This window comes from Chryseobacterium sp. YR221, assembly GCF_900176315.1.
In the GTDB taxonomy this organism is placed as follows: domain Bacteria; phylum Bacteroidota; class Bacteroidia; order Flavobacteriales; family Weeksellaceae; genus Chryseobacterium; species Chryseobacterium rhizosphaerae.
The window spans coordinates 1-57671 of record NZ_FWXM01000003.1; the positions used below are offsets into that span (position 1 = coordinate 1).

General features: G+C 35.1%; 61 protein-coding genes and 2 tRNA genes (1 of these 63 running past the window's edge). 20 read left to right on the forward strand and 43 right to left on the reverse strand.

Annotation, left to right across the window (positions count from 1 at the left end; all coding sequences use genetic code 11):
• Both B8967_RS09235 and B8967_RS09240 read right to left on the reverse strand, forming a co-directional pair.
• The coding region (locus B8967_RS09235) for a hypothetical protein (RefSeq protein WP_228406106.1) at nt 1-848 on the reverse strand (848 nt) is incomplete at its 3' end.
• 5 nt (nt 849-853) lie between these two features.
• Entirely contained in the window at nt 854-2485 is a 1632-nt protein-coding gene (locus tag B8967_RS09240) for a T9SS type A sorting domain-containing protein (RefSeq protein WP_084085890.1), read from the reverse strand.
• 337 nt (nt 2486-2822) lie between these two features.
• Here B8967_RS09240 and B8967_RS09245 point away from each other — a divergent pair, with 337 nt between their 5' ends.
• Nucleotides 2823-3203, forward strand: a complete 381-nt coding sequence (locus tag B8967_RS09245) for a helix-turn-helix domain-containing protein (RefSeq protein ID WP_084085891.1) — start codon at nt 2823-2825, stop codon at nt 3201-3203.
• 345 nt (nt 3204-3548) lie between these two features.
• Here B8967_RS09245 and B8967_RS09250 read toward each other — a convergent pair whose 3' ends face one another.
• The 3 genes from B8967_RS09250 to B8967_RS09260 form a co-directional block, all read right to left on the reverse strand.
• Entirely contained in the window at nt 3549-4319 is a 771-nt protein-coding gene (locus B8967_RS09250) for a hypothetical protein (RefSeq protein WP_084085892.1), read from the reverse strand.
• A 215-nt stretch (nt 4320-4534) separates the two neighbouring features.
• On the reverse strand, nt 4535-5701 hold the full coding sequence (locus tag B8967_RS09255) for a plasmid recombination protein (protein WP_084085893.1): 1167 nt from the start codon (nt 5699-5701) through the stop codon (nt 4535-4537).
• A 234-nt stretch (nt 5702-5935) separates the two neighbouring features.
• Nucleotides 5936-6931 carry a toprim domain-containing protein gene (locus B8967_RS09260; protein ID WP_179140050.1) on the reverse strand — a complete coding sequence of 332 codons (996 nt, stop codon included), beginning with the start codon at nt 6929-6931 and terminating at the stop codon, nt 5936-5938.
• Nucleotides 6932-7176: 245 nt separating this feature from the next.
• On the opposite strand from B8967_RS09260, the gene B8967_RS09265 reads away from it, so the two are divergent.
• The 4 genes from B8967_RS09265 to B8967_RS09285 all read left to right on the forward strand — a co-directional run bounded on the left by B8967_RS09265 (nt 7177) and on the right by B8967_RS09285 (nt 11235).
• Nucleotides 7177-7875: a hypothetical protein gene (locus B8967_RS09265; protein ID WP_143330496.1), complete on the forward strand. Its 699-nt coding sequence runs from the start codon at nt 7177-7179 to the stop codon at nt 7873-7875.
• A 1245-nt stretch (nt 7876-9120) separates the two neighbouring features.
• Entirely contained in the window at nt 9121-9789 is a 669-nt protein-coding gene (locus B8967_RS09270; protein WP_084085896.1) for a nucleotidyl transferase AbiEii/AbiGii toxin family protein, read from the forward strand.
• 62 nt (nt 9790-9851) lie between these two features.
• On the forward strand, nt 9852-10145 hold the full coding sequence (locus B8967_RS09275) for a DUF6922 domain-containing protein (RefSeq protein ID WP_084085897.1): 294 nt from the start codon (nt 9852-9854) through the stop codon (nt 10143-10145).
• A 478-nt stretch (nt 10146-10623) separates the two neighbouring features.
• Complete coding sequence (locus B8967_RS09285) at nt 10624-11235, forward strand: hypothetical protein (protein ID WP_084085899.1); 612 nt, start codon at nt 10624-10626, stop codon at nt 11233-11235.
• Between the two features lie 80 nt (nt 11236-11315).
• Here the strand turns inward: B8967_RS09285 and B8967_RS09290 are convergent, their stop codons facing one another.
• A complete protein-coding gene (locus B8967_RS09290; protein ID WP_084085900.1) occupies nt 11316-11801 on the reverse strand; it encodes a hypothetical protein in 486 nt (161 codons plus the stop codon).
• 5 nt (nt 11802-11806) lie between these two features.
• Nucleotides 11807-13801, reverse strand: a complete 1995-nt coding sequence (locus B8967_RS09295; RefSeq protein ID WP_084085901.1) for an AAA family ATPase — start codon at nt 13799-13801, stop codon at nt 11807-11809.
• Nucleotides 13802-14041: 240 nt separating this feature from the next.
• Between B8967_RS09295 and B8967_RS09300 the strand changes: the two genes are divergently transcribed.
• Both B8967_RS09300 and B8967_RS09305 read left to right on the forward strand, forming a co-directional pair.
• Nucleotides 14042-14311 (forward strand): helix-turn-helix domain-containing protein, encoded by a 270-nt coding sequence (locus B8967_RS09300; RefSeq protein ID WP_084085902.1) that lies wholly within the window; start codon nt 14042-14044, stop codon nt 14309-14311.
• Nucleotides 14298-14609 (forward strand): hypothetical protein, encoded by a 312-nt coding sequence (locus tag B8967_RS09305; protein WP_228406108.1) that lies wholly within the window; start codon nt 14298-14300, stop codon nt 14607-14609. The genes B8967_RS09300 and B8967_RS09305 overlap by 14 nt, the downstream gene beginning before the upstream one ends.
• A gap of 109 nt (nt 14610-14718) precedes the next feature.
• Here the strand turns inward: B8967_RS09305 and B8967_RS09310 are convergent, their stop codons facing one another.
• From B8967_RS09310 to B8967_RS09340, 7 genes are all read right to left on the reverse strand, one after another.
• Nucleotides 14719-16566, reverse strand: a complete 1848-nt coding sequence (locus tag B8967_RS09310; protein ID WP_084085904.1) for an AIPR family protein — start codon at nt 16564-16566, stop codon at nt 14719-14721.
• A 138-nt stretch (nt 16567-16704) separates the two neighbouring features.
• Nucleotides 16705-18081: a site-specific integrase gene (locus B8967_RS09315; RefSeq protein WP_084085905.1), complete on the reverse strand. Its 1377-nt coding sequence runs from the start codon at nt 18079-18081 to the stop codon at nt 16705-16707.
• Nucleotides 18082-18375: 294 nt separating this feature from the next.
• Nucleotides 18376-18460: transfer RNA gene (locus tag B8967_RS09320), tRNA-Ser, on the reverse strand.
• 246 nt (nt 18461-18706) lie between these two features.
• The gene (locus B8967_RS09325; RefSeq protein WP_084085906.1) at nt 18707-19105 is read right to left on the reverse strand and encodes a hypothetical protein; all 399 of its coding nucleotides are present in this window, start codon (nt 19103-19105) and stop codon (nt 18707-18709) included.
• Between the two features lie 213 nt (nt 19106-19318).
• Nucleotides 19319-21064 carry a CocE/NonD family hydrolase gene (locus tag B8967_RS09330; protein WP_084085907.1) on the reverse strand — a complete coding sequence of 582 codons (1746 nt, stop codon included), beginning with the start codon at nt 21062-21064 and terminating at the stop codon, nt 19319-19321.
• A gap of 303 nt (nt 21065-21367) precedes the next feature.
• On the reverse strand, nt 21368-21733 hold the full coding sequence (locus B8967_RS09335) for an antibiotic biosynthesis monooxygenase family protein (RefSeq protein WP_047490795.1): 366 nt from the start codon (nt 21731-21733) through the stop codon (nt 21368-21370).
• Nucleotides 21717-22763 carry an alpha/beta hydrolase gene (locus B8967_RS09340; RefSeq protein ID WP_084085908.1) on the reverse strand — a complete coding sequence of 349 codons (1047 nt, stop codon included), beginning with the start codon at nt 22761-22763 and terminating at the stop codon, nt 21717-21719. Before B8967_RS09340 ends, B8967_RS09335 begins: the two co-directional genes overlap by 17 nt.
• An 83-nt stretch (nt 22764-22846) precedes the next feature.
• Here B8967_RS09340 and B8967_RS09345 point away from each other — a divergent pair, with 83 nt between their 5' ends.
• The gene (locus tag B8967_RS09345; RefSeq protein ID WP_084085909.1) at nt 22847-23527 is read left to right on the forward strand and encodes an ArsR/SmtB family transcription factor; all 681 of its coding nucleotides are present in this window, start codon (nt 22847-22849) and stop codon (nt 23525-23527) included.
• An 86-nt stretch (nt 23528-23613) separates the two neighbouring features.
• Here the strand turns inward: B8967_RS09345 and B8967_RS09350 are convergent, their stop codons facing one another.
• On the reverse strand, nt 23614-24075 hold the full coding sequence (locus tag B8967_RS09350; RefSeq protein WP_084085910.1) for a GNAT family N-acetyltransferase: 462 nt from the start codon (nt 24073-24075) through the stop codon (nt 23614-23616).
• A gap of 194 nt (nt 24076-24269) precedes the next feature.
• Between B8967_RS09350 and B8967_RS22455 the strand changes: the two genes are divergently transcribed.
• Both B8967_RS22455 and B8967_RS09355 read left to right on the forward strand, forming a co-directional pair.
• Entirely contained in the window at nt 24270-24440 is a 171-nt protein-coding gene (locus B8967_RS22455; RefSeq protein ID WP_179140051.1) for a hypothetical protein, read from the forward strand.
• A gap of 102 nt (nt 24441-24542) precedes the next feature.
• On the forward strand, nt 24543-24884 hold the full coding sequence (locus tag B8967_RS09355) for a nuclear transport factor 2 family protein (protein WP_084085911.1): 342 nt from the start codon (nt 24543-24545) through the stop codon (nt 24882-24884).
• A 156-nt stretch (nt 24885-25040) separates the two neighbouring features.
• Here B8967_RS09355 and B8967_RS09360 read toward each other — a convergent pair whose 3' ends face one another.
• The gene (locus tag B8967_RS09360; RefSeq protein ID WP_084085912.1) at nt 25041-25637 is read right to left on the reverse strand and encodes a Crp/Fnr family transcriptional regulator; all 597 of its coding nucleotides are present in this window, start codon (nt 25635-25637) and stop codon (nt 25041-25043) included.
• A 285-nt stretch (nt 25638-25922) separates the two neighbouring features.
• Between B8967_RS09360 and B8967_RS09365 the strand changes: the two genes are divergently transcribed.
• The 3 genes from B8967_RS09365 to B8967_RS09375 all read left to right on the forward strand — a co-directional run bounded on the left by B8967_RS09365 (nt 25923) and on the right by B8967_RS09375 (nt 27443).
• Nucleotides 25923-26255, forward strand: coding sequence for an ArsR/SmtB family transcription factor (locus B8967_RS09365; protein ID WP_084085913.1), 333 nt, complete (start codon nt 25923-25925; stop codon nt 26253-26255).
• A 66-nt stretch (nt 26256-26321) separates the two neighbouring features.
• Complete coding sequence (locus tag B8967_RS09370; RefSeq protein WP_084085914.1) at nt 26322-26795, forward strand: DUF6428 family protein; 474 nt, start codon at nt 26322-26324, stop codon at nt 26793-26795.
• Nucleotides 26796-26813: 18 nt separating this feature from the next.
• Nucleotides 26814-27443 (forward strand): arsenate-mycothiol transferase ArsC, encoded by a 630-nt coding sequence (locus B8967_RS09375; protein WP_084085915.1) that lies wholly within the window; start codon nt 26814-26816, stop codon nt 27441-27443.
• Between the two features lie 143 nt (nt 27444-27586).
• Here the strand turns inward: B8967_RS09375 and B8967_RS09380 are convergent, their stop codons facing one another.
• The 6 genes from B8967_RS09380 to B8967_RS09405 all read right to left on the reverse strand — a co-directional run bounded on the left by B8967_RS09380 (nt 27587) and on the right by B8967_RS09405 (nt 33864).
• The gene (locus B8967_RS09380; RefSeq protein ID WP_084085916.1) at nt 27587-29053 is read right to left on the reverse strand and encodes a serine hydrolase domain-containing protein; all 1467 of its coding nucleotides are present in this window, start codon (nt 29051-29053) and stop codon (nt 27587-27589) included.
• Between the two features lie 152 nt (nt 29054-29205).
• Nucleotides 29206-30264, reverse strand: coding sequence for a serine hydrolase domain-containing protein (locus B8967_RS09385; protein ID WP_084085917.1), 1059 nt, complete (start codon nt 30262-30264; stop codon nt 29206-29208).
• Nucleotides 30265-30403: 139 nt separating this feature from the next.
• Nucleotides 30404-31558: a helix-turn-helix domain-containing protein gene (locus tag B8967_RS09390; RefSeq protein ID WP_084085918.1), complete on the reverse strand. Its 1155-nt coding sequence runs from the start codon at nt 31556-31558 to the stop codon at nt 30404-30406.
• A 243-nt stretch (nt 31559-31801) separates the two neighbouring features.
• Nucleotides 31802-32914: a hypothetical protein gene (locus B8967_RS09395; protein WP_084085919.1), complete on the reverse strand. Its 1113-nt coding sequence runs from the start codon at nt 32912-32914 to the stop codon at nt 31802-31804.
• Between the two features lie 427 nt (nt 32915-33341).
• Nucleotides 33342-33426: transfer RNA gene (locus B8967_RS09400), tRNA-Ser, on the reverse strand.
• Between the two features lie 225 nt (nt 33427-33651).
• The gene (locus tag B8967_RS09405) at nt 33652-33864 is read right to left on the reverse strand and encodes a hypothetical protein (protein ID WP_047485126.1); all 213 of its coding nucleotides are present in this window, start codon (nt 33862-33864) and stop codon (nt 33652-33654) included.
• Between the two features lie 266 nt (nt 33865-34130).
• Between B8967_RS09405 and B8967_RS09410 the strand changes: the two genes are divergently transcribed.
• Nucleotides 34131-34985, forward strand: a complete 855-nt coding sequence (locus B8967_RS09410; RefSeq protein WP_047485128.1) for a pepsin/retropepsin-like aspartic protease family protein — start codon at nt 34131-34133, stop codon at nt 34983-34985.
• Between the two features lie 110 nt (nt 34986-35095).
• Here B8967_RS09410 and B8967_RS09415 read toward each other — a convergent pair whose 3' ends face one another.
• From B8967_RS09415 to holA, 5 genes are all read right to left on the reverse strand, one after another.
• The gene (locus B8967_RS09415) at nt 35096-35386 is read right to left on the reverse strand and encodes a hypothetical protein (protein WP_084085920.1); all 291 of its coding nucleotides are present in this window, start codon (nt 35384-35386) and stop codon (nt 35096-35098) included.
• A gap of 274 nt (nt 35387-35660) precedes the next feature.
• Entirely contained in the window at nt 35661-36038 is a 378-nt protein-coding gene (locus B8967_RS09420; protein ID WP_047485130.1) for a VOC family protein, read from the reverse strand.
• A gap of 722 nt (nt 36039-36760) precedes the next feature.
• Nucleotides 36761-37702: a thioredoxin-disulfide reductase gene (gene trxB, locus B8967_RS09425; protein ID WP_047485132.1), complete on the reverse strand. Its 942-nt coding sequence runs from the start codon at nt 37700-37702 to the stop codon at nt 36761-36763.
• Between the two features lie 292 nt (nt 37703-37994).
• On the reverse strand, nt 37995-38885 hold the full coding sequence (locus B8967_RS09430) for a hypothetical protein (protein WP_143330497.1): 891 nt from the start codon (nt 38883-38885) through the stop codon (nt 37995-37997).
• A 56-nt stretch (nt 38886-38941) separates the two neighbouring features.
• Nucleotides 38942-39979, reverse strand: coding sequence for a DNA polymerase III subunit delta (gene holA / locus B8967_RS09435; RefSeq protein WP_047485137.1), 1038 nt, complete (start codon nt 39977-39979; stop codon nt 38942-38944).
• A gap of 7 nt (nt 39980-39986) precedes the next feature.
• Here holA and B8967_RS09440 point away from each other — a divergent pair, with 7 nt between their 5' ends.
• The 4 genes from B8967_RS09440 (at nt 39987) to B8967_RS09450 (ending at nt 42196) form a co-directional block, all read left to right on the forward strand.
• On the forward strand, nt 39987-40418 hold the full coding sequence (locus B8967_RS09440) for a type I restriction enzyme HsdR N-terminal domain-containing protein (protein ID WP_047485139.1): 432 nt from the start codon (nt 39987-39989) through the stop codon (nt 40416-40418).
• A gap of 34 nt (nt 40419-40452) precedes the next feature.
• Nucleotides 40453-41064 (forward strand): HAD family hydrolase, encoded by a 612-nt coding sequence (locus tag B8967_RS09445; protein ID WP_084085922.1) that lies wholly within the window; start codon nt 40453-40455, stop codon nt 41062-41064.
• Nucleotides 41065-41326: 262 nt separating this feature from the next.
• Entirely contained in the window at nt 41327-41401 is a 75-nt protein-coding gene (locus B8967_RS22770; RefSeq protein WP_410493786.1) for a hypothetical protein, read from the forward strand.
• 51 nt (nt 41402-41452) lie between these two features.
• Nucleotides 41453-42196, forward strand: coding sequence for a dienelactone hydrolase family protein (locus B8967_RS09450; protein WP_084085923.1), 744 nt, complete (start codon nt 41453-41455; stop codon nt 42194-42196).
• Nucleotides 42197-42268: 72 nt separating this feature from the next.
• On the opposite strand, the gene B8967_RS09455 is transcribed toward B8967_RS09450, so the two are convergent.
• From B8967_RS09455 to B8967_RS09495, 9 genes are all read right to left on the reverse strand, one after another.
• Nucleotides 42269-42661: a PEGA domain-containing protein gene (locus tag B8967_RS09455; protein ID WP_084085924.1), complete on the reverse strand. Its 393-nt coding sequence runs from the start codon at nt 42659-42661 to the stop codon at nt 42269-42271.
• 161 nt (nt 42662-42822) lie between these two features.
• Nucleotides 42823-43194 carry a cupin domain-containing protein gene (locus B8967_RS09460; protein ID WP_047485144.1) on the reverse strand — a complete coding sequence of 124 codons (372 nt, stop codon included), beginning with the start codon at nt 43192-43194 and terminating at the stop codon, nt 42823-42825.
• Complete coding sequence (locus B8967_RS09465; protein ID WP_047485146.1) at nt 43191-43718, reverse strand: GNAT family N-acetyltransferase; 528 nt, start codon at nt 43716-43718, stop codon at nt 43191-43193. Before B8967_RS09465 ends, B8967_RS09460 begins: the two co-directional genes overlap by 4 nt.
• A 3-nt stretch (nt 43719-43721) precedes the next feature.
• Nucleotides 43722-44324 (reverse strand): DUF2911 domain-containing protein, encoded by a 603-nt coding sequence (locus B8967_RS09470; RefSeq protein WP_047485699.1) that lies wholly within the window; start codon nt 44322-44324, stop codon nt 43722-43724.
• 29 nt (nt 44325-44353) lie between these two features.
• Entirely contained in the window at nt 44354-45397 is a 1044-nt protein-coding gene (locus tag B8967_RS22725; protein WP_084085925.1) for a bifunctional transcriptional activator/DNA repair enzyme AdaA, read from the reverse strand.
• Nucleotides 45398-45399: 2 nt separating this feature from the next.
• Nucleotides 45400-46164 carry an isocitrate lyase/PEP mutase family protein gene (locus tag B8967_RS09480; protein WP_084085926.1) on the reverse strand — a complete coding sequence of 255 codons (765 nt, stop codon included), beginning with the start codon at nt 46162-46164 and terminating at the stop codon, nt 45400-45402.
• Between the two features lie 160 nt (nt 46165-46324).
• Complete coding sequence (locus B8967_RS09485) at nt 46325-46837, reverse strand: methylated-DNA--[protein]-cysteine S-methyltransferase (RefSeq protein ID WP_084085927.1); 513 nt, start codon at nt 46835-46837, stop codon at nt 46325-46327.
• 43 nt (nt 46838-46880) lie between these two features.
• Nucleotides 46881-47429 carry a DinB family protein gene (locus tag B8967_RS09490; RefSeq protein WP_084085928.1) on the reverse strand — a complete coding sequence of 183 codons (549 nt, stop codon included), beginning with the start codon at nt 47427-47429 and terminating at the stop codon, nt 46881-46883.
• 55 nt (nt 47430-47484) lie between these two features.
• Nucleotides 47485-48003, reverse strand: coding sequence for a Crp/Fnr family transcriptional regulator (locus B8967_RS09495; RefSeq protein ID WP_084085929.1), 519 nt, complete (start codon nt 48001-48003; stop codon nt 47485-47487).
• A 70-nt stretch (nt 48004-48073) separates the two neighbouring features.
• Between B8967_RS09495 and B8967_RS09500 the strand changes: the two genes are divergently transcribed.
• Both B8967_RS09500 and B8967_RS09505 read left to right on the forward strand, forming a co-directional pair.
• Nucleotides 48074-48928, forward strand: a complete 855-nt coding sequence (locus B8967_RS09500) for a hypothetical protein (protein ID WP_084085930.1) — start codon at nt 48074-48076, stop codon at nt 48926-48928.
• A 295-nt stretch (nt 48929-49223) separates the two neighbouring features.
• Complete coding sequence (locus B8967_RS09505) at nt 49224-50246, forward strand: hypothetical protein (RefSeq protein ID WP_084085931.1); 1023 nt, start codon at nt 49224-49226, stop codon at nt 50244-50246.
• 213 nt (nt 50247-50459) lie between these two features.
• Here the strand turns inward: B8967_RS09505 and B8967_RS09510 are convergent, their stop codons facing one another.
• From B8967_RS09510 to B8967_RS09540, 7 genes are all read right to left on the reverse strand, one after another.
• Nucleotides 50460-51518 (reverse strand): alpha/beta hydrolase, encoded by a 1059-nt coding sequence (locus B8967_RS09510; protein WP_084085932.1) that lies wholly within the window; start codon nt 51516-51518, stop codon nt 50460-50462.
• Nucleotides 51502-52776 (reverse strand): PepSY-associated TM helix domain-containing protein, encoded by a 1275-nt coding sequence (locus tag B8967_RS09515; RefSeq protein ID WP_084085933.1) that lies wholly within the window; start codon nt 52774-52776, stop codon nt 51502-51504. The genes B8967_RS09510 and B8967_RS09515 overlap by 17 nt, the downstream gene beginning before the upstream one ends.
• Before the next feature lie 188 nt (nt 52777-52964).
• Nucleotides 52965-55133, reverse strand: coding sequence for a TonB-dependent siderophore receptor (locus tag B8967_RS09520; RefSeq protein ID WP_084085934.1), 2169 nt, complete (start codon nt 55131-55133; stop codon nt 52965-52967).
• 242 nt (nt 55134-55375) lie between these two features.
• Nucleotides 55376-55873: a hypothetical protein gene (locus B8967_RS09525; RefSeq protein ID WP_084086296.1), complete on the reverse strand. Its 498-nt coding sequence runs from the start codon at nt 55871-55873 to the stop codon at nt 55376-55378.
• Between the two features lie 278 nt (nt 55874-56151).
• Nucleotides 56152-56991: a carboxylesterase family protein gene (locus tag B8967_RS09530; RefSeq protein ID WP_084085935.1), complete on the reverse strand. Its 840-nt coding sequence runs from the start codon at nt 56989-56991 to the stop codon at nt 56152-56154.
• A gap of 14 nt (nt 56992-57005) precedes the next feature.
• Nucleotides 57006-57452 (reverse strand): hypothetical protein, encoded by a 447-nt coding sequence (locus B8967_RS09535; RefSeq protein WP_084085936.1) that lies wholly within the window; start codon nt 57450-57452, stop codon nt 57006-57008.
• 55 nt (nt 57453-57507) lie between these two features.
• Nucleotides 57508-57671, reverse strand: the final stretch of a protein-coding gene (locus tag B8967_RS09540; protein ID WP_084085937.1) for an SMI1/KNR4 family protein. Its footprint extends 637 nt past the window's final position; 164 of the gene's 801 nt are visible here — the last part of the coding sequence; its start codon lies off the right edge, out of view; it ends in the stop codon at nt 57508-57510.

Consider the following 57671-nt stretch of genomic DNA (forward strand, 5'->3'; position numbering starts at 1 on the left):
GAAAGAACTCTTGTTCTTGTAACAAACTCTTCATAAGTAGTCCCATTTTCAACAGTACAGGCCCTTCCTACTTTTAATCCTTTATAAAAACTACTCAGATAATTGTAATTGCTGGTCAGGTAGTTAAATTTTATTTCCTTTCCGGTTGGTAAAAGAATTCTGGTAATGACAAAATCTGTGGTATTGAAATCCTGAGGATCAGGTGCATTACCACCTCCAACATTTTGGGTCTGATTTCCCGGTTTGAAATAATATTTTATTCCCTGATTATCTGTAAAAACAAATGAGTCTTCAATCTTTACCGTACTATAGGGGATTTGAATGATTCTACCGGCACTGTCATAATAAAACTCTCCTGAGCTGCCACCAATAGCATAAGAATAGATATCCGGCTGGGTATCCGGTGCTCCCAGTCCATTTTTGAGCGTCATAGCAAGGGTATAATCATTTGAGTTCCCTTGGACAGGGTTAAAATTATCAGGATTAATATATTGTATCTTTCCCTTATCCTCCCTCCCAAAAATCTGTTTGGAAAGAGAAAGCCCTCCAACGGATAATGCCCACCCAAGGCCGACTTTTGAAGCAGTTTCTTTTACTTTCACTCCTGAAGCGTGATACTTTAAAGAAATAGGTAAACTAAAATCACCTACTTTGATGGTATACAGAGGAATATCAATGCCTACCGCTCCGGTATGGGTAGAAGTAGGGATATCAATATGTTTGGATAGCTGGCTTGCATCCGGAGATTTTATAGTGAGGTTATATTTACTGTCTTTCGCATCTACTGATTGTGCATAGCCCAGGGCACATCCACAGATGAGCAGAGAAGCTGCAATTACTTTTTTCATCGTGTTTATTTTTTAATCAATTTGGCATTCGCCGTTTTATTCGTATCCGTTTTTATGGTCACCAGGTAAGCGCCTTGTACAAGAGCCTGTGTATTAATCTTGGTAACATTATTTTTAGTTTTTATACTCTGAAGCTGTCTTCCGCTCATATCGTGCAGCATAATTTCTGCTTCTTTAAAATCGAAGCCGATTTCCACATAAGCATAATCTGAAACAGGGTTTGGATAGATCTTGATATCATGTTTTTCTATTAACTGATCCACCTGTTTATCTCCCAGTTTCACAATCTTCCAGTTCTCTTTTCCTAATTCCTCAGCACTGGTTCCGGCCAGAATAATAGAGCCATCTCTGTTAAGTCTCAAATCCGAAAGTCTCTCCTCTCTTTTTCTGGAGTCTCCACTCACATGTTTTCTCCATTGCTCATTGCCGTTGCCATCAAGATAGAGCATCCAAAAGGTCTCATCATCCTTCTCTATTCTTCCTTCCGCCTGGGTATACCCTCCCAGCAATATTCCTTTCGTGGCATCCTGGTTCCTGGATCCTGACTCTTGACTCTGTATCACATTCATCCCCATTAAAATATCCCTGTTCTTGAAATTGTAAGATTTCTGCCATTGTTCATCCCCTCTTTCATTCAGTGAGATCAGCCAAAGGTCTGTGCCTTCTTCAATTCCTACTGATTTGTTTCCGGATCTCTCGGATCTGGATTCTCCACCGATGATAAAACCGTTTGAAGTTATAGCCAGGGTTCTGATATGATCATCGCCTTTCCCGCCAAAGTTCTTTTCCCATTCTACTTTTCCGTTTTTATCCAACTTTACGATCCAGTAGTCGCCTTCACCGAAATTGCTGCTGGCTTTTGGCGTTTGGTTAATGGCTATTGAGGAAGCGGGTCTTTCAGTCGAAGGTTTAGTCTCAGGATTTCCAACCCCGGAACCCCGAACCTCGGAACTCCTTGAATAAATTCCCAGTAATGCTCCGCCGTCTTTCGTGGGTATCATTTTTTCTACTTCGTCCAACCCTCTTCCTCCCAGAATAAGCTGAGACAGTTCTTTTCCATCTTTATCCAGTCTGGTGATCCAGACATCTTTTGAACCGTAACCTTTGGATGAGTTTTGAATATTTCCGGCCACAAAAAAGCCTAAGTCGGTGGTTTGAATCACTGCTTTGGCTTCTTCATCTGAGGAAGTTCCCAAGGTTTTTTGCCACAGTTCATCCCCAAATTCATTAATTCTGATCAGCCAGATGTCCGATCCTCCTCTGGAAGCCTCTTTTTTATCCAGTCCTTTTCCGGAATAGGAAGAGCCTGTCAGTAGGAAACCGCCATCCTGCGTAGTAACTGATGCTGATAAATAATCATGATTCTGTCCGGCAATATATTTCTCCCAAACCTGTTCTCCCTGTTGGTTGAGTTTTACCAGATGGAAATCGTAGTCGTTGTTCTGTTTGTTACTTTGCTGTAATCTGTTGGGCTGGATAGCACTTCCCGTAATAAGATATTGCCCGTCAATGGTAGTGGTAACCTGACTGAGGAAATCCTGCGTAGAAGATTTGATATCCTTCTGCCAGAGGACCTCTTGCCCCTGTAAAGAAATTGCTGTATACAATAGGAGTATACTGTAAAAAGTTTTTTTCATAGTTCTTAGCTTTCTTTTGGCTCCGCCAAATGTAATGCAGTTCCATCAGTGGGGAAATGGGGATATTCCCTGTTTTAACGTTCCGTGATTTCCCTGATATGACTACTATTTGGTGATCCAATTGGTTAACAATTCAAAGATAGATGGCGCATGCGACAATACTTGTCGTATTATTTAGCACTAAATAAATATTCTCAGTTTGAAATTTTTAAGAGTTGTGAAGGTAAATTTTATCCTAACAACATTTTATAACTTAGGTTATAAAGTCAATAACCTAAGTTATAAAGTTCGATTTGTAAAGTTATTTTTGATTATTTTAGCATATTAAAATAATGAAATGCTTACACTTGGAACCAAGCTCACTAGATTAAGAAAAAAGAAAGGATACTCACAACAGGAAGTTGCTGATTTATTGGATATATCTCAACCTGCCTATCATAAATGGGAAACTGATATCACTCATCCAGACCTTGAGAACCTTTTAAAAGTCAGTAAGATCTTTGATGTCGATCTTAGCTATCTTACAGAGGAAGGGAGTAATCTCATATCAAACAACCAGTTTGAGGGTTCCAATATTGTAGCAAATCATCAGCATGTGATTAATATGCATTCACCTGAACTAATAGACCGTGTCCTTAAAAATCAGGAGCAGATTACAGAAATTCTCAATTCCCAGAATAAACTTATAGAGGCGTTAATAGGTAAGATCAGAGAGTAGATCTATTGAATTATTTATTTACTGCATCGTAACCGATATTATATATCCCTGCCATCAATATGGCGGGGATTTTTTGTGTCTGTTAATCAAAATATAAAAGTAGAGTATAAAACATGTATACTTTTCGCCATTTTTTGTAGTCGTTTTTGAGAGAAAGTGTATTAGAAATCTACACCTGGGATTGGAATATGTAATTTTGACCATACCCATACTTTCACCGTTCCAAGAGATCTATCCTTATCCAATAGAGGGGATTATCATAAGTTTAAAATATATCCATAATGTCTTAAAATTATAAGGGCTTTTGATGAGCCTATTACTGTATATTAGAAACAAATACAAATATTACAATTTGGCGAATCTGGAAATTTTGCTAAGATCTATACCATATCTATTAAAAGCCCTGTACATATTGTTATACTTAACAAAGTTATGGCTTATTGCAACTTCTTTCAATGTTTTTGAAGTAAAAAGAACGTCTCCAAGAGCACCAATCATCTTTATTTTTAGATAATGGCTATAAAAGCTGTCGCCCCAGTATTTTTTAGAATCACTGTGAATCTTATGGATACTGAGTTCCTTCCCTATGATCCAATCCCGAAGCTGAGGATGTTTAACAGAATCATACTCTTCCAATAACTCCGAAAGATATGCATAACTTCCGGGCGAGTTCTCAATCATATTCCTTGGAATAGAGCACTCGGTTAGACATATAAAAATCCGTTCTAAGTTATCTTTCCATATAATACCGCTTACACAACAGAAATTGGGGAGTATAGTGAAATGGATATGAAAAGGTAGTGGGGAATTTTCTGTCATTGTATGTTGCTCGGGTAGATATTCCATAATTTTAGAAACAGAGCTATCGTCATTATTAATATCGGAACCAAAATAGAGGTTTCCCTGCAAAATACGTTTATAAAACCGGAAATCTTTAGAAAGCCAGCCAAAATTAGAGAAACAGCCCGTATATAACTGTGTTATATTGGCAACCTTTCTAGATAAATATTCAGTATTATGTATATAAACCTGCTTTTTGACAAAAGACAGCGCAGAAAAACGCTCCATAGAATGATTCATTACTTTGTCAAATAATATCATCGCATTAACATTCATATAAGCCTCCTTTTGGACATAAAATGGTCATTGATAATTGAGAAACTCACGAGTCCCAATAAACATGATTTATTATATTAATTTAAAGTTTTTTTTAATCAATGAAAGAAATAACCAAAGAAATGGGTATCCCTTGATCAAATAGCACACTGTATGTAACAAACACTCAAATATCATAAGGCTATAATTATTGAAACACGGCAATTTTCTTTTTGTTAGAACCTTATATTTCTTCTCTTCTTTTTCTTTTTGGTCAGAGGAATTTCTTCGGGTTCCTGATTATTGACTGGCCCCAGGCTTAAAAGTGAAAATAAGTCAAAAAGTATTTCACCTGTCTTAAAAATTTCTTCAAAAGCAGAAAATGGAATATTATTTTTTTCAGATAGATCTTTGCATATTCTGCTCATTTCAAGGGTTAGGTTTTTCTCATCCATCGAACTATAATGAGGGGAGGTTAAACGCTCGGAAAGGACCTGCTTTTCCAGTGCCTGAATAACAGAATCCATATATTTTTTCTTTTCACTAGCAAGGACATTGGGATTAGTTACAAGCAGGGTGTTTGTGCTCTTAAGATCAGCTATTTCCTTTTTTTGAGATTCGGTTTGAAGTTTTAAATCAGAAATTTGTTTACGAAGGGACTGGGTCAGATCATTATTTTTTAGCAGCTCGGCATTGTAGAGTTTAAAAGCTTTTCCGTAATTTTCAATGGTCTTTCCGGTTTTAACATGCTCAAATCCCAAAAAGTCAGTCTCTTTAACAATAAGGTCTTTAAAAGAATTACCCTCTAACTCAGTTTTCATATTGTTCATTTTCATTTCTAAGGTCTTAAGTTCTTCCTCTTTTTTCTGGATTTTGAATTCAATGGCTTCCAGTCTTCCCAAGGAACCCACATTACCTCTTTCCATACCGAGGCATTCAGCAGTAATATCTTGCATTTTGGAATAATGAAATGACTGATGCTTTAATGTTTTTCCTGTTTTCAGGTCTTGCCAATCCGCAACAAGATGTGCATGAAGATTAGGTTTCCACTCGTTAGATTCTTTGTCCCAGTGACCTTCATCCTTATGGATAGCAATCTGAAATACCCTTATTCCCAGTTCCTGCTCTAATTTTTTAGAGAGATCGTGAAGATCTTTCATGGTGGTGTCTTCCTTGATAACCACCACAGCTTCACGGATCGGCATCGCATTACTTTGTAACTTCCGACCTGATTTTTCCTTGCAGTAAACTTCTATTTTTTGCACTCTATCCACAATCTTATCTTCCTGCCAGTATTCATTTTTAGAGGTCAGCTCTTTACGGATATAGTCAAAAGTCTTTTTCCTGAAATTGTGGGCCTCAGAATCAGATTTTGCAGCTTTAAAATTGATTGAGGTTTTCATGATATTACTTTTTTGATTAATGTGAATAAAATTTTATATTTAGCTCCGATAGAGCTCTGCTTTGAATCATCAGTGCATGAACTATAATGATTAAGAACCGCTAGGCAGCCCGTTTTTATGGGGCTGCTTTTTTAGCCCCTGCGGGCGAAGTAGAAACTTTGTTGGGAGGGTACCGACCTTCAAAGTTGCGAATGAGCTCCTAACTCTTGCGGACAGTTTGTAAAAAGCACAGTGCTACATCCTGCGCTGCCTCTTCATTATCCTGTTAGTTTCTTTGATGGTTGATGCCTGTTTTTCTGCATCGTCCGTTTTCGGTTTCTGCATGTCACTTTCTTTTGCCGTGGCGAGGTATTGGTGCTTCCTTTTTTCCATGAGGTATTGATTCAGGTCTTTATAATCTGAATAGATGTGGGAAAAGTCCTTTGCGTGGGGATAAGCATCTTTGATTTTAGCAGTGCAATTTTTACCAGCCTTATCGTTGTCCAGAAATAAGTTGATTTCAGAATATCCTTTAAGGTACTCAATAGCGGTTTTGAGTAGACTCACCGAGTTGAGCACAAGAAGGTCTCCCTGATAGCTGCCTTTCATCTCAATGAGAGAGAGGGCATCCACGAAGCCTTCAACAACCGCTATCCTACACGCTGGAATTCCATCATGGGATACTGGTAGATCATTGTCATGATGTACTTCTAGATGTTCAGCATTCTGGGCTGCTGGATTAATATGCAGGATTGAGATGTCCTTATTCAATAATGCCCCTTTGTAGTAAGCATTACGCAGTTCCCAGCCCCCGGATCGGTTCTTAAACCCAAGAGCATAATAGGGTTTCTCTTTTATACTGAACCAGATTTCCTTTACATAAGGGTGTATTTTTGACGATAATCCTCTTGTCCGAAGATAGTCTATAAGATTGGGATGATGTAAGTCCATAACCTTTTCTATCCTATATTCGGTAGGTGTTTTCCTAATGAGAATAGATTGCTGGGGAAAAGAAGAAAAGTTATGCTTTGATGCCCATTCAAGTACCCCTTTGATACCAGTATTTAGGTATTTCTTCATAAAATCGGTCGTGGTTCCGCCTACACCTTCTGAGAAAAGGTACCATAGGTTAAGCCGTCTGTCAACCTTGAAAGAGGCATGGGATTCAGCGCCAAAAGGGCTGAGATACCATGCTTCTTTTTCATTTTGTCGGGTTGGAAGGTGTCCGAGAAAAGCGAGGACTTCTTCCATCCCTATGGAATTTAATTGCTTACAGTTCATTGTCGCAGTATTTAAATTTCCAAAATAACTTTAATAGGACAGCACTACTGAAATATGGCATTTCACTTCCTATTTTGGCCTTGAAATTCCTAATAAAATAATACAAATAAGTCATTAATTGTTGATTTACAATAAATTCATTAATTTTATATTATGAATTTATCAATGTGGAAAGATATATGTGATTAAAGTTGTTTAATAAAAAACTCCATGATATGTTTCGTGTATTTACATTTCAGGATTGGCAAGGTCAATGGTTTTACGTATATGATGAAAATCTTGATCATTTGGCATTATTTGGGTTAAATCCCGAAGTTTTGCAAGGCCATAACTGTATCCATCTTCGCTCAAAGTCTGAACTTCCCATTCCTGGCGATTTGCCATTCGAAGTTTATCTCAGTAATCTGGAAGAGACAAGAAGACGTCAAGATAATGGATTTCTAGCCCAGCAGTATTTCAAACGCGACGCTACGGCACAAAAGTTTATTGTTGAGGAAATTCCGCAGGACATAGATAGTTTTAATAACTACAAAGTAATTGATTCACTGCCTATCAAAAGAGCAGATTTTAATATCAAGAACTGTAAAAATATTGAAGTCGAGGTTAAGTGTCTCACCTTCTATCTAATTCATGACTTCTTGTATTTCTATATTAATTCCTATGAAATAGAGAAGCTCGAAAACCTGAATGTAATAACAGGAAAAAAAACAATTCTAGCTATATATAATCAAGCATACATTGATCAAGAAAATTGTTCAGTAATAATGATTAAGCTTTCTACAATAAAAAAAAATAAAACATCTGTTATCTATGATAAAGATAAAGATTGCTATAAGGTGCCATTAAGCTTAGCTAAAGAAGGATTTGAACTACTGGAAAAATATAGAATAAAGCAGGATTTATATAGGAAATAATATATAGAATCTAATGTAAATAATCCTTGGGAAGTCATTTACAAGTTTATTTCACAATAGAATCGGTCGTAATATACCGACCCATTCTGAGAAGGAATACCACAGGTTAATTCTCAGATCAACTTTGAAAGAGGCTTCGACTCAACCCCAAAAGGGCTGGGATACAATCCCTTGGGTATTCTTACGCGTGGGAGGATGTCCGAGAGCACGCAGGACTTCTTCCAATTTTACGGAATTTAATTACTTACAGTTCATTTTCTGACAATAAGGCTCAGAAAATACAGGATTCAATGTATGAATTAGCGTTACATTTCCTAATATGTAGTTTAATTTTGAATAAGGCAATAAGACCTGTGATCTGCCCCAGAAAAGAAAAAATCATAATCCAAAATAACGATACAGTAAACAATATGTTAATCTGGTAAAGCACTTTAACAAAAGTTAAACTGTAAAAGTGTAAAGGTATTTTACCTTAAAAGTATTTTACAATTTTAGCGGCAGAAACTAGGGTTAACCTACACACTTTATCTAAAATATTACACCCTGAAAGTAAAGAAGAAGGTTATATACAGAATAAAAAGACTGAAAAGAAGGCAAATAATATTTACAACAAGTAGGAGCATTCCTAGTCCAGACGCTCTTGTCCTAGCAGCAAATATAATTGCAGCTACAATGGAAAGAAAAGCAAGAAGACTATGAATTTCTCAAGATCAAGTGTATACAATGTTTCACTTGCTGTAAACAAAATTATAGTTAGGAAGACTTGGATAAGGGTAAAAACCAGACTTAATTTTAATGCTGACAACTCTTTATTTTTTTTATTAAATCTTTTGATTGATGGTTTTTTTTATAAAATACTCGTTCTATACATCACAAATATAATCAATTCGCAATACAATATTTTGCAATTTCGCTTTTGAAATAGATATTTTAGATTGCTCACAACAGGAAAAAATATTTTAGACAATACATAGATAATTTTCATTATATGTGCAAAATATCCTTTCGTGGGAAAGGAGCAAGTTATCTTTTGAGCAGCTCGAAATAAATTCCGCAGCTCAAAACTACTTGCCCTACGGGATTTGAAACATGCTCCGAAGTCGCTGTTTCTTTCTAATAGAAAAGGGTATTTCTGTATTTCAGTATAGCCTACAATTTGGCAAATAAAGGTAAAAAGAAGACACTAAATTCCACTTTAACAGAGTGCATTCGATCGGAGATTAATTTTCCGAAAAAGATGCCATTATGTTAAACAAAGAAACTGTCACAAAAGAATTGTGGAATCTTCTACAAAAATTAATGAAGGAAGAAACACTTCAGAATTTTAATCTGGTTGGAGGAACCGCTTTGAGCCTACAGATCGGTCATCGGTTAAGTATTGATATAGATCTTTTTACAACTAAAGATTTTGATGTCCATGGAATGCTGGACCAACTGCAAAATAAACATTCAGCCACGGTTCGTAATATTGGGAATAATACATTAATGATAAATATAGGGAATGTAAAGGTAGATATTCTATCTCATAAATACGACTGGCAAAAACCTATAAAGGTAATTGATAATGTTCGTTTAGCATCCTTAGAAGATATTGGGGCCATGAAGCTCCATGCGATCTTCCATAGCGGAACACGATTGAAAGACTTTGTGGATATGTACTTTCTTTTAGAAAAGAATTCATTGAAAGACTATTTAGAAACTTATGAACGAAAGTATAACGGAAATGCGGCATTAGCAACTTATTCTCTAGCTTTTTTCGATCACATTGATAAAGAATTAGGTGTTAAGATGCTCAAAGGAAAAGAGCATAGATGGTCAAAAATATCAGGCCGATTAAAGGAAGCTTCGTTAAATCCTCTAAAGAAATTTCTGCCACCTCCAAGCATGGGAAAAGGAAGAGGATTTAGGCGTTAAATCATTGCGTAGTTAAAAATAAATTATTATATTTATATATAAGAAAATCAAAAGGTTACATTATGAAACCAAAGTTTGAACCACATTTTTTTTGGGATACAGATACGGATAAGCTCGATTGGCGAAAAGCTTATAAGTCAGTTATTGCACGTATTATAGAACGTGGCGGGCAGGATGAAATTGATGAGCTGGTTCGTTTTTATGGCCATGAAAAAGTGATCAAGGCAATTCGGGACGAAATACATTTTCTCCCGAACTATGCAATTGATCGGGCCATAAAATTCTTTCCTGAAATTAAAAAAGAAGAAATGCATTGCTACTTGAATCGTAAGGATAAACCCTATCACTGGATATAAGCTCTCTTTATATGTAATGTAGTGTATAAAAAATATTAAATTAGTAGGTTTATTTTTATGAAGTATACAAATCAAATGTATAATTGCTTTAACGAAAAAGGAGAAGTCAACCTACCCGATAAGCTATTTATTAGCGACTGTTTCAAAAATGGAATCGAACCTGTGGTCTTTCTCGACAGTTGTGTTTGTTTGCATATTATTAAAGTCGTAGAGCATAAAAGAGAAGCTAAGGGATTGGATATTAGGAGAATACTAGCTTTAAAGGAATATATAGCAAAACATCCGGAAATAAGAATAGATTGCTTTTTTAGAGCTATGTTCACAAAAGGAAATTTTTGATTCGGAAAAACTTTACGACTTTAAGCTTCGGATAGATTTTTTTTTACAAATCCCAGTAAAGATTTTTAGGAGCTTTAAATATGATTTTTACCGTGATAATTTTGTATTCCGAAGGCTTCCAGAATTGAAAGGCAATCCAATGGCACCGGTAAACCAAATTTTGAAAAACTCTTATTGTACTTTACTTAAAATAAGGAGTCTCGCGACAAAAGGGTTATCAAAAAACATGGCTGAACATAATTTAAATATTCTTGTAGACTGGATGACCACTGAACTGGATATTTTCAGAGGTGCTGAATATAAATTGGGCATGAATATTTTTGGAGGCAATACTGAATTCAGAAAAATGATTGGTTTAGATAGCAAGCCTACGGATGTCAAAAAAAAGCTTAAAGGAACTGCTTGGGATATGTTTCATTGTAAATTTACTGCAAATAGCTTTCGCTTATCTGAAATTTTACAACGATCTCTTTATCCATTTTTCCTGACAAGTGATTCGAACCTATTTAAAATATTCCAAAATTTTAGTTTAGAGATTGTTAAGGATGGCGGAGAAGATTTTGTCACGTCCTTTGTAATGACTTCTGATTTTTTATTTCCCCATCTTGATAAATCTTTTCTTGAAAAAAATAACAAAAAACTCTTTGATCTTTTCGTGGAACGACGAAACCAACAACATGTATTTAATGAAGAAAAGGTAGATAAAATGATTTTAGAACTTGAAATCGAAAATAGTGTCCCTAATTCGTAAAAATTTAAGTAAAGTACCCTTGGGTAGCCTAAAAAGCAGACAACTATAGAAGTGTCTGCCTTTTTTAAGTATATTAAATTCTATACATTATTGCCTCTTCTTTCTTTTTCTTCCCTGAACATAAATCCGACGTCCCTGCGTAACTGACGTCTAAAATCTTTTAGAGCAATAATCATCTTATCGATTTGTTCAGGCGAATGTCCATCCTTAAATGCAGGATTTTTCATCAAAGAGTCTCTTAGGGTATAAAAGCTTTTTCGTGCCTCGTTTGAAATGATCAGATTGATGACTCCTGTTTTCCATTTGATAATACCTTCACAGACGGTTTTTATTTTAGCAGGATCTATATTTCCTCCCTTTTCCTTATAAATCTCATCTAAAATTTCAAAGGCTTTCGGGTAATGCTCAAGCCTCAAATCGTAGAGCTTTGAAGTAAAAGCCCTATTATTTGCTTTATTAAATTGTTCTTCTTGAAATCTTTTATTTTTAAAAAACTGAAACAGGGTTATTAAGGAGATCGTCAACGATACCAGTGCCGTAATTAATGCAGGTGTTAAAGCTCTCATGACTATTATTTTAATGCTTTATTAATACTCTGGAACAGTTTTTCCCACTGTTTTCTTTCTTCTTCAGTCAAAGAATTAACCTTGTTAGATCTAGTCCAATTGACAAATGCCTTAGCAAGTTTGTATTTAGAAAATCCTTTGATTTCTTTACTGAATATATCTATGATTGGTCTTGAAGGGTTTTTCTTTATAACTGCTGATACATCTACTCCAAATTCTGATTTTGCAATGCTCACAAGCGTATCTCTCAACAAGTCTTCTATCTCTGGTTTGACTATCCCACTACAGAAATCCTTCGTTCTTAGTATATTTTTATTTCCTAGTGCATGGACAAGATTATCTTGATTTGCAGCCTGATCCCCAGCATTATCAGAATCTAATAAAGCTGCAATCTTCAAGTTATGAGCATGCAAAATAGTCGCATAATAGACTACTTTTCCGGCAGAATTTGCAAAAACCAAAGCAATTTTATCATCCAACTTTTCCAATCCTCCTTCTCTAAATAAATTTGCAGTTGCATCAATATACCAATAATCGGTTAATCCTTCTAAGACTAGATTTTTTTGTTGAGAAAATAAACTTTGAGCAAGATCATATCCTAGAGCTTCCTGTAAAGGTAATAATCCAGCCGGATCACTTGATGAAATTGTCGTATGGACTTTAGTTCCTTCTTCACGAGACTTGAGTTCAACAACTCTAACAAGATCCAATTCATCTGGTCCGACCAAAAAGGGAGAATGTGTTGAATAAATCGTTTGATTTTTTTCAGCTAAACGTGATAAGGTTAATCTAAATTCTCGTTGCTTTAAAGCATGTAAACTCATGCCTGGCTCATCAAGCAATAGTATAGCATTTTTATGTTTGTCCATCGCTTCTGCGAAAAATACGACATAAAACGATACTAGCCATTGGAACCCTTCGGATCTCTGATCAAGTTCAATTTTAACGCCCAGCTCATCCTCAACCACCACTTTCAAGTATTGCCCGTCTGCCTGAATTTGTAGTTTTTCAGCCTCCGGTCTTTTAGGATTAGGGTTCCAAATATTCTTAATTTCAGTTGTTAAGCGTATACTTGCAGCATCAAGCTGATACGATCTTCTATCCAGCGTATCACGGTAAAGTTTCAACCCCTCTACATCATTACTGCTTGGACTAGCCGTTTTACCAATTGTAGATAATTCTCTTGGCGAAAAGCCTAATAATTTCAATAAACAAAGATTCCCATAATCATAGAATTTATCGTCATCCATCAGATTTCCTTCAACCCGGTTAGCCAGATGTTCCAAATGTATTACTGGCTTAACCTTAAAATAGTTGTTAAATAATACAAATACCGGAAGTCTGTTTTCTAAAATTTTCAAAACTTTATCTCGGGTTTCGTTATTTTGTATTAACTCTTCCATTTTTTTGTAACGAGCGATTTCTTTTTCATTGTCTTCATCAATTTCTACAAAAATCGATTCAAACCACTGAATAAATTCAGGAGTACTTTCCTTCGAAACTACTTTCCAAAAGGACTTTACAAATTCATTAATCTTCTCACTGTTTACAGTAGTTCCGCTTTGAGTATCCAGATGTTTACCTAATCGTAATAAATCATCTTTTAAATCTTTTAAATACACGGCCGCAGGAGCATTTTCTAAGTAATGGTATGGTTTATTATTTAAATTCTTGGAACGGACATAATGACATTGATGAAAAGTGGCAGGAATTAATTTTTTATCCTCGTCATCTAATGAAAACCATCCTCTTACCACCTCAATTTCAGCAGCCTTTATTTTTCCTGTGGTAATATCATTATATAGTGATCTGGGATAATCCCTAATTTCATCGAAGCCATCGACACCCTTAGGCAGATTTAACTGCTGTAGAGCCTTTAATACAACTGTCTTTCCTGCTTCATTTGGTCCAACTAAAATAGTTTTAAGCTCTTCTAATGTAAATTCACCTGTATCTTTAATTGACCGATAATTTTGTATTCTTGCCTTTGCTAATCTCATTGGTTAATAGTTATTTAATTAATATTATGACTTTTTGTATGTCTAACGACATGCCAATATCATTCCCTCGGAAATATTGACAGAAATTTATAAAAAAATGATTAAATTATATTAATTCTAAAAGTATCGCTATACTATTTCGTCAGATAAGGAAACTGAAGGAAAAACAGTACCAATGAATTCCACTTAAAATAAACGTGTATTTTAAAATATAAATTTTGTAAATCAAAATTTATAAATATGGATGCAATCACAAAAAATGACCTCGAAATACTGAGAGCGCAACTAATTTCTGACATTGCAATGCTGATTGATGCTAAATCAACGAGTCAGAATGAGCAGGAAGAATTTGGCTGGTTGCGCAGTAAAGCGTTACGCAAGAAGCTGAATATATCGGCCTCGACCTTACAAAACCTACGGATCACGGGAAAAATCAGGTTTAAGAAAATTATGGGTTCTTATTACTATAAGAGCGAGGACCTCAACCATCTATTTGATGATGGAGACTAATGTTGCACAACGATGGTTCGATTTTATGGACTTTTTGGACAATGATCCCAAACTGAATGTCTGGCATATTTCGTTAATGCTCGCCATCGCTAGGCTCGCCTGTAAACAAAAGGAAAATTGGGTCATTCATGTAAGCCGGAGTAAGCTGATGAAACTCTCACATATCGACTCTATCACAAGCTATCACCGGTATTTCAAAGAACTTCAGCAGTTTGGATACATTAAATATATACCTTCCTATCATCCACATTATCGGAGTACAGTGGAAATTATAAAAAGGTTTGATGTACGAAAATAGCAATCAAAATCCTGCAAAAATAAACTTGCAGGATTTTTCAATTTATGCACATAAATAATAGTTTGATTATTTGCTTTTTCCTTTCTATTATGCACTTTTGTACCTTTTGTTAAGTCCTTAGAATATTACCAACCTTAAGGGGGCCCACCTTAACGTTTTTATTGTACTTTTCTATAATTTCAAAGCTCAAGGGCATCTGCTTAAACCATTCTTTGATGTCAGCGAAAAAATTACGATCACTCATAAAACGATTAAAGTTAATTTGTGATTCTTCATTTTCCAAATTAAGAAGATATTTATTAAATACATTAGTAGCGACAAAACTTCTCGCTGATTGGTGCATTTCTTTAAAACTTTCATCTTCATGATGTCTTAAAATATAGGTATTGAGGTTCAATTCAGGGCTTTGAAACTTATGCATCAGGCACCTATGTAACACAATTTTGGAAAGTGTTAAAAATGGTATCAACGTTCTGTCATCTGGGGGAAAGTCAATACCTGGCTTTGAATAAGTTGAAATAATATTGACCTTAAAAAGATAAAAAGAGGCCAGCATATCAGAATAACATGTTTTATCATTAAAGACAAATTCATAAAGACCATCTTTATAATGTTCAGCAGATTGGAAAACGTTATCTAAACTCTTAAACACTAAAACAGGTTCTTCTAAATGAGTTGCTACATAAATTCTAGCAAAAGCTTCTTTATCTACGACGTTTACATTATCGGGGTTATTCCTAAATTCTCCACGTCTTTTTTCATACCATATATTGTAGGCATAGGATTCGATCTGCAATCGCTCCTGAATAGGATCGTTTGCATAAAAATCCGCAGGACGTAACGGATTTTGCGAGTTCGTAAACTGGGTAATAGCTCTATCGAGAATAGAATCGTTTGAAACGATCAGCCTAAAAGAGATCTTAGCATGGTCATCCATTCTTTTTCTTTGAGTCTTGGATGCCTTTTCATAACACTGATATACAGTAAATGCTGTCTGTGCTCCATTTATTAATTGAAGGTCCTGAAGAACGATTTCGGTTGCAAGGGCACTAATTTCAATTTTAGAACTAGATATTCCGGTGATACCATTATTGAAATACCAAAATTGATCAGGTTGCTCAAGTAAAGTTTTTGCAATTTGTATATTGTAATTAGAATTAGGTAGAGGATTCCGTAGATTCCTATAAAACAATTGGAAACCAAACCTTTTAAAAAGATTATACAAAACCTTTGGTTTTATTAAAAATATATAAGCTTTATTTTTACCAGAGAATTCTAAGAGATCGCGCCTACATTGGTCATAACGGTCAATCTCAATAATCACAGGTACGTTTTCCGGCTTATAATTGAATTCAAGAGGATTTTCCAGAACAACTTCTTTATACATTGTTTCAATGTAATCTCTTTTAATTCTGTTAATATCTAAGATTTCTAGGTCTATTTTAGGGCTATATCTAACTTTAAAGGAGTCAACATTCTCTGATACATCCGGTGATTTGTTGCATAGTCCAATAAAAAGAAATTTTACACGGCCATTTTTGGCCAAATGCTTTTGAAGTTCTATGTTTTTCTTATTAAACTTCAAATTATCTGTTTCTTGTCGGTTGCCTGTTAGGATTGTTTCAAAATCATTGATTGCTTGTTTAATATCCTTCGCATCCATGTTTGCTCCTATGTTTCCAATCATGTTCCATTTAGATTGGATTACATAAAAGATTTCTTCGTTATTTTGGTTTTTCTTGTTAAAAATAATATCACACGATTGGTCATTGGGGCCATCTGTAATATAATCTTTATAATTCGCACTTAAGCCATAAAATTTTATTATCCAAACAAGAAATGCATAACTCTTTCGTTGTTCTATCTTTTTAAAGGGGAGAGGGCCAACCTGGTCGATCTCAATTAGGATCTCGTCCAACTGATTATCAACAATTTCATAAAATGCATTATTTGTCATTATCTCTTAATTATTATTGAATCAAATATACGAAATCAAAAAAAGAGCGCTTCTGAGATGTATTAGTCATTTCCAACTAAAATACTATTTTTAACAGCATCAATCATGGTATCTTTTTTACAATTCTAATAAACGAACTCAATCGGTTAATACCTTAACTCTACAGAGCATATTTTCAAAAGAATCACATCTATCAGAAAAAGAAATATCAGAGTGATTGCTCCGGGCACTCTTTAAGTCCTGGAACTCTTTTTCGAGCTGTTCAAGCAATTTCTCCAGATCATGGTTAAAATTACCTGTACTTCTCAGCTTGGTTTCAAGCTGCTTCATTTCACGGGCTATGGACGCCTGTTCGGTCATGGCATACTCTTCCGTCTGCTTAATTGAGTAATGTCCCAGCATTTCCTTGACTACATGGATGGATACTCCATTGTTTAGTGTGATCGTACTGGCAAATGTTCGTCTCGCTTTATGCGTATTGAGCGTTTCCTGAATGTCACATAATACAGCAATTTCTTTTAGATACTCATTCATTTTTTGATTTGAACGCCCGGGAAGTACAGTTCCTCTTTTTAGACATTGGGGATCATTCTTATATCGAGCCATAATCTCCAATGCCTTTGGAAGAAGAGGAATATCGGTATCTGATTTTGATTTTTGCCTGCTTGACATAATCCACATGCTTCCATCGTCTGCTTCTTTAATATTTTCCCATTTTAACTGAAAGGCATCAATGTAAGACAATCCCGTGTAGCACTGAAATATGAAAATATCCCGAACGACACTTAGTCTTTCTGATCTGAACTCTTTTTCTTCGATCCGTTTCAGCTCCGCTTTTGTCAGTGGCTTCTTTTTAACCTTGGTTTTCTTGCTGACAAACAGTTTGAATGGATCTTTGGGAATGATCTCTTTTGCCACAGCCCTCAAAACAATCTTTTTAAAATTGCTGATATACTTCAATGAAGTGTTATTGGAACAATGTCTTTTGGTTTTAAGGTACAGATCATAATCCTTGACAAATTCATAATTAAGGGCACTGAACTCCAAGTCAGCCATATTATACTTATGCTGGATAAATTCCTGCACATGGGAGCGTGCTGTAATATAACGCTCATGTGTACCTTTGGAATATTCCCCAGTAATGACCAGTTTGGCCATCTCATCGTTATGCTCCTGGAATTCTTCAAGGACTTTATTGCGTGTCCTGTATCTTCCGTTGACAAAATTAATGAGATCAATAGAGGTAATGGGAATATCATTATTCATTAACTCTGTTCTGTGACGATTGATCTTAGTGGTTAAGGATTCAAGAAAAAGATTAATTGTTCGGGCATCTTCTTTTGTCCCAATTGCTTTACCTTCTTTCTGATCCCATCGGTTGGGATACCATTTTCTTTTGGTGGAGGTCTCTTTAGGAATACCATCTACGGTGATTCGCAAGTAAATGTGGCGAATCTTTTCGTTTTTTGAGCTCTTTAAAAAGTAGGTGAGCCCGTAGCTTTGTTCTACTAACATAATTCAACATTATTAAGGTGATAAATGTCAAACTAAAAGCTCTTCAAATCAAGATGTTTAGATTTACAACGCGTTCATTTTAAATTAATTACATGTGTTTTTATAGCTTTTTGTATTCCGTTTTTGTGGCAATTTTTATCTGATTTAAAAATTGCCACAGTATTGCCACAAACTTTTGGATTATTTTTGAAAATTACAGCAATCACTGTAAACAAAAAAATCCTGCAAATCATTGATTTTGCAGGATTTATCTATTTTTTGACGCTTTTTGAAAACTTCCGTTTTCGCATCTTGCGGAGAGTGAGGGATTCGAACCCCCGGACCTGTTACAGTCAACAGTTTTCAAGACTGCCGCAATCGACCACTCTGCCAACTCTCCTTAAACTCCGGCTATGCCGTTGTTTTCAGTGGTGCAAATATAGAAAAATTTATATTAATTCACCAAATAAAAAATAGCCCATTGCCTATATAAAGGGCTATCAGTAGTTTTTCCATCTTTAATGAATTGAATTTCAGTTTTCAGAGAATCTAACAAAATCTGGTTCTCATTGGATTTATCCGATTAAATTTTAATCAAACACATTGATTTTTACTAAAATTATAGAAGTAAGTAGTATCGCGATTATTAGTCATCCAATTTTACTTCAAGTTTCAGTTTCTTTTCCACACCTGAAATATATGTAGTCCCCTCAAAAACGAGTCCCTTATTTTCATCAATCGTAAAGATCCCATTAATATCGTTATGCTCCATGAAATACAAAGCAATATCGTAATTGTCCAGAGTTTCTTCTGTAACGGCTATCTCAATCTTGTCCCCTCGCATCTGATATGGGACTTCTCTTAGATAAAGTTTTGGGGGATATAAGGCCCAATTCCATTCACTTTGTTCGTCGTCTGATAATGCTTCAAACAGTTGCTGATCACCAATAATTGTTAAATCATTAATAACTGAATTTTCATTGTCAATTTTGTACATTATTTTACCAACACCAAAATTATCATTACCGAGTATAAATTTTTGCATCTGTCCTGTTGTTATTTATTGCAATATAAAAAATAGAAGGCATTGATGGGATAAAATCTAAGAAATTAGTCTCGGTGGACAAAAATAATCTGGCGATCTTTACTTCCCCAATCTGCCGGAGAGTCAGCTTCTTCAATTCAACCCACTCATCTATTGAATATCATCCATTGAAGTTTACAAGAGCTCATCAACTTCATACAATTCAATTTTTAATCAGTTTTTTAGTATTGGAATTTTCACAAAGCTGTCATTATACCATTTCACTTTTAAGGGTTCCTTTGCATCTTGTATAGTTTCTTCAGATACTGTTCTTCCTGTTCCATAATTTAATTCGGAAAATGGATTCTTATTTACATTGAGATAAATTAATAACCGGCTTCCCTTGCTTAGCCGTTTGCTTACAAGGTGTGTATTCGAGAAAGGAATGGTTTCAATTGTATTTGGTTTCAGCAGTTTTCTTTTTGTAATATCCGTTGAATAGCTTGCTCTTCCAATAAAATAAGATAAGTGAAAATATTCTCCATTGGGCATTACCTCATACAATGTCACGCCAATATCCATATCCAGCTTGTTAATACTCGCCTTAATTTCGCCTAAAAATGAACCATTTATTATCATGGATTCTTGTAAAGGTTCACTTATAAAATTAAAACCGTTAGTGGTATCAATTTCTTTACGAATAATGGGTTCCGGATAATAATCGTTATTTGTTTGTGTTCTGTCTGCAAAATTAACTTCCTGAGATAAATAACTTCTTTTGGACGGCTTCCCGGAATTCATGGAATAAAATTTACCGGACTTATCATGGGTTAAATATAGGGTTAAGAAACCATTATTCATTGTATCAATCGATGGTGCACTTCGCCATTCATTAGCCCCCATTACCTCATAGTTGATTTTGTCTTTTAGGATTTCCGGTTTAGTACCGTTTTTTAGAATATAATCAAACCATTGATAAGTAATGGTATTGATGTCGAATAAAGCAACCGGATCTACCTTATATTCATATAGAACACTTTCTCCGCCGCTTTGTGTACCAAAGTGTCCGTAAGGTCCAATGATAAGGTAGGCAGGTGTTTGTGGGCTATATTTTTGAAGTTCTCTTATATAGTACAATCCAGAGCTTTGTCCATCATTATAATACCCATCAAATGCTAAAACAGGAATATTTATTTGGGCAAAATCTTTCTTATAGGGTGTCATCTTTTGCCAATAGCTGTCGAAGGACGGGTGGCTTACCCATCGTTGAAACCATTTATTAGGAACACCGTCTATGCTATCTAATTTTTTGTAGGCAATTCCTGTTTCCCACCATTTGTCCTGCATTTTCCGGAAGCGCTTTCTATCATTTCCAGCTATGGTATCAAGATATTTGTTATTTCCAACATAGAAAGACCATTCATAGTTGGGGTTTACGAAAATATTATTTTCTACAGGTAACCCTTGACCAGGCCGGGCCGCTACTGAAGGGACAATTGTTTTGAGTGCAGGATGAAGGACTTTGCAGGCTGCCCATTGTGTAAAGCCATTGTAACTGCCTCCATACATCCCAACACTTCCATTGCACCATTTTTGTTTACTGATCCAATCAATAACATCATAGGTATCATTGGCGTCATTTTCGTACGGAAATATTTCGTCCGGACTAAATCTTTTTCCTCTTGCATATACAATAACCCCCACATAACCATGATCTACGGATTTCTTTAATGATATAATATCCCGTCCCGTATCTCTAACATAAATAGTGGATTGAAGTATGACCGGCTTAGGGGTTTCATCCCCCTTTTCCCTGACAACCATTAAAGATAGTGTTGCTCCGTCTCTTGTCCTTACAAAAACACTATCCTGTATATTATAGGTACTTTTTAAATCCTCAGTTTTCACTTTTCTTGTTTGTTGGGCCTGGCAATAGAAAAGTCCCACAAACAGAATAATGAAGTTCAACAATATTTTCATCGGTTATTTTTACTTTAAATTATTCTTTATTCTCACCAAAATTATCAGTTGGTTTTTAAAGAATGCTAATGTAGGGGGAATTTATAGATAATAATAAACTCTTTCTATTATATATTTATTATATAAAAATACGTTGAAATTAAGCCCTTGAGGACTCAATAGTAAAGTAGAGGTAAAGTAATTATGAAAGACTAATTCACCAAAACTTAGCTAGTTTGCTCCCGAAAACGAGCTACAGGAAACAGTTCGTTGTTTAATTAAATAAAAAATTACTTTCAAATGTCATTGGCTTCAGTTATTCCTTTACTTATGATGTAACTTGCTATCTATAGGTGCTTCCTCTCTATCAATCATTCCATAATCTCTGACAACTTGTGCTATTCGTAAATGATAATCTTTAAAAATATATGCTCTTCCCTTTGATTGCGCAACCCGATGAACTTCTAAAGCCCGCCACTCCAGTATCGCTTCTTCATTTTCCCAAAAGGATAATGATAATATTTTCTCCGGATCATAAATACTCTGAAACCGCTCTATCGAGATAAACCCCTTAATTTTATCCAGTTCTGATCTCAAACTTGAAGCAATGCTCAAATATTCATCTTTAAATCCTTTAGTGGGAATTACCTCAAATAGTACCGCAATAGCATGTTTATTTATTTCTTTCATATTTTATCTCAGATTTTAAAAAGTGTAGTGTTTCTTCATATAATTGGTAGCGACTTTTTTCAAGGTGCATGACATGTGTAGCCTTTTCAATAACAACATATTTTTTGTATGGTGTGTTTTCCAATGATCTAAAGAGTTTTTCACTGTCAGTGTTATTTGGATAACCATCCCACTCACCTCTTATTATTAAAACAGGTACTTTTATAGCAGCAGGATTATAATATGACTTATTATGCAGCAGGTCTTCCATGTCTGCGGCATAACCTTTGGGAAAGCGCACACTTGCTACTTTAAATTTTTCAGCTAGCGGATCCGATTGCAACCAAACACGCCCCCACGTTTTAAAGATCTCAGGGGCTAGCTGGCAATCTTTACCTTCTGGAGTCAAGTTTTTCATTGAGGTAATTCTCTGCTCTGGTGTCATCTCTTCATATGAGCCTTCAATTTTTTCAATATCCGATGGATCCTGTCTCTGGGTAATTGTAGAAAATAAAATTAGTTTTTCAACCTTGTCGGAAAACTCAGATGCGTACAGAGCTGCAACTGTACCACCCCAGGAGTGCCCAACTAAATAAACCTTTGCTTTTCCCGTGGCTCGCATAATGAACTCAACAGCTTTATCCACATCTTTATAAACATCCAAAGCCCTCCCAATAGGCGCCCCTCCCTTTATAGCTGTTTCCATCTCAGGATAGCGGTCTGCATTTCCATAACCTAAAAAATCAAGTGCATATACATCGTATCCGTTTTCGGCAAGGTTATCCATCCACGAATAATTATTCATCTTGAAACCAAAAGCTAATGCAGACGGAAATGAAGAACCATGCAGAAATAATATAGCATAATCTTCTGTGGTAATGATCGGCTTTTTATGTGTCAGTGCGATGCGTAGGCCAGAAATATGGCTCTCGGTTTTTATTATTTCGTAGTTATCCATCATAGTAAATTTTAAAGTATTATTGGCTGTTTGGCCATAGGTTGCTGTCACAAACAACAGGAAGAAAAAGAAATTTGGTACATGGTATTTCATTTGTAATGATTTTTTAGAAATACAAAGTTGGGGAATGATTATCTTTAACACTTCATTTTATACTTAACTATAAATGTTATCAAATGGAAAAAGAAATTGGATATATAACCTCACTCATTGGCGATCCTATCCGGACAACTATTTTGTGGTCGCTTCTTGACAACAAAGCCTATACCGCTACCGAATTGGCAATACACGCAGATACATCGCCTCAGAACATAAGTATGCATCTTAATAAATTGGTACAAGCAGATTTGTTGACCGTTGAACGGCAGGGAAGGCATAAATATTATAGATTTTCAAAGCCCGAAGTTGCTTATGCTATAGAAGCCATAGGTAATCTTATTCCTAACGACAGACATAAAAAAATTGTCAGCAATACTGACAATTCTTCAATTAAATATTGCAGAACTTGCTACGACCATCTAGCTGGTAAGGTGGGTGTACTACTTACAGAGGCATTATTAACACACAAAATAATTGACTTCGATGTAAATACTTATATCGTGACCAAATCAGGAACAAGATTTTTTGCAGAACTTGAAGTAAATATTGAGGATCTTAAAAAGCAGCGCAGAGCCTTTGCCAGACCTTGCCTGGACTGGAGCGAAAGGAAGCATCACCTTGCAGGTTCCCTTGGCGCCGCTTTGCTTGACAAAATGTTATCCCTTGACTATGTCAGGAGGACAAAAAATTCAAGAGCAATACTCCTTACATCAAAAGGAAAACAGTATCTGTATGAAAGGTTTAAAATTTCTGTTTGACTGTCGTATACTTTAAAATGAAGTACCTATTTTATCTTTTATCATGTATGAAAACGAAGCCAAACTAACATAAAATACCTTGTCCATCAATTACTTAGCTTGCTTTTGAACTCTATTTCCATAGTATATTTATCGATTCCTTCAGCAAAACCATCCGGTACAATATCCATTATGGTAAAACCATTCTTTTTATAAAATTCTGCCGTATGCTGTGAGGTTTCAATTTTTAAGTTTTTATCAGGATACATTTTTTTCAATAGATCTAACCTAAATTGAGTTAATAACTTACCCATCCCCTGCCCATGGTATCCGGCATGTATCATACCCCAGGATAGCCCCGCCTCATTTTTCTTTTTATCTAAAAAAATTCCGCCACAGCCTACTACCAGCCCCTTAGCCTTAATTATATAGTAATTTTCTTCAGTTTCATGATCCAAAAAATGTTCAAAAAGCGGCAATTCCTCAGCAGCAAAAAACTTAGGGAGATTACTTTTAAAGATTTCGATACAATTCTCTCTGAAAGAGGCTGTGTATTTGGTGATTTGCATAGCAGTTTCATAATTGTCACTAAGTTACAACAAAAACAACCTCCATAAAAAAGTACGAACCGGTTAAATCTCGAATCTATTCCGATGGTTATTCAATAGGGTTTATCAGCCACACACCAGCGCTCATAATCCTAGAACAATATCTATTATTTACAACTTGGCATAATATTCTAATCAATTAAGAAAAAAACATTATGAAAGCAATTAAAACAATAGGACTTGCAATTCTTCTAGGATCGTTTGTTTTTTCATGTGCACCCAGCCTGAAGTCCAATGGAAATCATGGACTTCCTCCTGGACAAGTAAAAAAGGTAACTGGTGCTAAATCAGCAAAACAATACGCTCCCGGACAATATAAAAAGTAATTTGATACATTTCAGCTTGCCTTAAAGTTTAATATATGGACAGCTAGCTCGGAAAAAAAAATTCAATCGGACTTGATACGGAAAGTAAACAACATGATCACTATGACCAACAAAGAAATTTTAGAAAAAGCAAATTCTGCCATTGTTAAAGGAGATTATGAAGGATTTTTGACTTTTTGTGCTGATGATGTGAGATGGATTTTTGTCGGAGATCAGACTTTACATGGAAAAGAAGAAGTCCGGCAGTATATGGCAAAAGCCTATCTTGAACCCCCTAATTTCAGCGTGGAAACGATAGTGGCTGAAGGAGAATTTGTAACAGCAATTGGGAAAATACAGATAAAAGATGAAGACGGTCAATCTTCAGATAGTTCTTATTGTGATGTCTGGAGATTTCAAAATCAAAAAATGGTGGAGCTCAAGGCCTTTGTCATCCCTGACTAATTGAATAGTTTAGCTTTCTTGAACGTGCTCTGACTCTGACTTCGGAAAACCATTACACATTAGCAAAAGTTAATGCCGAATGGGGTAATACAATCCAGAATAACGAAAAGTTGAAGCTGATCTAAAGCGGTTTAACATATGGTACATGACCGTTGTTTAATAATAGATCTGCCGGTCTTTAATATCAACCAACTTATCTTTCTCCATTTTTTTCACTGCACGAATTACTGTTTCCACCCGCAATCCTGTTAGGTTTGCAATCTGCTGTCTGGTTAATGGGATTCGGTACCTGTCTTTATCTTTTCTGCAATGATATTCTTTATAATAATCCATCAAAGCTTTGATCTTGGCTTGTGGATCTATGGCTGAATTATTAAACAGCATGATATACTTATAAAAAAGCCTATCCGAAAGATGCTCAAATAATTTAAACATCACTTCCTGATTTTTAGACAGCAGCTGAAGGAAGCTGGATTTTTCCAACTTAAGCACCCTGGTATCAGTCTTTGCCACAGCATTCATCGGATACTTCTTATTACCAAAAAGTAGGGACTCCCCTATACTCTGCCCTTCGGAAAGAATGTTTAAGGTAAACTCTTTACCATCTTCGTGATAGTTATTCAATTCTACTGTCCCGCTTATGATCTGGAAATAATAATACGGTGTACCTCCATTTTCGTAAATAGTTTCCCTTGCGGAATACTCCTCATATACTGCTCCATTGTCGAGCAAAAGATTTTCATCGATTATCATATCTTCAATTATATTTTGTTATGGTTACAATGTAGATCTTAGTAAAAATTGGAATGAAACCGAATGCAAAATTCAGACCACAGCTGCTTAGCCGCTTGCTCTATAAAAAGAATAAGAACCAATATTTTTCAACGATTTATTCTATCTTGTAAAGAAATGCTTTTTTAAACATCGATAAAAGAAAAGGCCTTACAACTAAAATAAGGGACCTCAACAAAATTTTTGCATTGATATTTGGATATATAAAACATACATCGTAATATTGCAATATTAAAATATAACAGTATGGGACTTACCAAGACAGAAATTTTTGCAGATAAGCATAATAAGCTTGCTACGGCATTTAAAGTGTTGGGGCATCCTGCACGTGTCGCTATACTTCAATATATCATTGACAAAAAAGCCTGTATCTGTAATGATCTGGTTGATGAATTAGGCCTGGCACAGGCTACCATTTCACAACATCTTAAGGAGCTGAAAAATACCGGCATTATCCAGGGAACTATCGAGGGCAAATCAGTATGCTACTGTATTAATGAGGAAATCTGGAAACAGTTTCAAAGTGAATTCAATAGCTTTTTCAACCAGGATGTTAAAGTATCAAGTTGCTGTTCGTAACTTTTTTTTCGTCTTTTATAATCGTCATATTGCAATATATAATTATAACATTTAAAATTAAAAAATATGAAACTATCAGAAATCAAGGAAATTTTATCCACATTAGAAAATGTTGAATTTCAATTGGAAAATGGGACATTTGTTCCGGAACACTTCCATGTAACGGAAGTAGGACAGATTACGAAAAGCTTTATTGATTGTGGTGGTGTCATCCGTCATGAGAAAACAGTCAACTTTCAGCTGTGGAATGCAGATGATTATGAGCACCGCCTAAAACCCGGAAAACTGTTGCACATTATCAGTCTTTCCGAAGAAAAACTGGCAATTGAAGATGCTGAGATCGAAGTGGAGTATCAGAGCGATACAATCGGCAAGTATGATCTGGCGTTCAATGGAAAAAATTTTATACTGAAAAACAAAACAACAGCTTGCCTTGCTCAGGACGCTTGTGGTATTCCAACTGAAAAACAAAAGAAAAATCTGTCCGAATTGGCAGCTAGCCAGGCTTCTTGCTGCACTCCAGATTCCGGATGCTGTTAACTATTTATCACCTCAGCTATGTATAAGAAAATCAAAGAAACGGTCAGCACTCTCATTGATACACAGAATCTCACGGAGGAACGTAGAGCGGCATTAATTCCATTGATCCAATTTATTCAGGATAAAGTAAATAAGGGGTTGGATATTAATTTAAACTTCATCTGTACACACAATTCACGGAGAAGTCATCTTTCGCAAATTTGGGCACAGACAGCTGCATCCTACTACAATATCACTCGTGTATACTGTTATTCGGGAGGTACTGAAGAAACAGCATTATTTCCAAAAGTGGCTGAAACACTGATTCATCAGGGATTTGAAGTTTTTAAGATTGCTGACACTGACAATCCGGTCTATGTGATAAAATATGACGACAATGCCTTACCTGTTATAGGCTTTTCAAAGAAATATGACAGTGCGTTCAACCCTGTTTCGGAATTTGCAGCGATCATGACCTGTTCGCAAGCAGATGAGGGATGCCCTTTTATTCCCGGTGCTGAAAAAAGGATACCGATCACATTTGAAGACCCTAAGGTTTCAGATGGTACACCGGAACAGACCTCTGTATATGCTGCAAGGAGTTTAGAGATAGCGGCTGCCCTATTTTATGTGTTTTCAACTATTAGGCATGAGCCTCTAAAAAGCTAAACATAGAATTTCTTATTTTCTTCTAAAATAAAATAAAATAAAACACCCTCTAGGTAATTGTCCAGTGAAGTTTCAATCTTCAAATTAATTATATCCGGCAATAGGAAACTTTTTTATTAAACTTCCTATTGCCGGACTATAGACTATTTATTTTTAATAAGTTGAATTTTGGTTTTCAGACTATCTCTTGTTAAGGTAACCGAACTTACCTCTCCATTACTGAACTCGAATTGTAATAAATTTGGATAATCTACAATTTTAAAATATCCATTTTTCAGATACAGCAGCTCATTCTCATTTTTTCCTTTAAAATATTCCAAAAATGGAGATTCAACGTAGAGACGGTTATTCTTTTCTACAATTTTTGTTTCAATTCCCTGCCCATAAAGAATATCATTATAGGTTCCAATGAGTTGTTTTTTTAGATGTAATGGGATTTCCTGAATCTCTTCGTCAGATATATTTTTGTTCCAGCCCATCAATTTCAGAATCTTTATCCGAGTTTCGTTTAGCACAGGAATACGGTTTTGTTTTTCGCCATTCGCAAGAAACACGAAGCCATTTCCATCTGTCATAGTAGCAAAAATACTACCTCCCACTCCAGTATTGGAACCACTGCACATAAACCAATCATAGTTGTTATAAGCAACAGACTTTTGCCATCCATAGCCCCAGCCGCCAACCGCATTTTTCAAAGCCGTCACCTTTGTTACTTTTTCTGCGACCTGATAAGAAATCAATTTATTATTTTTATTACGCAAAGCATTTTGTATCTCAATAGAAAGTTTAGCCAGATCTGCAGGTGTAGACCATACTCCGGATGCTCCAATTTGTGGAGTGATGGGAAGCCCTGTTTTAATAACTTTTCCATCCTTATCATGAACACGGGCAGCATTCATCAGAAATCCTTTTTCGTTAGGTTGTGTCATTGTTGTATTTTTCAAGCCAAGAGGTGAAAAAATATATTCTTTTGCAAGGTCTCCAATAGGTCTGTTGAACGTATCTTCCAATGCCATTTGGATAATGACATAGCCCCCTCCGCTATATTCAAAATCAGTTCCCGGCGTGAACAAAAATTCAATTTCCTTATTATATCTTGGTATCTGTCCTAAAAGACTTTGTTGTATGGTTGGAATTACATCTCCTTCATAATAGTCTGCAAAACCACCTTGATTTGTACCAGAGGTATGATTAAAAAACTGTTTCCAGGTTGGGCTATTATTTTCAGTAAACTTACTTTTTGGCAAATGCCATCGTTTTAAGTACTTATCTATGGGGTCATTTAGATTGATTAAGCCTTTTTCTTCAAGTATATGGCAAAGAAGCGCTGTAATTGGTTTTGTAATTGATGCTGTGGAAAAAGCAGTATTTTCATCCAGCTTTTCTTTAGAATTCATTGATTTCACTCCCACCTGATCTGAGTATACAATTTGATAATTTTCAAAAACGACAAGACTAAATCCCGGAAGCTTGTATTTTTCTAATTGCTGGTCAATATGCAAACTGTCTGTAAGAAAGCTATAATTTTTTTTTGAGGTCAATACGTGATTGCTTGTCTGGCAACTCAACATTATAAGTGTAACAATCAGTAAATAAAGGGTATTTTTCATGGTATTATTTTTTTAAGTTAAAAGAATTATTACAATCCTTGTTCTGTATAATATTTGACGGCTGTTTAAGATTTATGGTCAGAAAAATGATCTCTAAAAGATACTTTTCTTCCACCTATCATTTGGCTAAACTCCTGCTATCAGTACTGTATTTATTTCAGGACGGTATCATAAATTTTATTCAACAGGTCTTGTCTCATTTTTGAATTTCTCTGATCAAGCAGTATGATAATCCCCCATTTTTTATTCCTGTTATAGCATATGATGGAAGCCTGTCCCATAGAATCTCCTGATTTCATATAAATTGTATTTTTATCATCGGTCACAATATTGAGACCCAATCCCATTTCCCTTTTTTCATCCTTATACACTATTTTCTCCATAATAATGGCAGCCTTCCCTACTTTTGTTTCTTTATTTAAAACAGCTTTTAAAAAGGTAACCATATCAGCAGCATTAGATTTTACCAATCCGGCAGGTGCTGTAATATTCCATTTGAAGAATTCCTGAATACCCCCATCAGGATTGTGAGCCGTTGTTCTGTTTTTTACATTAAAATCCTTAGTTAACGTATTCCTCATATGCAAAGGCTTTATCATTCCGGCTCTTATAATGTCATCATAACTCTTACCATAGACCTTCTCCAATATTTGCCCTAATAAAGTGTATCCAATCGTAGAATAACGATATTTACCATAATCTTTTAGTTCACTGCAATTATTAATTATAGCAGCTAATGTTTGTGCAGTCACGCTATTTACAGGTTGCTGCGGATCCTGTTCAATTAATTTTGCAAAATCTATATCAGGTAAACCTGATTGATGTGATGCCAGATCAGAAATTCTAATTTTATTTTTAAGATTTTCCTGAAGGATATATTCTTTGGGAAGGAAACCATCTATATAATCATCTAATTTTATTTTATGATCCATAACTGCCTGAGCAATTAAATTTGACGTTAAAATTTTAGTGATAGATGCAATTTCAAATATGGAATTCTCATTAATTTTCATCGGGCTTTCTGCATTCAAATTACCGTATGATGTATAAGATTCTTTATTATTATTGATAAAACCAACACTGATCCCTACCTCAGGATTTTTTTTATAATTATCATGTATGATGGAATCAATTTTTTGGGAAATGTCCTGTCCAAAAGAAAAGCTACTGATGAATAATAGGGCTGCTAAAAGTTTTGATGAAGTTTTCATTGTATCGTTATTTTATATTAAAAAATTATTTCGATACAAAGATGTGGGAGAAATCAAAATTAGGCGACCGAGTAAAAGTATTCGATCACATTTGTGTAGGAAAATAAGTACGAATCTTTACAAAAAAGAGTGCGAATAATTACAAAATACTGACTTGCAGATTTTTACGATAATAAGTTGGAGTAGTACCCGTATGTTTTTTAAAGGCAGTATTAAAAGAAGATTTTGAATTAAAACCCACTTCATACAGGATTTCAAGAATAGTTACCTTCGTTTTTGTAGTATCTTTTAAAATATCCATAGCATTCTCTATGCGATACGTATTTACAAAATCATAAAAATGTTGCCCTAATTGATGGTTAATTAGTACGGATAATTCCCGGGTAGGAATTTCAATATCTTTAGAAATATCCTGAATCGTCAGCGAAGGATTAAGAAAGGGTTTTTCCTCGATCATATATTTCTTTAATTTTATAATCTCTGAGCTTAACGTCTCTTCGTTTTCAGTTGGTGACTCATTCTTTTTTTCTTCTGAAATAATATCAGAAACAAGTTTTAATTTCGAATCAACATTTCTAAATAAACCGGGATTGTTCAATGCTTTAAATAAATACCAGCAAACGATAAACAATACCAGTACCATAATACCAATTTTTATCCATTCAGAAATATAGGGATAGTCGGAAAATTTAAAAATATTTTTTAAAAAGACAATCAAATATAGAAAAGTCAGTACGCTTGTAAACTGAAACAACCAATTATACGAATTGACGCTGGCACCTGCATAATTTTCAAGATATAGTTTTTTTGTTTTTCTTAATATCCTAAAAACAGCAATAAGATAGACAACAATCTGAAGATGAAAAAGAATATGGGTAAACTGTAGCTCTATCATATGCTGACGATTCACAAGAAAATCAATTTTAGAAGCACTATCAACCGCATAAAACCGAGGCAGTAAAACTAAATTGACAATTAAATAGGGAAGCACATGTAGTATATACTTGAATGTAAGCTTAAAATCGGAATAACAGACAGATAATACATACAGATAAAAAACAGGAATTTGTAAGAAAGCAAATGTATTTCTTAGCATTCCCAGGTTGGAAGGACCATCAACGGTTAGATTAAACAAAGGTTCACAACTATCTATTGCAGTGATGAGAAGAAAAGCAGCAAACAGAACATTGCTTATTTTATATTTTGTTTTAACGGTGAGCAAAAAGAATACAAGAAATAATGAAATAAACAAAGAGATTACAGTCACAACAATTAACAAGTCAATCTTACCCATTCTTTATTCTTTTGGTTTTCAGTTTTTTTTAGTTTTTTAGCGATTGCAACAGTGTTTTTGAAATTCACACCTGTCCCTGCAAATATAAAAATTAGATTGGATTTGCCTCTGTTTTTCTTATGGAAAAGCTAAAACCTTATATTATTGTCTTAAAAATGGGCTCCAGGGTATGTGTAGTCAATAATTTTCAAGACTATCGCAATCTCACCAAATGGCTATTAAGCCTCATTTTTGTTAAAGATTTTATTTCTTTAATTCCATTTGAATAGTGTCCTTGTATAAAATCATTTTCCATTGCATTGAGTTATTTCTAAAATTGTTAATCTGAACAGGAATTGTATCAGGTTTATTCGGATTCTTTTCGTAAGATATAACCTTAAAATTCTGTTCTTTATCATCATGATGATATTTCATAAATAATGAAGTACTATCTACATACATATATGGATTCGGACAATAATACATTTTCCCTCTTTCTTCAATATAAATTGTTTTCCAAGCCAGAGTATCTTGTTGCCATTGATTTTCTTTAACCAATTTTCCATTACGTGTCATCGATGTGACTTTCCATTTTCCAAAATATTTTTTTGAAAGGTGAACGTCGTAATTATAGTAAATAACAAACAATAAAGGAATGAGAATACATAACACACGAGCGATTGAGCGTGAAAAATTATTACCAATTGACGGCAGTCTATTTTTATGTTGATTAAAGAAGTTTATTATATTAACTTTTTGCTGTAAAAATAGAGTAACTAAACCCAGTGTTATTAGGATAGATGTAAACAAGGTAATGGGTCCAATACGATAAAACACATTAATCAAAACAATGTTCAGCATTACAGGTAAAAGTATTGCAATGCCTAATAAAGTTGTACGTTTGAATAACAAAAGGATACCACCAATTATTTGAAAAAATGCCAAAATTACAGCAAGTCCGTAAGAAAATCCATAATATTTCCAAGTTAATTCTGGACCCGTTAATGCGCTTGATAAAGAATCATTTATATGATATGAATAATTAAAGTTAACTTCAAATATTTTTTGAAAGCCAAAATCCAATAGTAGAAATGCGATCCAATAACGTAACAATGTTGAAAGCCAAGAAATATATTTTACAGAATTAAAAGTTCCGTTATTTTCTTTTCTGTGCCAATAAAAAGAAAAACCAATTGAGAATAGTATTGCCAATCCTAATGTTAAAAATCCTACAGGAAGTATAAACTGTGAAATTTTATAAGGTAAAAGAGGTAAGATTATAAAAAGAGCAGTATTTGTAGTACCCACAATTGCTAAAAACGATAATGAAAATTTCGAAAACCATTTTGTTTTATTTATTACTTCGGCTGAATTCATAGATTTTTTTAATTAATATATTTAGGCTTCTGCTTTTACAAAATGATGTCTAATATTATTTTCACAAACCAAAAGATATAAGAAATTCGTAAAAAAACACTTACATCCATATTTCGTTAAATTGGTCTCTAATATAATTATTTATTTATAAATTAAACATTTAATAGAAAAATTTTCACAAAAATCAAAGATCATTAGTAGGAGCTATAAAAAATATACGAATTGGCAGGCAATTAAAACCCGAATAAAATTACCTTTATCTAAAATGGGGGGGGAGTCAGTTACCAGCTTTTTTCTGGATCCATTATTTTTTGAGTGATTTTAAAAACTTTAGCTATACCATAAGAAACAAAAAACCTGCAATTTGTACAAATTGCAGGTTTCAATACCTTTTAAGCACTTTTTGAGTTTTACTCTAGCTTTTCAGCGGAGAGAGAGGGATTCGAACCCCCGGACCTGTTACAGTCAATAGTTTTCAAGACTATCGCAATCGACCACTCTGCCATCTCTCCTTAAACCCCGGCTATACCGTTGTTTTCAGTGGTGCAAATATAGAACGATTTTTAATTTCTGCAAAACTTTTACTGTACAAATTATAGCAAAAATGAATAAGAAGCTTAAAATCAGGTGAATTATTTTCACTCCCTATATCTATAAATTCCCGTTCCCTACATTCTACCATTAAAAACATAGTCCTTAAAACGATTTTCGGACCTTATTTTGGATAGAGTCCCACCCTATTCACGGTCTACGATGGCGATGAAACTATTCTTGATAAAATCCGATGGATATACAAACTGATCTCCATCTTCCCCCTTTACGACAATCGCTGCCTGTTCATCATTTAGGCATTTATCCAGCTGGGCTTTCATTTCATTAAGTCTTCCTTCGGCAATCTTAATAATATACGTCCCTGTGACGTGGGTAATTTTTATAATCTTTTTGTCCATAGTTATATTTTAAAGTTTGAAATCCAAATCTAGGTATTTTACTTTAGGTAGGAAGTATTTTTACTCTTTATCATCATTATTTTGGCAGGTGGATAAAAACAGGAAGTCAGCAGTCTGATTACCGATCCCGATCCCTTGAAAAGTCAGTACACAGAGCTGAAAATGTACTTATGGGTTTATTATAGCTTTGCTGGAAGAATATATTATATTTGCAGAATTCATATATTTATGAAAGCAGAACTAAAAAACAATAACCCTATTTTCAGATGTTTAATCAATCATTTATTAAAAAATCGGTTCTTACCGCATCCGTATTTCTATACTCGTCTGTTGTCTTAGCACAAAAAACACCTCTCAACATATTACCTTCCGGACATCTTCTTGTACAGGCTGAAGTGGAAGGTAAGAAAGGAAATTTCATTTTTGATACCGGAGGAGGAATTAATCTGTTTTTGGGAAACTTTTCCAAAAACTTAGCCCCAAAAGAGTCTTATAATTTCTTAACTGCTTTTCGCGCTACGGGTGAAAAAATGACAGTTCCTCTATTCAAATCAAAAGAGGTTATTGTTAACGGTAAAAAATTTAAAGATACCTGGTATGCTACTCATGACATGGAAATAAAGGGAATTGACGGTTTACTTTCTCTGCCCATGTTTTATGATACGGAATTCATTATAGATTATACAAACAAAGAGCTTATATTCCCGAAGGAAAAATTAAGCGGTAATAAAGTATTGGATATCCAGCTTTCTACCAATGCTGATCAGTCACTGGACATTAGCACCTATGTACTTTTGAACAATACATATCGGATCAATGTTCTTTTAGACTCCGGAGCCGGTAATGATTCATTTTGGCTGAGCGATCGTTTGATGGGGACTTTAGGCATAAAAAAAGAAAGCCTGCAGCTAATTGAAAAGAAGAGCGAATTTGATCCTGCAATCATCAATAAGTTTTACAAAGGAAGTGTAGATGCTGTTTCCAATTCATTTGTAAAGGTGGATAAGCCTAATGTGCTTTTTGTGGAAGGATTGATTTACGAAGGTAAAACAAGTATCAACTGGCTGGGCAAAAAGCTGGGTTTTAATCTTAAAGAAAAGAAGATCTATATTTTAGACTAATTACTTTTCGCATATAAATAAGCGAAAACGGCTTCTCAAAGAAGCCGTTTTTTATGTTGCAGAAGATCAATCAGACTTTATACTTTCACATCAATATTATTGATCCAAACCTAAGGCTGGAATACAATTACAACTCTATATACTTTCCCGGATTGTTTTACATGAAGAACTTTGTCCCGGATGGGCGTAAAAATCTGAAATGGTTTTGCCGTTTCATCATAAACCATCTCTCCGCTTTCTAATCGGATATGGGATTGGTAAAGAGAGATTACATTATTGAAGTGCGGAAAACATTTAAACTCATTACTGATATTGTCCATTTTAATATCCAGATAATAATAATCAACATATTTTCTGACAATAGAACTTGTTGGTCTGAATGTTTTAAAGATTTCCTGCATTATCTTTCTACAACGATTTTTTCGTGAAATTTCACCTAACAACCCAATATACGTAATGGCTTTCTATTCAACAAACCTATTTAGAATATAAAAATAAAAGAAGCCATATAAGATCAGGACAACCACCCCGTCAAAAATTCCTTGAATTTTCGCCACCCCTCCAGAGGAGGGGAATCATCACCCTTTTAATATGTAATTTGCCAATAAAACAGCATCAATCTCAAAATCCTAATCAATCAAACGGGATTCCTACGGAATGATAAATCAGAAAAGGCTACTCCCCTGCCGGTTCGAACAATTCAATTTTATTTCCTTCAGGATCCAGGATGTGTACAAATTTTCCATATTCATAGGTGGCCACCTCATCCAGAACAGTTACCCCTTCTTTTTTCAGCTCTTCTACCAATGCTTCAATATTTTCCACATGATAATTGATCATAAATTCTTTTGTTGAAGGCTCAAAATATTGGGTAGACTCTTTAAAAGGGCTCCATAGCGTATACCCTTTTTTATCCGAATCCACTTCTTTCCAGTCGAATTTGGTTCCGTAAGGGCTCGTTTCCAATCCCAGATGGGTCTTATACCATTCGTTTACTTGTTCCGGTTCTTTACATTTAAAGAAGATTCCTCCGATGGCTGTTACTCTTTTCATTTTTATTCGTTTTGTTAAGTACTATTCAATAGAATGCAAACTCAGGTCGTTTTGCAATTTCACAAATATATCAATGTTTTTATTACCTATTTCATTATTCAATTGATTTTTTGATATTAATTACAAAGTGATTATTAGGATGCATAAAGGCGCAAAGATTGTATCTCAGCTACAATTGATAATGCTATATCCTTACGTAAATCTCTGATTTTCCTGCGTCTTAAATCGCACATAAAAATTAAAAACCTTGCGCCTTTGCGATATTCCAACAAACAATATAAACACTGTATTATTTTACACTTTCTATATTGAAAAATCCATATATAAATAAAAAAAGCGCACCGGATGGTACGCTTTGTATTTTATAAACTAAATAACATAAACGATCACTTGCTGAAAATCTCTGATTTTCTTGCGCCTTAAATCGTACATAAAAAGTAAAAACCTTGCGCCTTTGCGATATTCCAACAAACAATATAAACATTGTATTATTTTACACTTTCTACATTGAAAAATCCATATATAAACAATCACTTGATGAAAATCTCTGATTTTATTGCGCCTTAAATCGTACATAAAAATTAAAAACCTTGCGCCTTTGCGATATTCCAACAAACAATATAAACACTGTATTATTTTACACTTTCTATATTGAAAAATCCATATATAAATAAAAAAAGCGCACCTGATGGTACGCTTTGTATTTTATAAACTGAATACTATTAATGTAACTCAGCTAGATATTTCTCTGCATCCATTGCAGACATACATCCACTTCCTGCAGCGGTAATAGCCTGTCTGTAGATATGGTCCTGAACATCTCCTGCAGCAAATACTCCTGGAAGATTCGTTCTTGAAGAACCTTTTTCAGTAACAATATATCCGTTTTCATCAAGATCTATCTGGCCTACAAAGATATCTGTATTCGGTTTGTGACCAATCGCGATGAAGATTCCTTCAACCTCAACTTTAGAAGTTTCCTGAGTCTGGTTATTAATGATTACAGCTCTTTCTACCAAACTGTTTTCTCCTTCAATCCCGATTAACTCATGGTGGAACTTCACTTCGATATTCGGAGTGTTCTCTACTCTGTGAACCATCGCTTTTGAAGCTCTGAAAACATCTTTTCTCACCAATAAAGTTACCTTTTTACATAATTTGGCAAGGTAAGTCGCTTCTTCAGCTGCTGTATCTCCCGCTCCTACTACTACAACGTCTTTTCCTCTGTAGAAGAATCCGTCACATGTGGCACAAGCGGAAACTCCACCTCCTGCATATTTTTTCTCGTCATCAAGACCTAAATATTTTGCGGTAGCTCCTGTAGAGATGATTACTGTTTTGGCAAGAATTTCTTTGTTTCCTGCATATAATTTGTGAACACCGCCTACTTCCTTAGAAAACTCGGCCTTAGTGATCATTTCATAATGAACTTTGGTATCAAATCTTTCTGCCTGTTTTTGCAGATCCATCATCATTTCAGGACCTGTAATCCCGGCTGGATACCCTGGAAAGTTATCAACTTCTGTAGTGGTTGTTAATTGTCCGCCCGGCTCCAAACCTGTATACAATTCAGGTTTCAAGTCTGCTCTTGCTGCATATATAGCAGCGGTGAAGCCAGAAGGCCCAGATCCAACGATCACACAATCTAAAATGTTTTGCTCCATAATTTACTTGTTCGAAAAGATTTAATTAAATTAAGACTGCTAATTTCGGAATTTTTATGGTCTTTTTAAAGTTATTTTAATGATACTTGTCAATAACAGATATATCGACTGTCAATTGATAGTTGATAGTTGATAGTTGATAGTTGATAGTTGATAGTTGATAGTTGATAGTTGATAGTTGATAGTTGATAGTTGATAGTGCAAAATTAAAATACAGAATGTCCGGTACCTATTTTTATTGAAAAATATCATTTGGATTCCATTCTCTATTTTTCAACTTTCTATTTCCAACTCACGGCAGCATCCATCTCACCAGCTCTCCACGTTCCACAAGATTCCAGGAATGAGGATGTTTTTTTCCGTTAGCTCTTATTCCACGGTTTTTGGTTTCTATATATTCTGACTTTTCACTTCCCAGATTGAGTAAAGACTCATTAGCTTTTTTCAGGGCAAAAGCATTAAGGTTTTCCCATTTTCTGCCTTTGTTTTGCTGTTGCCATTCCAGGTCCGGTTCACAGTAGAACCTTGTTTTAATCCCTTTTACATATTGAATATTTTCAATTGAAGGAGAAGACATCAGATAAGGTGAAGCTATTTTATACTTTTCCTGATTTTCAGTTGGTTTACCCAGTTCTTTTTCAAAAAGTGCTATCAGAAATTTCCCTTCTTCTACTGCATCAGCATCTATATTAGCTGAAACATCCTTTTGGGCATTATCATACAGCTTTTCCAGATCAATAGGAGAATCTATTACGAACATACCTTTGGGCTGAACAGAATTATTACTTTTTATTAAATAACTGGAGAGTAAAAATGCGACATTCCCCCCACTGGAAAAGCCCCCGATAAAAATATTTTTCTTATCAACGTTATGTTGATCCAATATAGAAAGTAAAGTTTTTGAGTATTCTTCCTTTTCGGCTTCCGTTAAAAAGAGCTTTTGATTATAGTCTAAAAGTAATGTTGTAATTCCTTCTTGCTCTATATTTTTCAAGAAACCTGCTTCAGTCTTTGTATGCTCAATATCACAGGGGAAACAAGGAAATAAAACCAGAACAGCTTTTTGATTGTCTGATTTTTTTAATTCATAATGCTCTCCCTTTACGAGTTGGCTTTTAGCCTTCTTTGCTGTACAGCTCAGGACAAATACAGGTAATACAGCCAGAAAAATAAATTCCCTCATCAGTTCATACATTTTAAAATCAAAAAATATCCTGTAATATCCCTACTTCTTAAAACTTAGACTTTCATCTTAATTTTATCTACATTAATGATCTTATACACCAGTTCCTTAATGAGTTCTGCTTCTCCCATATTTACGGCACCAAGACCTTTTCCTTTCATATCAAACTCTCGTAAAATAGAGATTACTCTTGTGGCATGTTTTAAAGGATATAACCTGGCGCTCTCCGCATAATCTTTAACAAAGTACGGGTTTACTCCCATTTGTGAAGCAATAGTTTGCGGGGGCTGTCCAGCCATGGTCTGATAGATAATAACGTTAGAAAAATAATTATAAAGGCTTGCAAGCAGCATTACGAAAGGGTTATTCTTGGGGTTCTTCCCCATAAAATGGGCAATTTTAAAGGCTGCATTGGCATTTTTTGTTCCCAACGCCTTCTGAAGTTCAAAAACATTGTATTCTTTGCTGATTCCAATATGGTTTTCAACAATTGTCCCGTCCAGTACTTCCCCTTCTTTAAGGATGATCTTTAATTTATTCAGTTCATTGGCAATTCTGGAAAGATCATTTCCCAGATATTCAGCCAGAAGATGCGAAATATTGGGAGCTGTTTTTATTTTAAGTTTTGTACACTCATCTGCAATCCATTTCGGAAGATTATTTTCCTTTACAGATTCACTGAGGAAAAGAGCATTGGCTTTATCTAAAGCTTTAGCCGCTTTTTTCCGACTGTCCAGTTTCTTATGTTTATGAGCGAAAACCAATACGGTAGAAGGTATCGGATTTTCAACATATGATTCCAGAATTCTGTTTTCATCTTCATTTAATTTCAGATCCTGAGCTTCTTTAACGATGATCACCTGTTTATCTCCCATCATCGGAAACTGCCTAGCCAAGGAAAGAACTTCCTGGTAAGAAGTATCTTTTCCGTAAGTAACCGTTTGGTTGAAAGCTTTTTCATCTTCCTCCAAAAAGTTGTGTTCAAGGGCTTTTACAGCAACATCAATAAAGTAGGCTTCTTCTCCGTGGAAAAAATAAATAGGTAAAACTTCTTTATTTTTAATATTTTTGAGGATTAAATCTAATTCTTTCATCTTATTAATGGAACTTCCAAAACTGAATTTTCAGGAAACTTTTGATTTTAAATTCAAGAAAGACAAAGATAAGTTTTTTATTTATGATTTGATTCGTAAAACTTATCTTCTCCTTACTCCTGAAGAATGGGTAAGACAGCACTGGGTACATTATTATCTCACCGTAAAAGCCTATTCTGCATCGGCCCTTATTACAGAAAAAAAGATCGTTTTAAATGGCCTGACGAAGAGAATTGACCTTCTTATTACAGAAAAAACAGAACCTGTTATCTTAATAGAATGTAAGGCTCCTCATATCAAACTGACGGAAAAAACATTTGAGCAAACTGCCCGGTACAATTCCGTTATTGGAGCCAAAGAAATTATCCTGACCAACGGACTTCAGCATATCAATGCCTATTATGAAGACGGGCAATACATATTTTATAAACCAAAGTAGGAAACACTATACATAAACTCACAACAATATTAATATGAACATAAAAAACATTATTTTCGATTTCGGAGGCGTGCTGGTGGATTGGAATCCCAGATATTTCTTCAAAGACTATTTCAATGACGATGAAAAAATGGAATATTTCCTTGAAAACATCGCCCAGGACGAGTGGAATATTGAACAGGACCGGGGAAGAAGTCTTTCCGAAGGAACAGAAATCCAGGTAAAGAAATTTCCGGAATGGGAAAAAGAAATCAGAGCGTTTTATGATAACTGGACAGTCATGTTGAAGAGTGATATTCCTCAGAACGTAGAAATTTTGAGAAAGCTCAAGAATACGGATTATCACCTTTTTGGATTAACCAACTGGTCTGAAGAAACTTTTCCTTACGCATTGGAAAACTATAATTTCTTTCAAATTTTTGAAGGAAAAATTGTGGTTTCCGGAACGGAAAAACTGATTAAACCGGATCCTAAAATATGGCATGTTTTATTGGAAAGATATAACATTCATGCAGAAGAATCGGTTTTCATTGATGATAATTCTAAGAACATCGAAATGGCAAAAACGTTAGGTTTTATGACCATTCATGTAACTCCGGAAACGAATCTGGAATTGGAACTTTCCAGTTTAGGAGTTAAAATATAGGGTATTTCAGCATAAAATATAAATCTCCTCAATTAAGTTATTTTAAGTAATTTAGTTGAGGATTTTTTATTGATATGAAAATATTTTATCTTTTACTGATCTTCATATGCTCATTTTTTCAGGCGTAGAACATTGAGGATAAAAAAGATACCTCTGAGACGAAGATAAAGACAGCGTTTTATTTTATCTCGATAAATGCCCGAATGAAGAAGGTACTGTAGAAAATAATGGCTGCATATGGCCGGATACAGACCAGGATGGAATCCCTGATAAAGATGACGCATGCCCTAATGCTCCCGGAATTCCCAATTGGAATGGCTGCCCAACATGGAAATAAACATAAAGAAATAAAATCCAGAATATATTGGTCAATAACAAAATAAAAAATATGATACGTTCAATCTTATTAACTACATTGATTATGGCTTCAGGAACACTTTTCAGTCAAAAGCTTAAAACCGTTTCCTATCAGGACGGTTCACAAAAACTGAATGGTTTAATCACCTCCAATGCAGGAAAAAAACTTCCCGGAGTTTTAATTCTTCCGGCCTGGAAAGGTATTGATGAAGAAGCTAAAACAGCAGCTTTAGAACTTGAGAAACAAGGATACATTGCTTTCATCGCTGATATTTATGGTGAAGGAAAGATTCCGGCTGACAACGACGCTGCTGCTAAAAGCTCAGGATATTACAAACAGAACTATAAGGAATATCAAAAACGAATTGAATTGGCGCTGGATCAGTTGAAGAAAAACGGAGCTATTTCCGACAAGACAGCGGTGATTGGCTATTGTTTTGGAGGAACAGGAGCTTTAGAAGCAGCCAGAGGTAATTTACCTGTTGCAGGAGCTGTTTCTATTCATGGAAGTTTGGGAAGAGATCAGACCAGAAAAAATGAAAAGCTAACAGCTAAAATTCTGGTAGAAAATCCGGCAGATGATAGAAGTGTAACACCCGATGATTATAATAACCTGATCAAAGAAATGAACGAAGGAAATGCAGATTGGCAAATCATCACTTATGCCCATTCAAAACATACTTTTACAGATCCTAAATCCCCGGATTACAACGAAGTAATGGCCAAAAGAGCCTGGAATCACACGCTGATGTTTTTGAAAGAGATTCTGAAATAAACCCTAAGCTGGAGATTCTATAAGATCAATATAAAAGGCAAATTCACAAGCGAATTTGCCTTTTTGGTATTTTTATTTTAACTCAGTGGATTGAGCTTCCAGCTCAACGTCATATTTTTTAGGAGAATATTTGGTTAAAGAACCTGTTGCCGCATCGATTCCAACCCCTATAGCCCCTCCAAAAAGGATATTCAGCAAAGTAACCGGGTTAAAAGTTTTCGTTAGTTTTACCTCCTTAGTATTAAAACCTTCTTTTTCAAATGTTACGGTCTGCTTACTCAATGCTCTTGAGATTTCAGCAGTACACGGAGTAATACATTTTTCTACACCTTTATGGAATACTTTAGCTCCTTCAGGACTGGAATTGAAAGTAATTTTATCTTTAGTACCGGTAAACATACTTGCACATGAAGTGGTAGAAAGGGCAATACCCATTAATAATACAATTGATAAATTGTTTTTCATATATTTTAAATAGTTATTATTTTTTTAAGTCCGCGAACTTACAAAATAATTGGAAATAACAAGCATGAATATTGTGAAAAATCCAGTATTAACAGGCATTTAAATAAACAAAGCAATCTCAAAATTGAGATTGCTTTGTTGGATTTTAAGTATATAATATTCTAATCTACTCCTTCCACTTCCCTATTGACCAGTTCCATAGAAAATGCAGGAAGGCAAATAGCCAGATATTCACAAGGTTCTGAAAAGGGATTGCTGTAGCGTATTCTTGCTCCTTTTTCAATAAGAATACTTTGCCCTTTTTCCAGTTCTACAATTTCACCATCAATTTCAAATTGTTTCTTTCCTGAAATAATATAGGTAAATTCATCAAACTCCGGAGTCTGATGAGGCTCGCTCCAATCCGGAGGTGCCACCATATGAGCAATGGAAACATTAGAATTTCCAGTTGAGTTTCCCCAGTGCTCTTCAATCAGCTTTCCATCTGTAGTAGGAACTATAAATGGCGATTGCTGGATTTTATATTTTTTCATGCCCAATCTTCTTTTTTGATTTCGTATACAAAGTTGGTTCTTGTAGGCTCAGCAAAGTAGGCAACTTCCTCTTCTGCTATTTTATTACCGCCAAGTTTTTCTAATGCCTTTTGTGAACGGAAATTTTCTTTTCCAATATGGAAATGAACTTTATCTACATATTGGAAAATATAATCCAGCATCAGTTTTTTAACCTGCGGATTGATTCCTTTTCCCCAAGATTTTGTTCCATAGAAAGTATATCCTACAAAAATATGACTGTCATTTTCATCAAAGTTGTAGTAGCGGCTGCTTCCCAACACATCTCCGGTAGCTTTTTCAATGATTTTAAAAGCACCCTTACTTTCCATAGCCCCAAGAAAAAAGCTTTCAAACACTTCTCTTCGGTACCGGTCTTTGTTGGGGTGCTGCTCCCAAACTTTAGGATCGGAAGCCACTTCATATAAAGATTCAAAATCCCCTTGCTGTAAGGGGATTAATTGAAGTTCTTCATTCTCTAAAACAGGCTGAACAGAAAAATTCATAGCTTAGCTTTTTTTAGTAGAGTCTGATTCTATTTTCTTGATTTCCTTCAGTTTATCAGAAATCTTAATTACGGTATCCAGCTTAGATGGCTTCAATGGAACTTCTGCCTGAGCCATATCCCATTTGATCACCAAATTTCCTGAGTTTTCATCTGTAGGATTCAGGGTAATTTCAAACCACTCCTGTTTATCTGCTAATTTATTCACAGGTACGGTTACATCTACTACATCCTGTTTAGGATCGTAAGTATAGGCACCCCACTGTTGGAAATCCTTATTTAAGATTACTTTCCATTCTTTTTCTGTAGGAACGATGAACAATCCGTAAGTTCCTGCCGGAACTGTTTTTCCGCCAAAATTAACGGCCTGTCCGAATGTAATTTTTGTAGACGAGTTAGCTCCTGCTCTCCAAACCTGACCGTAAGGAACCAATTCTCCGAAGATCTTACGTCCTTTCACCCCTGGTCTTCCGTAGTCGATAGAGATCTTAGACATTGAAAACTGCTGTTCTACCTTCTGACGCGGACTTGCTGCCGGTACGGAATAATCCTGTGCAAAACTGAATGCTGAAACAGAAATGCAAAGTGCAACTAATAACTTTTTCACGTGTAAATTTTTGCTTAAAATTACAAAAATCAAAACAAAATAGCTTTCTCTAATTCCAATAATTTTTGTTTTCTCCATATTCCGCCACCATAGCCCGTTAATTGACCATTGCTTCCAATTACACGGTGGCAGGGTATGATAATAGATATTTTATTAAAGCCATTAGCATTGGCTACAGCCCTTACAGACTTAGGGTTTCCCAAAATATCGGCCTGGTCCTGATAACTCCTTGTCCTTCCATAAGGAATGGCCTGAAGGATATCCCATACCTGCTTCTGAAAAGACGTCCCGACCGGAGAAAGAGGGACTGTAAATGCGGTTCTTCTTCCTTCAAAATATTCCGAAAGTTCTTTTTCCAGGGTGATAAAATGAGGATTTTCTCCCTGTACAATATTGGCATTAAGATCTTTGGAAATACTTTTCAGCTCTGTGGGAAGTGCTTTTCTATCAGAAAACTCCAGGAGGCAGATTCCATTCTCATCAGCACAGGCGATCATGGTTCCCAGCATTGTTTCAATTCTTTTAAGATCAATAATCTTTTCTATTCTGTTATTTTTAGGAGATACTCCGAAAATATTTTTAAAGCTTTCATTGAAACCGCTAAGACTCTCATACCCTGTTTCAAACGCCACTCCTGTAACTGATTCCCCCTGTTGAAGTTTTTTAAATGCAACATTCAGCTTGGACATTCTTTGAAAGGTGTGAAAAGTAATTCCATGGTGTTTCAAAAACCACCGGCGAACTGTTGCAGGCTCCAGCCCTCTTTTTACCAGATCATAATCTTTAAGTTTCAACGAGGGATCTTCAGCAATTTCCTGTAATAGTTTTTTTATATGCTCAGGGGTTACATCAGGATTTTCCAGTGGTTTACATACTTTACACGGACGGTATCCCTTTAATATAGGGTCTTTTGTATTGGAAAAAAATTCTACATTTTCAAATTTGGGTTTACGTGCCGTACAGGTCGGTCGACAGAAAATTCCAGTGGTCTTTACCGCCATCCAGAAGATTCCTTCAAATGAAGAGTCTTTATTAAAAGAAGCTTCATACATTATTTGGTCACTTATTTCCATGATTAAGCAAAAAGAGAGGTAAAACTTTTATTATTCGTAATATCTTCACTCATTACTTCCAGTTGTTTGTAAATGTATCTGTTTAAAAAAGCACCGGAAGTCATTCTTCTTACTCCCAATTTTTTAAGGACACTAAAATCCGGAAGTCCCGGTACTGCCATAACATTTAAAGGAAGCTGGGTAGCGCTTACCACTGTTTTTATATCATTTTCATCACTTATGCATGGTACAAAAACTCCGTCAGCCTTAAGCTCTTCGAAGAGCTTAACTCTCTTTAAAGTTTCTTCCAATGCATTTTCCATTCCCAATAAAAAGGAATCAGTTCTTATATTGATAAAAACATCACCTCTTCTTTCTTTCAGTGTTGAGAAAATATCTTTCAGTTTTTCAGCAAATGCCTCTCTATCCAAAAGCTGTCTTATACCATCCACAACATACGTATCTTCCAGATTAATTCCTGCAATTCCTATATCCAAAAGCCTTAGTATGTTAGAGGTAACAATCCCGGCTGTATTTCCGTATCCGGATTCAAGATCCACAGATAAAGGAATAGAAACGGATTCTTTGATTCTTTTAATAATATAAAAATATTCTTCGAAGCTCATCTCCTCCCCATCCTCGTACCCTAAGCTAAGAGCCACAGCCGAGCTTGAGGTCGCCAGTGCTTTATAGCCCAATTTCTCGTATATCCTGGCACTTTGTACATTCCATACATTGCCTAATAATAAAGGTTCTTCACCCTGATGTAAATCTTTAAAACTGATCATTATTATTTTTCTTCAAATGTATCAACATTGACAGGCGGTATGCAACCGAAAAATGGACAGGTATTTTTGAAGTACGGAAAATATATGAGTTTGACAGTGTTAAGCAGGAAATGCCAATACTAATACCCCCTCTTTATTCTTTATTCTTTATTCTTTATTCTTAAAACAAAATAGCTTTCTCCAGTTCCAATAATTTCTGTTTTCTCCAGATTCCTCCCGCATAGCCTACCAGTTCCCCATTGGAGCCAATCACACGGTGACACGGAATTAAAATGGCAATTTTATTAATACCATTGGCTGTTCCTACTGCACGGATGGCCTTTGGATTTCCTAAAAATTCGGATTGCTGTTTATAGGTTCTTATTTCTCCCATTGGAATTTCACAGAGGAGCTGCCATACTTTTTCCTGAAATTCCGTTCCTGTGGTGAATAATGGAACTTCAAAGCGTTGTCTCTTTCCTTCAAAATATTCTTTAAGTTCTTTCTCCAGCTGTATGAAATGGGAATGTTCCTTTTCTACTATTTCAGCATTCAGCACTTTAGACAGAGATTTAAACTGCTTTTCAATATTCTTCCGGTCTGTGAATTCAAGTAAACAGATTCCCTGATCTGCTGCACAGGCGATCATTTCTCCAAGCGGAGTTTGTATGTTTTTTTGACAGATGATTTCCATTAGTTTAAAATTACTACTTTTTTAGAATTCATCAATCAATGTTTCAAATGTTCTTCAAAACGCCTGTTACCTGCATCATATGTCTTTCGTTGTGATAAATAACAAATCGCAGGGTATCTCCTAATTTCAGACTGATCCATTTTGAAATACTGATTCCTGTTTTTGTTTTCTCCAGATCAACATGCCCGGCTTTTTTCAAGAGCTCAAGCATCTCTTTTTGCTGCCTGATAAACTCATCAATAACGCTTTTATTCAGTTGACTATGAATAGGATTCATTGCCTTAAGTGTTCTCATCTTATTGAGTTTTTCTTTAGGAAGCATCGTCCTAGCAAAATAGTTTCCAAGAATACCCGGTTGAAAAGTAGAATTGGAAGAAGTGGCAGAGGAAGCAATTTTACGACTGATTTCAGGAATATAAAATTCTCCATAACGATTGAGATGTTCCAGGCATTCCAGGACACTCCAGCTATCTGCTGATATTCTGAAATTTAAGTCCCCTTCAGGTTTCCCTAAGAGTGTTTCTGCATACTGCAGATGTTGCTGGGTTTTATTTTTCAGTTCATCCAAGAGTTGTGAGGTCGAAATTTTCATAGTCCATTTTTTATGCAAATATCCAGATCTTTTACTTCTTAAATCTTGATTGAACTCAAGATTTTTTAAGCCTGGATAATGTTTCCGGCGACATCCTGAGATAGTTTGCAATGTATTTATTGGGAATCTCCTGGAACAGTTTAGGGCTTCTTCTTAACACCCTTTCATAGCGTTCCCGCGGAGAACTAATCAGCAGATCCTTTTCTCTTTCCAGCTGTTGCAAAACCAGCTCTTCCAGGACCTGTATCCATATCTTCATATGCTCTTCATCCGACTGAATAACTTCATAAAAATCTTGTTTTGAGGCTCGTTTCACCTTGGTCTTTTTAAGGGCCTGAATATAAAAGTCGGATGGTTTTCCGGAAAGAAAAGAATCCAGGGAAACAATAATATTACCGGTATATCCGAAACGGATGATCCTTTCTTCATTTTCATCTGTCATAAAGATCCGGACACTCCCATTTTCTATATAATAGATATGGGTATCTGTACTTCCTGCAATTTTCAGGAACTCATTCCTCCTGAATTCTTTCTTTTCCCAGTGAAGTCCGCTTTGAAGTAATTTTTCAACCATTTCACAATATTATTTGCCGATCCAAAGATAATGGGTAAATTTAAAGTTTTAACACCAATCACTACTAACAATGCTCAAAAAAACAAATCTCCTATTATTCCTTTTTGCCGGCTATCTTGGCATTCAGGCACAGCAGACCATCCCTTTCAGAATTACGAAATACAATAATATCATTGTAAAGTCCCAAGTCAACAAAAAAGACTCACTGGACCTGATGTTTCAGATTGCCATGAAAGATGGCTCTATTTCTCCGGAACGGCAGAGAAAAGCAGACCATATTATTTTCAATAAAGAAGAAATAAGTGATCATAATACGGTGGATATTGGCCCGGTAACCCTGAAAGATGTCCGATTTTTTGACAACCAGCTTTCAGGCTATGAATCGGACGGAAAAATAGGAACCAGTCTATTTGAAGGAAAGACTTTTAAAATTGATTATGACAACAGTCAATTTGTAATCTATGACAAAAACCCTGATCTTACAGGTTATCAACCTCTTAAAATTATGCTGGATCAGGGTGTATTCATCGTGGCTGCCGATAATGTGGTTGATGGTGAGAAACAACAGGAGTCTTATTTTGCTCTTCAATCCGGATACTCAGGCGGGGTATTATATAGTAATGAGTTTACTGAAGAGAAAGAACTGGAAAAAAAATTAAAAATAATAGGAGAAAAAACACTTAAAAATTCCAATGCACAAAATTTAGCTATCAAACAGGGAATTCTTCCTTTCTTAAAATTAGGAAATTTTGTTTTCAAAGATATTTCCGTGGCTTTTTTCTCAGGAAATCTTAAAACACAAAATGTCAGCTATTTTGGTGCTGATATGCTGCGCAGATTTATATGGATCTTTGACGCAGACAGAAATACAGCTTATATCAAGCCAAGTAAGTATTATTCAGAACCTTATTATAAAATAAATTAAAACATGTGTTTTTCTAACGCAAAGCTTTAGCTTCATTAACTATATTTTTAGGAAGCAAAGGATAGAATCAACTTCGTTGATTCGTCGAAGCGTATGGATAAGCATACATCTTCATCAGCGACGAAGCCGCATCACTTTGCCCACTTAAAATTAAGCGAAATTATTCATAAGCTTTGCGTTCATCTTTTTAATCAAAAAATAATTTCAAACTGACCTATTGAGTCTTGTCAACAAAATATATAAGAATTCCTGAATAAAATGTAAACAGGATCTAAAACATTACAAATAAAAAATTATGAAGAAGATTAGGATTTTCGCAGCTCTTTTATTTTCCCAACTGGCGGTTATCAGCTGTAAGAAGGATGAAAAGAAGCCCTCCGAAACAGCAATTACTGCTACTAATGATTCTGTAAAAACTCCCAAAGCAACGGAAGAAAAAATAGATTATAAAAACTTTAATATTTACAGTGTCACTGTAATTTCCTCCGGACAGAAAGATGCGCTGTCAGATATTTTTATTTCTGTATCAGATATTTATACCGATCCCCAGCCTATACAGAAAGAGGCTTTAAGCAATCAGAAAAATGTTTCTCCTGAGCAGCTTCAGTATATTGAGCTTGATTCAAAGCACAGAAGTAAAATACTGAACGGACTTCATCTTACAGAGAATGATTCACTTTACCTTTACAATTATCAATTCAACAAACTGGAAAAACTTCCATTAAACAAGCTTAAAGCAGTTGCTTATTTAGATTTCTATTCTATGGAAGGTGAAGAAGTAGATGGTACTTCATACATGGTAGGATTTCAGATTGAAGCTCATAAAGAACCGGATATCAGAAATAAATATGAGAATGCTGTTGCCTATTTCGGGAATAAAAACCCTTTTATTGAAAATAAAATAAAGCCTGTTCAATGGAAGAAAGCGAGTGCGGACATTTCAAAGAAATACTTTACGTCTTCCAAGCTTACCCCTGGAGATACCTATCAGGCAAAATACGAGGATCTCACCTATTATCTGCAGGACTATCTTCAGGATGAAATGGTTCAGGAGCGCAAATTGGTAGTAGTCAATGACCGCAATGAAAAAACATTTGCAAAAACAATGACTACAGCGGGTAGTGACGGGGCAGAATTTTATCCCCTTAATGGAATCAGTAATGATGAAAGCAATACTTCTCAATGGACCGGTTATCTGTTCAAAGGAAAACCTCCTGTAATTTTTGGATTTATGGCACAGTCTTTTGGCTGCCCTTCCATTACATTTTTAGATAAAAATCAGAAAGATTTCACGATCAACTGTGACAACAGACATTAATAATTTACTCAGCAGCATTTATGAAAAATTCTGTCATTATAGCATATTTATCAATTGGAACGGGCTTTAGCCCGTTTTATATTTTATTAATCATCCATCGGCTTTAGCCAAAACTTATTATAATTATCTAATAATAATGACAAAACCATAAACACGAGTGCTTATGGTTTTGTTTTTACAATTATTTAAACTCAATTCATGATCCGGTAAGCATTATTTTACTTTAGGATAAAGTCTGTTCTTCATATGTATAAAGTAAGTTTCAGATTCTTTGAACTCGTTACTTTTCATAAATTTAAGCACTACATTCAGATAAGATTCTGATGGTACGAAGTCTGCTCCTGTTTTCTCAGAAAGCTTTTTATATTCTCCCTCCAACAATTCCGGATTTTTGGCAAGTTGTTTAATATCTGTTCTGAAGCCTTTAAATATAAACTTCAGGGCTTCATAATTTGCAGGATAAGAAACAGTACCATGCACTTCTCCTTCAAAGAAACGGTGTTTATAGTTCAGTGAACCATTGCTTTCCACTATTCCTTTAAACTCTTCTATGGCCTGCGTCATATCAGAATTCCAGTTTTTCTGCTGTTCCTCATTATCTGCCTGGGAAACAAACAGAGACTTTTTCGCAGGAAACTTTTTATGCTTTTCAATATAATCTTTAGTTTTGGAAATCAACACCTTATTATCCCACCATAAGCTGGGGTCATTGGCAACATAGGCATTGAAATAATCAGGGTGGGTAAGAAAAGTATTAATGGCAAACAGCCCTCCAAAAGAATGTCCTACCAGCAAAGAATACTCCTGAGTTCTGTATTTTTTATTGATAAACGGTTTCAGTTCTTCCTGCATGAATTTTATGAAATTCTCACTTCCTCCACTGTCGGCAAAAAGGGTAAGATTAGGGTTTACCGGACTTTTCTTTTGAGCCTTTGTGGGGGTAAGGTCTCTTGTCCGTTCTGTATTTTTAATTCCTACCACAATACATTCCGGAATATCAGCATAAGGTGTCCGGGCAAGAAAATCAGTCATCCCGACATAATACTCAAAATTGATTTCACCATCCAAAAGATAGATTACAGGATATTTTGCCGGATTAATCGTAGTGTCGTTATAGGTTTTAGGAAGATGAATCCAAACTTCTCTGTTTTCATTTAAAATTTTTGAAAATAAAACCTGCTTCTCTCCCACTATTACTTTTTCCTGAGCATTGGCTTTTGAAGTAAGCATTAAAAATAGGGAAAGGCATAAAAATTTAAACCAGTTGTTCATGATGTTCGTCTTTTCTGTGTTGATGAATAGTTTTGATTTCCTTTGTCTTTTTCGTTGATTTATTTTTCCTTCCCCACCAGATCAGGAATCCGGTTACCGGAAGGCTTGTACAGATGATCCCGATAACGAAAGTGAAGATCTTTCCAAACATTCCGCCCCAATAGCCGACATGCAGATCAAAATTCATATGTTCAATCACTTCATGCATCAGAACTTCTTTCGGATAGATGATTTCATTTCCTGTATATTTATTGATTTCCCTGCTTTTACCGTTTGTAATACTTTTTAAGCCGATAAATTGGGCTGCCACTACATTATAAACAGTCGCTGAGTCATTTCTTGGAACACTCATCCTGATCTGTTTTGCTTCAGGAATTTCTTTAAAATTTCTGTCTATAAACGCCGTAAAAGGCAATGCTTTTTTTTCAGGATCAAACTTAGGATCAAATTTTTCGGCAATTTTATGGGCATCTGCTACGCCACCAAAAGCAGTTTGTGTAAGATCTGTAAGGACTTTATAAGCCATAATAAGCCCTGTGATTGTAATAAATACTGCCGGGAGCAATGAATAAAAACCGAATACATTGTGGAAGTCATAGTTTTTCCTACGCCACTTCGTTCCCGATTTTATTTTGAATGCCGTTGTCCTGGTGGTTTTATTCCATTTTTTTGGCCACCAAAGGATAAGCCCGCCGATAAGCTGGATGAAAAATATAATGGAAGCAACTCCTACCACCGTTTTCCCAAACTTTCCTGCCAATAGCTGGGCATGAATATGGGCAACAACATAGAAAAACTCATAGCTCTTTGTAGAGCCCAGCACTTTTCCGGTATAAGGGTCAAGGTAATGATAGGCAAATACTCCCCGCGGACCACGGCCTTTTCCTTTTGGTTTTACTGCTTTTTCTGTATTCTTATCTTTAGGAGGTTTGGTAGCAGAAGCGACTCTAAAGCTTCGGTCTGCTTCTTTATAGGTGTCAAAATAAAATGCTTTACGATCCGGAACCTGCTGATGAAATTGAGCAAGGAGTTCTTCAGGAGACCTTTTCTTTGCATCGGCAGGAACCTGAACATATTTGGCACTTCCACCACACAGATCTATAATTTCGTCACAGAAGACGAATACTGTTCCTGAAAGTGTCACAGTCAGTACAATGATTCCGGAAACAAGTCCCAGCCAGAGATGCAGCCAACCTGTAATCCGTTTGGTCAGGGATTTTCCCTGTTTTTTCTTGGGGTTAGTTTTTTTATTATCCATATCTAATTATCCTGTTATCTATAATATAATTGTTGGAAAACGAAAAGACGCAGGGATTACCATGCATACAGCTTTTAAGGCGCTTGAAAATCAAGATTTCCAGAAAGAATAGATAATTCCACTTCCTATAGAAAACCGCCGTTGCGTTTTCCAACAAACTATATCTTTTAAATAATTTTTATTTTTAATTAAAATTTAAATGCGAAGTTGGCAAGAACTTCTCTTGGCTTCTGTGGCTGGCCATAAAAGTTCCAATAGGTCTCATTCAGGGCATTATTCATTTTCAGACCAATTCTGTATTTCTTCTTATCATAGAAAATAGTAGCACCTACAGAGGTGTATGAAGGGGCAAGAAAGTGATTGGTAATATTGATATAAGTTTTATCTACAAAATTGAACCCGGCTCCGAAACCTAAGCCTTCATAAGCACCATCCATAATTTTATAACTGGTCCATAAATTGGCTACATGTTTAGGTGTCCATGCAATTCTTTTTCCGGCATCTTTACCTCTGTCATCATAACGGTTATCGTTATACCCGTATCCTCCTACGATATTCCATCCTTTCACCGGATTTATGACCACGTCCATTTCAAACCCCTGATTTTTAATATTTCCGTCCTGTCTGCTTCCCAAACCGCCCGGATCAGCAATTACTCTGTTTTTAACCTTCATATTGTAATAGGTAATGGTTGAAAGTAATTTCTTACCGAATAGATCCAGTTTAAAACCTGCCTCAAACTGATTCCCCTGCTCAGGATCCCATTTCGTAAGAATTCCATCCTGGTTAGCTGAAGGAGCTATGTTTTTAAATCCATTTACGTAGTTGGCAAAGAATGAAATTTCATCTTTTTTAATTTCATAGACTAATCCAAATTTTGGAGAAAACTGGGTCTGATTGTACCCATCATTTCCGGGAACCCCGTTTCTTTTGATATCATCATTCTTATAATGGTCCATTCTTAAACTTGCCATTACCAGGAAATTATCCGTAATATTTAAAACATCAGAAACATATGCACTGTACGTACTGTATTGTGATATTTCATATTTGGTCCCATTTCTTGGAAGTGCCTTCACGACATCCCGGGAAATTGAAGTCCAGTCAGAAGTTCCATTCAGTAAAACGACGTCTGTAGGCTGAGGCTGATCTTTGTCTACAATGACTCCGTTTAAAGGATACGGAACGAATACGGAAGAGTCATTCTTACCCACTTTATAAACAGGATATTGATTTTTACTGTTCTGGTGGAAATAATCAAATCCTACCACCAGACGGTTTCTCAGTTTTCCTATTTTAAAGTCTCCGATAAAGTTCTGCTGGATGTTATCTGTGGTTATTTTATAATTATCAAAAGGGCGGATACTTCGGCTTACAGAATTATCATTTAAATAGTTCAATACCAAGAATATAGATTCGTTTTCGTTAGCTTCTCCTCTCTGGTAAGACGTTCTGGAAGTCCATTGATCATTAAATTTATGGGTGACTTCAGCCATGGTAACGAAATTGGTTCTTTTTGATCCTATGTCATTGCTTGTAAATGATCTGCCATGAATGGCTGCAAGGTCTTTCATAGAGTGAAGGGTCAGCTTTTCAGACTGTCTCACATAGGCATTCAGTGTTTTTTCCGGCGAATGGAATTCAGTATCCAATGTTACGGTAGTTTTATCACTGACTTTGTATAGAATGCTTCCAGAGAAAAACAAGCCTTTATTGTAGCCTGCATCCTGGAAAGAATCCTGAGAATAGGCAGCCACATTAAATCTTGCCAAAGCTGTTTTTTCTTTATTCAACGGAGTATTGATATCTGCCGTGATTCTGTTCATCCCCCAGCTTCCGGTGGTATAGTTGATGATTCCTCCAAAATTTTCCTGTGGCTTTTTAGTCACTACATTGACTACCCCTCCATAATTGGCTAATGTTCCTCCAAACAAAGTTCCTGAAGGTCCTTTGATTACTTCTATTCTTTCTACGTTAGCAATTTCAGACTGTACCCTCGGATTTTGGATTAAACCGTTTCTAAAATTTGCAGAAGAACTGAAACCTCTCAGGAAAATATCATTTCCACTGTCGTTTACACTGTTATTCACGACCACTCCCGGAGCTGAAGCCATTGCCGTATTGAAGTCCACAGCACTCATTTCACTGATAATTTCTTTGGGAACAAGGTTATAAACAGTGGGATTTTCAAGGTTTTCCAATGGAAGTCTTGCTATTGATTCTGATTTCTTGGTTCTGTAATTGTGAGTCCCTTGTAGGGATACTGCCTGAATTTCAGCTATTTTAACCGTATCTTTTTCCTGAGCACTCAGTATAGATACGGCTAATAAAGCCGCAGAAATAATTGTCCTTTTCATTGTATAATTAAGTTTAGTTTTGCAAAACTATTCTATTTTTATTAATTCTAAATAAAAATATGATACAAATCATAAAATTAACCTATTAAAAAAGGCCATAAATAAAGGGTTTCTGAAATTTCAGAAACCCTTTATATCATCTGTTGATGATATTTTAATTCTATATTTTCTTTGTTTGTTGCATAATGAATGGACTAATCTCAGTATACTATCTTCAGCAGGGATTTATTGCAGCTATTTTGCTATATGATGGCTGACATCATCATCGACATATAATAATTGGCACAGTGTAAGGCATTGATCAGCACAATTTCTGCATCAGGAAATGTTTCAAAGGCATCAGAGGTTGTGATATCATATTCATAATTCAAGGTACTCCACTTGAGGTTGGGTTTCATCACTAAAAGCTCAATTCCCTCCTGATCAGTCAATACAAATGACTCTTTAAAAATACCTCTGTGTTTAAAAAGAAATCCATTTTTTATCCCATTAAAATAAGTTTGGACTACAATTTCTCCATTCCAGTTCATTCTGAACTTTAAGAGTACTTTTTCATGATCTTTCAGCTCAATAGTGGTCCCCCAAAAACCCTTAGGCTCAATCTGATAGGTTACGTTTGCAATTTCTGCTATCGCATTAAAATTAAACCAGCTTCCGTACGTAAGCCTTCCTATCAACTGGTCACCCTGTGTCACCTCAAAGGATAAAGAATTATTTGATTTTGCAAGATATTCTGCCATGGTTATTTCTGATTTGGTGGAGTTTTTATTAATTTCTAAAATATATTTAAAAACAAACGATTTATGACCCCCTAATTTACAACCTCTTACATAAATCAGCAAAAAAAATATAAGATGTTTTATATACCTGAAGACATATTCTTATACAAACACAAAAAAAATGGAAATCCAGACCTGATTTCAACAAGCCAATGACCTTACAATCGAAAAAACCTGCAAGAAAACTTACAGGATTTATCTGAATTGAATTAACTGTATCGTAAGTCCAGTACAGTCTTTTATTTATGTTTTTTAAACAACCATTTTGGAATTTCTTCTGTCAGCAAAAATGGGATAACAATATTATTGTGATTGAGATGTGTGAAAGTGGTGAAAACTAAGTTAGGGTCTTTAGACAATTTATTAAATAATTCTACACTTCCTATATATGGATTATCAGTATCCTTTTCTCCGTGAATCAACCAGATATTTTTCTTATTTATCTTTCTAAGATTGGAAAAATCAGGAACAGCAGCTACAGATACCAGAGCCGCAAATTGATCAGGCTGAATATTCATCAGGTTTTGTGCTGTTGATGCCCCCATAGAGTACCCTATCAAATAAATTCTGTCTTTATCAATATCCGGATATTCTTTTTCTACATTTTTAATCAATTCCAACAAAGCAAAAACGTCATGAGAAGGTTTTGAAATTTGGATATTCTCACTGTCATTTTCATAATTTGAAGAACGCTTCCTGAACTGTGGCGCTATCACATAACATTGGTATTTACTGTAAATCTCATTCCTTAGCCACATTTTGGCAAACGGTTCAAGCTGGTTTTCATTATCATTGCCAATTCTGGTTGAATTATGAAAAGTGATGACTAACGGGTATTTCTTTCCCTTAGCAGTATTTTGGGGAGTTAAAAGTCTGTAAGGAATCTGAATACTATCTTTTGAGAATATTTTTTTCTTGAAAACCTCAGTATTTAAACTGTTTACAACTTTCCGGTTATTTAAAAAAGTCAGGCTATCCACCTGAGTATCCCGGAATTCTTTTTTCTGTCCAGCAATAGAATTTGTGGTTAAAATCAGGGAAAGAATGATTAAAATAGGTTGTAAAATTTGTCTTTGCATCGTGTTTTTAAAAATTATTTTATTTTATAAATATAATCGTGCTTAACTTCCTCAGAATTTTTCCTTAGTTCTTGAATGTCATAAGGTTGACCGTCTATTTCAATACAACCAATCATATGGGTCCACCAATAATTATGAGTTTTTTCAATTCTTACAGTTGAATGTGGCTCAATTTCTAATGAAATGCTACAACTATCAATACTTATTTTTTCAAGATGCTTTAGGTTCTTATTGACATGAAAAAATCTCGGCTCCACAATATTATTTTCATAATTGAAACTAAAACTGTCATACAAACTGTCTTTTAATAATTTTGAAATTTTCCTGTTGTAATTGATTTTTACAGTCTTTTTTGTCTGACTTAAATTTTGAATGTAAAAATCTGTTGGGATTGAACAACCCAATAGAAAAAAGAGAAAAATAATTCCAAACAAAATCTTAGATCTTTCCATTATATTCATATCATTTTAATTTACATGGTTTTTATCATATCAGAGATGCCTTAATTTCAACAAATTAAGAAAACAATCTTTTTAATGCAGTCCAAAACCCTGGTTTAACTGATGTTTTTTTATTTTCAGGTTCAGCCGTCACCTTATCAGAGTCACTCTTAGCCGTATTATTTTTGTATTTTCCCAATTCTTCAAGGGCAGTTCTTTCGTTTGCAGGACTGAAGTAAG

Bases quoted from the DNA above. Each gene is read 5' to 3' on its own strand.
- B8967_RS09255 (WP_084085893.1), bottom strand. From the start codon at position 5,701: ATGAAAACCTCAATCAATTTTAAAGCTGCAAAATCTGATTCTGAGGCC.
- B8967_RS22455 (WP_179140051.1), top strand. From the start codon at position 24,270: ATGAAAGCAATTAAAACAATAGGACTTGCAATTCTTCTAGGATCGTTT.
- B8967_RS09495 (WP_084085929.1), bottom strand. From the start codon at position 48,003: ATGGTTGAAAAATTACTTCAAAGCGGACTTCACTGGGAAAAGAAAGAA.
- B8967_RS09250 (WP_084085892.1), bottom strand. From the start codon at position 4,319: ATGAATGTTAATGCGATGATATTATTTGACAAAGTAATGAATCATTCT.
- holA (WP_047485137.1), bottom strand. From the start codon at position 39,979: ATGAAAGAATTAGATTTAATCCTCAAAAATATTAAAAATAAAGAAGTT.
- B8967_RS09415 (WP_084085920.1), bottom strand. From the start codon at position 35,386: ATGCAGGAAATCTTTAAAACATTCAGACCAACAAGTTCTATTGTCAGA.
- B8967_RS09445 (WP_084085922.1), top strand. From the start codon at position 40,453: ATGAACATAAAAAACATTATTTTCGATTTCGGAGGCGTGCTGGTGGAT.
- B8967_RS09420 (WP_047485130.1), bottom strand. From the start codon at position 36,038: ATGAAAAGAGTAACAGCCATCGGAGGAATCTTCTTTAAATGTAAAGAA.
- B8967_RS09335 (WP_047490795.1), bottom strand. From the start codon at position 21,733: ATGAAAGAAATAAATAAACATGCTATTGCGGTACTATTTGAGGTAATT.
- B8967_RS09305 (WP_228406108.1), top strand. From the start codon at position 14,298: ATGATGGAGACTAATGTTGCACAACGATGGTTCGATTTTATGGACTTT.
- B8967_RS09370 (WP_084085914.1), top strand. From the start codon at position 26,322: ATGAAACTATCAGAAATCAAGGAAATTTTATCCACATTAGAAAATGTT.
- B8967_RS09285 (WP_084085899.1), top strand. From the start codon at position 10,624: ATGGCACCGGTAAACCAAATTTTGAAAAACTCTTATTGTACTTTACTT.
- B8967_RS09375 (WP_084085915.1), top strand. From the start codon at position 26,814: ATGTATAAGAAAATCAAAGAAACGGTCAGCACTCTCATTGATACACAG.
- B8967_RS09385 (WP_084085917.1), bottom strand. From the start codon at position 30,264: ATGAAAACTTCATCAAAACTTTTAGCAGCCCTATTATTCATCAGTAGC.
- B8967_RS09490 (WP_084085928.1), bottom strand. From the start codon at position 47,429: ATGAAAATTTCGACCTCACAACTCTTGGATGAACTGAAAAATAAAACC.
- B8967_RS09325 (WP_084085906.1), bottom strand. From the start codon at position 19,105: ATGCAAAAATTTATACTCGGTAATGATAATTTTGGTGTTGGTAAAATA.
- B8967_RS09380 (WP_084085916.1), bottom strand. From the start codon at position 29,053: ATGAAAAATACCCTTTATTTACTGATTGTTACACTTATAATGTTGAGT.
- B8967_RS09275 (WP_084085897.1), top strand. From the start codon at position 9,852: ATGAAACCAAAGTTTGAACCACATTTTTTTTGGGATACAGATACGGAT.
- B8967_RS09480 (WP_084085926.1), bottom strand. From the start codon at position 46,164: ATGATCAGTTTTAAAGATTTACATCAGGGTGAAGAACCTTTATTATTA.
- B8967_RS09395 (WP_084085919.1), bottom strand. From the start codon at position 32,914: ATGAATTCAGCCGAAGTAATAAATAAAACAAAATGGTTTTCGAAATTT.
- B8967_RS09300 (WP_084085902.1), top strand. From the start codon at position 14,042: ATGGATGCAATCACAAAAAATGACCTCGAAATACTGAGAGCGCAACTA.
- B8967_RS09515 (WP_084085933.1), bottom strand. From the start codon at position 52,776: ATGGATAATAAAAAAACTAACCCCAAGAAAAAACAGGGAAAATCCCTG.
- trxB (WP_047485132.1), bottom strand. From the start codon at position 37,702: ATGGAGCAAAACATTTTAGATTGTGTGATCGTTGGATCTGGGCCTTCT.
- B8967_RS09270 (WP_084085896.1), top strand. From the start codon at position 9,121: ATGTTAAACAAAGAAACTGTCACAAAAGAATTGTGGAATCTTCTACAA.
- B8967_RS09295 (WP_084085901.1), bottom strand. From the start codon at position 13,801: ATGAGATTAGCAAAGGCAAGAATACAAAATTATCGGTCAATTAAAGAT.
- B8967_RS09460 (WP_047485144.1), bottom strand. From the start codon at position 43,194: ATGAAAAAATATAAAATCCAGCAATCGCCATTTATAGTTCCTACTACA.
- B8967_RS09390 (WP_084085918.1), bottom strand. From the start codon at position 31,558: ATGGGTAAGATTGACTTGTTAATTGTTGTGACTGTAATCTCTTTGTTT.
- B8967_RS09450 (WP_084085923.1), top strand. From the start codon at position 41,453: ATGATACGTTCAATCTTATTAACTACATTGATTATGGCTTCAGGAACA.
- B8967_RS09330 (WP_084085907.1), bottom strand. From the start codon at position 21,064: ATGAAAATATTGTTGAACTTCATTATTCTGTTTGTGGGACTTTTCTAT.
- B8967_RS09510 (WP_084085932.1), bottom strand. From the start codon at position 51,518: ATGAACAACTGGTTTAAATTTTTATGCCTTTCCCTATTTTTAATGCTT.
- B8967_RS09410 (WP_047485128.1), top strand. From the start codon at position 34,131: ATGTTTAATCAATCATTTATTAAAAAATCGGTTCTTACCGCATCCGTA.
- B8967_RS09355 (WP_084085911.1), top strand. From the start codon at position 24,543: ATGACCAACAAAGAAATTTTAGAAAAAGCAAATTCTGCCATTGTTAAA.
- B8967_RS09455 (WP_084085924.1), bottom strand. From the start codon at position 42,661: ATGAAAAACAATTTATCAATTGTATTATTAATGGGTATTGCCCTTTCT.
- B8967_RS09260 (WP_179140050.1), bottom strand. From the start codon at position 6,931: ATGGAAGAAGTCCTCGCTTTTCTCGGACACCTTCCAACCCGACAAAAT.
- B8967_RS09340 (WP_084085908.1), bottom strand. From the start codon at position 22,763: ATGAAATACCATGTACCAAATTTCTTTTTCTTCCTGTTGTTTGTGACA.
- B8967_RS09535 (WP_084085936.1), bottom strand. From the start codon at position 57,452: ATGAATATAATGGAAAGATCTAAGATTTTGTTTGGAATTATTTTTCTC.
- B8967_RS09290 (WP_084085900.1), bottom strand. From the start codon at position 11,801: ATGAGAGCTTTAACACCTGCATTAATTACGGCACTGGTATCGTTGACG.
- B8967_RS09465 (WP_047485146.1), bottom strand. From the start codon at position 43,718: ATGAATTTTTCTGTTCAGCCTGTTTTAGAGAATGAAGAACTTCAATTA.
- B8967_RS09265 (WP_143330496.1), top strand. From the start codon at position 7,177: ATGTTTCGTGTATTTACATTTCAGGATTGGCAAGGTCAATGGTTTTAC.
- B8967_RS09245 (WP_084085891.1), top strand. From the start codon at position 2,823: ATGCTTACACTTGGAACCAAGCTCACTAGATTAAGAAAAAAGAAAGGA.
- B8967_RS09520 (WP_084085934.1), bottom strand. From the start codon at position 55,133: ATGAAAAGGACAATTATTTCTGCGGCTTTATTAGCCGTATCTATACTG.
- B8967_RS09315 (WP_084085905.1), bottom strand. From the start codon at position 18,081: ATGTTAGTAGAACAAAGCTACGGGCTCACCTACTTTTTAAAGAGCTCA.
- B8967_RS09240 (WP_084085890.1), bottom strand. From the start codon at position 2,485: ATGAAAAAAACTTTTTACAGTATACTCCTATTGTATACAGCAATTTCT.
- B8967_RS09500 (WP_084085930.1), top strand. From the start codon at position 48,074: ATGCTCAAAAAAACAAATCTCCTATTATTCCTTTTTGCCGGCTATCTT.
- B8967_RS09365 (WP_084085913.1), top strand. From the start codon at position 25,923: ATGGGACTTACCAAGACAGAAATTTTTGCAGATAAGCATAATAAGCTT.
- B8967_RS09350 (WP_084085910.1), bottom strand. From the start codon at position 24,075: ATGCAAATCACCAAATACACAGCCTCTTTCAGAGAGAATTGTATCGAA.
- B8967_RS09310 (WP_084085904.1), bottom strand. From the start codon at position 16,566: ATGACAAATAATGCATTTTATGAAATTGTTGATAATCAGTTGGACGAG.
- B8967_RS09405 (WP_047485126.1), bottom strand. From the start codon at position 33,864: ATGGACAAAAAGATTATAAAAATTACCCACGTCACAGGGACGTATATT.
- B8967_RS09430 (WP_143330497.1), bottom strand. From the start codon at position 38,885: ATGAGGGAATTTATTTTTCTGGCTGTATTACCTGTATTTGTCCTGAGC.
- B8967_RS09360 (WP_084085912.1), bottom strand. From the start codon at position 25,637: ATGATAATCGATGAAAATCTTTTGCTCGACAATGGAGCAGTATATGAG.
- B8967_RS09505 (WP_084085931.1), top strand. From the start codon at position 49,224: ATGAAGAAGATTAGGATTTTCGCAGCTCTTTTATTTTCCCAACTGGCG.
- B8967_RS09485 (WP_084085927.1), bottom strand. From the start codon at position 46,837: ATGGAAATCATCTGTCAAAAAAACATACAAACTCCGCTTGGAGAAATG.
- B8967_RS09345 (WP_084085909.1), top strand. From the start codon at position 22,847: ATGGAAAAAGAAATTGGATATATAACCTCACTCATTGGCGATCCTATC.
- B8967_RS09440 (WP_047485139.1), top strand. From the start codon at position 39,987: ATGGAACTTCCAAAACTGAATTTTCAGGAAACTTTTGATTTTAAATTC.
- B8967_RS22725 (WP_084085925.1), bottom strand. From the start codon at position 45,397: ATGGAAATAAGTGACCAAATAATGTATGAAGCTTCTTTTAATAAAGAC.
- B8967_RS09530 (WP_084085935.1), bottom strand. From the start codon at position 56,991: ATGCAAAGACAAATTTTACAACCTATTTTAATCATTCTTTCCCTGATT.
- B8967_RS09525 (WP_084086296.1), bottom strand. From the start codon at position 55,873: ATGGCAGAATATCTTGCAAAATCAAATAATTCTTTATCCTTTGAGGTG.